A 56,722-nucleotide genomic window follows, 5' to 3' on the forward strand; every position below is an offset into this window, starting at 1 on the left:
CTTCTTCGTCACCCTTCCCTTGGCCCTTGTGGCACTGATCTGTTCCCTGGTGTTGGTTCCCGCTCACGTCAACGAGACGACCGAGCGAGTCGATCACCTCGGCGGCATAGTGTCGATCGTCTTCATCGGGGCGCTGGTATTGTCCATCAACTTTGCGCCGGTGAAGGGTTCGGGCACGTTGGCTCTGGTGCTCGGGGCGATAGCAGTTGTCGCGGGTATCGGGTTCTTCCTGCAACAGCGACGCGCGGTCAATCCGCTGTTCGATCTTCACGTAGCTGCGCGCCCGACCTTCTGGGTCGCGGCGGTGGGTGGGTTGGTCGTGTTCGGTTCGCTCATGGGCGCGATGTTCATCGGCCAGCAGTTCCTGCAGAACGTCCTCGGGTACTCGACGCTGGCAGCCGGTGCGGCGATCATTCCGGCTGCGCTGGCGATGGTGATCGTTGCGCCGCGCTCGGCGACCATGATCGAAAGGTACGGCGCCCGCGTCACGCTGCTCGCCGGCTACCTGTTCGTGGTTCTCGGGTTGTTCGTCGCGCTGTTCCTGTGGAACGAAAGCACACAGTATTGGCAGGTCGCGCTGGCCTATGCGCTTGTCGGCATCGGCGTCGGTCTGGCCGGCACACCGGCATCGCGTTCGCTGACCGGATCCGTTCCCGTGCACCGCGCTGGTATGGCGTCGGGAACCTCGGACCTGCAACGCGACCTGGGCGGCGCCATCATGCAGTCGATTCTCGGCGGAATACTCACGGCCGGGTACGCAAAATCGTTGGGAAATGCGATCTCGTCCTCGCCGAACGCATCCGAAGTGACTCCCGAAACTCAGGCCGCGCTCACCAAATCCTTCTCCAGCGCCGAAGTTCTGGCGGATCGCTACCCGCAATACGCGGAGCAAATCATGACCGCCGCCAAAAACGCCTTCCTGGACGGGGATACAAACGCCTACATCGCGGCGATCATCATCGTGTGTGCCGGTGCCGCGGTGGTGACGTTCTTCTATCCGCGTCGCGAGCGCGAACGAGTCCTGCTGGCGCAGTACGCGGCGGAATCCGATCTAGCCGCGGAGAAGAGTTGAGCGCGCTCTGGTAGTGATGAGGGATGCCACAGCTACTTCTCATCGATTCGTCCGCCGAACTCCACCACTCGACCTCACGTGATCTGACCGCACTGTTCGCTCAGCAGTGGTCGAAGAACAGCCCGGATCACACGACGGTGACGTTGGACCTGCACCGGGATCCCTTGCCGCACCTCGCGGACGCGGCCCTGCACTATGCACCACGCTTGCGAGTCGAGGGCGAGATTCCGGATCCCGCAGCGGAAGCACTCCAGGCTCGGGTCATCGAGCAACTTACCGCTGCAGACGTCGTCGTGATCGGTGCGCCGATGTACAACTGGTCGATCCCGTCCACGTTGAAGGCGTGGATCGACTACGTACACGTCCTGGGGACTACGGTGCCTTTCGACACGCGTACTCAGCCTCTGGCAGCTAAGCCGGTGGTGATCGTCTCCAGCCGCGGAAACACCTATGCGCCGGGCTCGGGAAACGAGGCCAACGATCACACCGTCCCGCCACTCGTTCAGGTGCTCGGGGTGTCGATGGGAATGGATGTCTCCGTCATCACCGCGGAACTGACTTTGGCGCAACGTATTCCGGCGATGGCACCTCTGATCGAGCAGGGTGACGCGAGCCTGCGTGCTGCCCGGGAGTCGTTGACCGAGCTGGCCCGTACCTTGGGGGCCTGATCAAGAAGTTCGACCGGGTTCAGGTGAGAGACGAGATCATCGACGCCACGTCTGACGGTTCTACGTCGTAACCGGGGAAATAGCAGCACACTTCGTCGGCATGTTCGCCGAACCGCCGCCGAATCTCGGTGGCGCACTCTTCGGGAGTGCCGACGACGGCGAGTGTGGTCAGCATCGGATCGGTGATCAGCGACGCCATCTCGGTGTAGCCACCTCGCTTCGACAGGGCATTGAGTTCCGGTTGGACCTCGCCCCACCCTTCGACGTCGAGCACCGGACGGTATGCGGGCGTCGAACCGTAGAACGAGAGCAGGGCTCGGACGCCTCTGGCGGCCGCGGCAAGTTGATCGTCGCCGCGGCCGACGCCGACGATGACTTGCGGGATGATCGTGAATTCGTCTCGGGTGCGGCCGGATTCGCGAAGACCGGCATCGACGGCCGGAAGTGTTCGTTCGAGGAAATGACGTTGCGTGTGGAACGGCATGACCAGTAGTCCGTCGGCCACCTCGGCAGCCGTCCTGGTCATCACCGGTCCGAGCGCACCCATCAGGATGGGCGGCGGCCCATAGGGGTTGGGGCCGGGATCGAACGTCGGAGGCATCAACGTGTGGGTGAAGAACTCGCCGCGGAAGTTCAGCGTCGAGGTGTTCTCCCACGCAGTGAAGATCGCCTTGACCGCTGCGACCGTCTCCTTCATGCGGGCCGCCGGACGCGACCACGTTGCGCTGTAGCGTTTTTCGATGTGCGGTTTGATCTGCGATCCGAGACCCAGTCGAAAGTGGCCGCGACTGAGCAACTGCAGGTCGTTGGCCGAATGCGCCAGATGCATGGGACTGCGGGGGAATGCGATGGCGACGTTGGTCATCAGGTCGAGGTCGACGGCCGATGCTGCTTCGACGAGCGGGAAGAACACGTCGTGTGGTCCCTCGAACGTGAACAGGCCACCGGCGCCGGTCTCCGCGAGTTCACGGCTACGAGCAGCGCCCGCGCCCGGCGCGGAGTCCAGTTGTACGTGAACCTTCATCGGCGTCCCCGCAGCCAGGTGCTGACACCGGGAGCGAACGGAGCGATCGCCGCCACCGCGACCAGGGCGCAGTAGAGAATCGGGCCCCATCTCAGAACTCCGGCGCCGATGTCTGCTGCGCCGTCGACCAGAGACATGAAGCCGAGTCCGGCCGCGATGCTCACGACTCCCACGATCGCCGTCATCACCCGCCCGGCGTTCTTGCGTGCGCGGAGGAGTTGAAGGCTCATGAGTGCGAGCAGGACCAGGACGAGAGCGCCGCCGCCGCTGCCCGCGAGTACGACGGTCACGGCATCGGAGATGTCGGTGGACGAGTATCCGGGATTGTCGCGCGCAGTCGATTCTTCGAGAGCCGACCGGACGTCGTCGAGGCTGGTGACTACCACTCCGGCGATTCCGGCCAGGACGACGAACGAGCCGATCCAGGCAGAGGTAGACAATGTCACGGCTTTGGGTGTCTCGTCGCTCGCTGCAGGTCGGAGCGGCCGAACCGAGACGTCGGGTCGCTCGGGTGCCGGGCGTGGAGGTGACGGGCGAGGAGGTCGCGCGGGAGAATTGTCGGGATCGGTCACCGGCCGATCGTAGCCATTCGGAGAGATACGGAAGTGATGTGGCGCACTTTTCCGGCTTTTCGGGGAAGGCGGGAACAAATCTACGTGGGCTGTAGTTGACCATTTCGACAAGCTTGAGCGCCCTCGGCTCAACTTCAAGTTGACTCCCGGCCACGGTCGGAGGCAAACTTGAGCGGAGGACGCTCACCAAGCGAAAAACTCGCGGTCATGTTCGAGATCAACCACTCGGGCAGAGAACCGCAGAACGAAAGGTAGGAACACTATGGCTCGTGCAGTCGGTATCGATCTCGGTACGACCAACTCGGTAGTTGCAGTGCTGGAGGGCGGCGAGCCCGTAGTGGTCGCCAACGCCGAAGGCTCACGTACCACCCCCTCGGTGGTCGCATTTGCCAAGAACGGCGAGGTTCTCGTCGGTCAGCCCGCGAAGAACCAGGCAGTCACGAACGTCGACCGCACCCTCCGCTCCGTCAAGCGCCACATCGGCACTGACTGGAACGTGGAAATCGACGGCAAGAAGTACACGCCGCAGGAAATCAGCGCCCGCACGCTCATGAAGCTCAAGCGTGACGCGGAGGCTTACCTCGGCGAAGACATCACCGACGCCGTCATCACCGTCCCCGCGTACTTCGAGGACGCACAGCGTCAGGCAACCAAGGAAGCCGGCCAGATCGCCGGCCTCAACGTCCTTCGTATCGTCAACGAGCCCACCGCGGCTGCACTGGCATACGGACTCGACAAGGGTGACACCGAGCAGACCATTCTGGTCTTCGACCTCGGTGGCGGCACCTTCGACGTCTCCCTGCTCGAAATCGGCGACGGTGTCGTCGAGGTTCGCGCAACCTCCGGTGACAACCACCTCGGTGGCGACGACTGGGACGAGCGCGTCGTCGCTTGGCTGGTCGACAAGTTCAAGGCTCAGAACGGCATCGATCTGACCAAGGACAAGATGGCCCTGCAGCGTCTGCGTGAGGCTGCGGAGAAGGCGAAGATCGAGCTCTCCAGCTCGCAGAGCACCTCCATCAACCTCCCGTACATCACGGTCGACGCGGACAAGAACCCGCTCTTCCTGGACGAGCAGCTCACCCGCAGCGAGTTCCAGAAGATCACCTCGGACCTGCTCGATCGCACTCGTGCGCCGTTCCAGGCAGTGATCAAGGACAGCGGAATCGCCGTCAAGGACATCGACCATGTCGTGCTCGTCGGTGGCTCCACCCGTATGCCGGCCGTCTCCGATCTGGTTCGTGAACTGACCGGTGGCCGTGAGCCCAACAAGGGCGTCAACCCGGACGAGGTCGTCGCCGTCGGCGCCGCACTCCAGGCCGGTGTGCTCAAGGGTGAGGTCAAGGACGTTCTGCTCCTCGACGTCACGCCGCTTTCCCTCGGCATCGAAACCAAGGGTGGCGTGATGACCAAGCTCATCGAGCGCAACACCACGATCCCCACGAAGCGTTCCGAGACCTTCACCACCGCTGACGACAACCAGCCTTCGGTGCAGATCCAGGTCTTCCAGGGTGAGCGCGAAATCGCTTCGCACAACAAGCTGCTCGGCTCCTTCGAGCTCACCGATCTGCCGCCCGCCCCGCGTGGCGTTCCGCAGATCGAGGTCACCTTCGACATCGACGCCAACGGCATCGTGCACGTGACGGCGAAGGACAAGGGCACCGGCAAGGAAAACACGATCAAGATCCAGGACGGCTCCGGTCTGTCCAAGGAAGAGATCGAGCGCATGGTCAAGGATGCCGAGGCTCACGCCGAGGAAGACAAGGCCCGTCGCGAAGAGGCAGAGGTTCGCAACCAGGCCGAGTCGCTGGTCCACCAGACGGAGAAGTTCGTCAAGGAGCAGCGTGAAGGTGAGAACGCGGGCAAGGTCTCCGAGGAGATCCTGACCAAGGTCGAGGCAGCGGTCAAGGACGTCAACGACGCCCTGGCAGGCACCGACATCGCTGCAGTGAAGACCGCAGTGGAGAAGCTGGGCACCGAGTCGCAGGCTCTGGGCCAGGCCATCTACGAGGCTTCCGCTGCAAACGAGGCCGGAAACACCGACGGCGCAGGCAATGACGACGACGTCGTCGACGCCGAGGTTGTCGACGAGCCCACCGACTCGGACAAGAAGTGACCTCGGACAACCCCGAGAACAACCCGGTCGACCCCGAGACCGGTGCACAGGGAGAGGCGGCGGGGGAATCCCTGCCGCCGCTCGACTCGGAAGACACAGGGGTAGTTCAGGAAGCAGAGTCGATCGTGGAGGAAGCATCCGCCACCGATCAGCTCGCCGAACGGACTGCGGATCTGCAGCGACTTCAGGCGGAGTTCACCAACTACCGTCGTCGCGTCGAGCGTGACAAGCAGGTCATCAAGGAAACCGCGCGGGCTTCGGTCATCACCGAGCTCATCGGAATTCTCGACGACCTGGATCGCGCTCGGGCACACGGTGACCTCGAATCGGGTCCACTGCGTGCACTCGCAGACAAACTCAACACGACTCTGACGGGTCTGGGTTTGACCGACTTCGGTAGCGAGGGTGACGATTTCGATCCCGCACTCCACGAAGCGGTGCAACATGAAGGCGAAGGCCACGACCCGGTACTCGGGACGGTCATGCGCAAGGGATACAAGCTCGGCGACCGGGTCCTTCGGACCGCAATGGTGGCCGTGACGGACCGGGTAGGCGACAAGCCTGCAGACGGTTCGGAACAAGAAGCGAAGTAAGAGTGAGAGGAGGAGACGCCCAGTGAGTCAACGGGAGTGGATCGAGAAGGACTTCTACAAGGAGCTGGGCGTCTCGTCCACCGCGACGGCCGACGAAATCAAGAAGGCGTATCGCAAGCTGGCTCGGGATCTTCATCCCGACGCCAACCCTGACGATGCGAAGGCCGAAGAGCGTTTCAAGTCCGTCAGTGAAGCTCATGCCGTTCTGTCTGATCCGGACAAGCGCAAGGAGTACGACGAGGCTCGGCGCCTCTTTGCCAGCGGCGGCTTCGGCCCCCGCGCGCAGGGCGGCGGCGGATTCAACCCCGGCGCTGGTGGTTTCGACATCAACGACCTGTTCGGCGGCGGGGCCGGTGGGCAGGACTCGGGTCTCGGAGACATCTTCGGCGGATTGTTCAACCGCGGGGGAGCGGGCCAGCGAACAGCTGCGCCCAACCGCCCGCGTCGAGGCAAGGATCTCGAGACCGAGACGACGCTCGCCTTTCGTGAAGCAGCGCTCGGTGTCACCGTCCCTCTTCGTCTGACCAGCCCTACGTCGTGCACCACGTGTCACGGCAGCGGCGCAAAGCCAGGCACCAGCCCGCGAGTGTGCCCACATTGCAACGGAACCGGCGTGGTCAGCCGGAACCAGGGCGCCTTCGGATTCAGTGAGCCGTGTGACGATTGCCGGGGAACCGGCTCGATCATCGACTCGCCGTGTGAAGACTGCCACGGTAGCGGAGTCACCAATCGCACACGGACCATCACGGTTCGCGTGCCTGCCGGTGTGAGCGACGGTCAGAAGATCAGACTCAAGGGCAAGGGCGAAGCGGGACTCCGCGGCGCTCCGGCCGGCGACCTGTTCGTCAACATCCGCGTCAAGCCGGACAGTGTCTTCGGACGCAACGGCGACGACCTGACACTGACGGTTCCGGTGAGCTACGGCGAGCTGGTGCTGGGAACGACACTGTCCGTGCCGACTTTGGAAGGCCGTGTCGGAGTGAAGGTTCCGGCTGGAACGGTGGACGGACGCATTCTGCGAGTTCGCGGACGCGGTATCCCCAAGCGGCCGGACGGTGCCGGTGACCTTCTGGTCACGGTCAAGGTATCCGTTCCGCAGAAGTTGGACGACCCGGCGATCGAAGCGCTGAAAACCTATCTCGAAGCCGAGAAGGCGAGCGGGTTCGATCCACGGGCCGGGTGGGCCGGTGCATGATGACAGAGCGACCGCAGAATCAATGGGATGCGACGGTCGATCCTGACGCTCAGATCTTCGTGATCTCGGTGGCAGCCGAGTTGGCCGGAATGCACGCGCAGACTTTGCGTAACTACGACCGACTCGGGTTGGTCACCCCGCATCGAACCACCGGTGGCGGACGACGCTACTCCCCGCGCGATGTTGCGCTTCTTCGTGAAGTACAACGGCTTTCGCAGGACGAGGGAGTCAACCTTGCCGGAATCAAACGAATCATCGAACTGACCAACCAGGTCGAGGCTCTGCAGCATCGCGTCCGCGAATTGGCCGAGGAGATCGCGAAAGTCCATGCGGGCTATCGCCGGGATCTCGTGCCGATTCCGCGCAACAACGCGTTGGTGGTCTGGAAGCCCCGCAACCAGCGATAGTCGGACCTTTACACAAACGGCTCCACGCCCTGTCGGATTCATTTCGTCGAATCCGCCAGGGCGTGGAGCCGTTTCGGCGTTTCCACCCAGCGGGAAGAGATCTGTCGACGCCGCCTCAATGTGCATAGCGTCCGCTTCCATGACTCCACTTTTCAGCGTTTGACGTTATCCAGATCACATTCTATGCTCCATCCCAAGCAACTGCTTGCTAGATCATCAAGCGGGTGCTTGGTTGGCTGGTGCTCGAAATCAGGCACGTCCACCGGCCGATCATTCTTTCGTCAGGTATTCGCCTGACGTTCGGTGCATACATGTGTTCTAGGAGTGCAGACATGAATCGTCGGCCCATTCTTGTTGCGGCAGTTGCCGTGACGGCTCTGGCTCTTGCAGGGTGCAGTGGTTCTTCGGAGTCCGACGGAGGTGCGGACTCGCCCTACCGTGTGCTGCTGACCGGCGGGATCAGTGCACAGGGAGTCCTCGCGGCTAATTCGCAGACCTCGCTGCTCGCCACCAAGGCGGGCGTTCAGGTCCAGAACGAAGCCGGGGGGATCGGTGGCCGTCAGATCGAGCTCACTACGGTGGACGACGCGGGTGACGCAACCATCGCCGTCACCAAGCTGCGCGAAGCCATCAATTCGGGGAACAAGCCTGACCTCTACCTGAACTCGGGTCCGTCGTCGATCGCGGCTGCGGTTCTGCCGATCCTCAAGCAGAACAACATTCTCTCGATGAGCATGGCTCCCTCTCCCGATTCGACGGACCCCTCGAAGTTCCCGCTCAACTTCGATCTGGCTCCGGGTGCGACCGATACCGCTCGCGGAATTTCCGAGTACGCGAAGTCCAAGGGTTACAGCAGCGTCGGAGTCTTGCACGGCAGCACCGCTTACGGTGAGCTGTTCGGCGAAGAAATGACCAGTGCTTTGCAATCCGCAGGTCTGAAGGCCGCCGGTAACGAGGAGTACGACGCCGCCGCTTTGGACATGACGGCGCAGTTGCAGTCGCTCAAGAATTCGGGCGCCGCGGCAATCGCCTTGGATGCGTACGGCGCTCCTCTCGGATACGTGTTGCAAAGCCTCGAGCGACTCGGCTGGGACGTGCCGCTGGTCGGAAACACCTCGGTGTCTGCCACCAACCTCATCGCCAATGATCCGCCCGCCGGTGTGCTCGGCACCCCGCAGGTGAAGAACCTGGTGACGCAGGTGTTCAGCAGCACGGTGTTCGATCCGAACAACGCACTCGTCAACACGATGGTGGACACGATGGCTTCGCTGGGCTCCATCCCGTCGACGCTGATCCTCGCGGACAACTACGACGCATTCCCCCTCGTCGCGGCGGCAGCGGAGAAGGTCGGCAGTTCGACCGATCCGAAGAAGCTCGCCGAAGCACTGGAAACCACTGAGGTCCAGGAGAATGCCAAGACCGCATTCCTCTCGCGCTACAACTTCAGCTCCGACAACCACGGCCCGAACCCGGACACCAGCGAGCTGAAGTTCATCAGCCCGACGAAGATCCTCAACGGTCAGTTCGGAAACCCGGCTGCGTCATGACCATTCTGTGGTCCGGATTGGCGCTCGGCGCGGTTTACGTGCTGGTTGCCATCGGGTACAACATCGTTTTCGTTTCCTCCAACACATTCAACTTCGCTCAAGCTCAGCTGATGATGGTGGGCACCTTTGTCGCCTACACGGGTCTGGTGACCCTGAAACTCCCCGTTCTCGTGGTGGCCGTCATGGCTACCGTGACCGTGATGCTCCTCGCCTCGGTCGAGGAGATCGTCGCGATCAGACCGGTGGCCGATCACCAGAACCAGTTGGTCACGACGTTGGGTGTCGCAACTCTGCTCAACGGCGCCACTCAATTGATCTGGGGTAGTGAACCTCTCACGGTTCCGTTCTTCGGATCGAACGAACCGATCACCCTGCTCGGCGGCCGTACCTACCCGGTCGAGATCGCTCTGCTGGTTGCGGCGATCGCACTGGTCGTCGGGTTGAGTTACGTCTCGAAGAAAACGATGACGGGTCTGGCTCTGATCGGCATCTCCGAGGATCGTGAAGCGGCGATGCTGCGAGGAGTCAACGTACGACGGTTGGCACTGGGAGCGTTTGCCTTCTCGGGTGCCTTGGCCGGTGTCCTCGGACTCTTCGTCGGCCCCAAGACGTTTGCAGTTGCGACGTTGGGTGCAGCGTTGGCCCTCAAGGGATTCGTGGCGTTGGCGATCGGCGGGTTCGGCTCTCTGCCTGGCGCTTTGATCGGCGGTCTGACCGTCGGCCTGGTGGAATCGTTCACCGCCCTGTGGGCGGGAAGTCAGTACAGCAATATCGCCGTCTTCACGGTGCTGATCGTCATCTTGATGGTCAAACCGGCTGGACTGTTCGGCAATGTCCGAGAACGGGTGGTGTGAGATGGTAAGTGCGTGGCGGACTTTCCGTTCCCTACCGAGCTGGATCATCCCACTCGTCCTGGCCGTGGTGATCCTGCTGCTGCCCGTGATGGGACTCGACCTGTCGACATCACGTCAGATTCAATTGGCCTGCATCCTGGCACTTGTGGTCAGTGGCCTGAACTTGAGCCTCGGCTTTGCCGGTGAACTGGCACTCGGCCAGGCAGCGATGTACGCGGCCGGTGCCTACACCGCGGGTCTGATGTCCCAGGCAGGTCACACCGACATTCTGCTTCAGCTTGCTGCCTCCGGAGCAGTGGCACTGGCGGTCGGAATCCTGACCGGTGTTCCCGGTCTGCGCCTGGGCAACTGGTCCCTGGCGATGACGTCGTTCTTCCTGGTTCTGCTGGTACCGGACGTACTGGCGATCTTCGGTGGCAAGACCGGCGGCCGAAACGGCCTCACCGGTATGGAGCCGCCGACGTTCTTCGGTTCCGAACTCGACACCCAGCAGTACTACATGGTGGTCGTCGTCGTGACCGTGCTCTGGTTCGCGGTGATGCGTAACCTGGTGGTCTCGCGGCACGGCATCGCGTTCCGCACGCTCAAGCAGTCGCCGGTTCTGGCGTCGTCGCAGGGTGTATCGGTGTTCCGGATGAAGCTGCTCGGTTATGCCATCGGTGCGTTCCCCGCCGGTCTGGCGGGTGCGCTGTTCGCCAACACCGACCTGTTCATCTCGCCGGAAGCCTTCGGGTTCACCTTTGCCACAGCAGTTCTGGCGGCGTCGATCCTCGGCGGTGCGGCAAGTGTGTACGGCGCCGTGGTCGGTGCCGCGATCATGCAGCTCGGTCCCAACCAGTCGACGGCGTTCCAGGAGTATTCGCTGATCTTCTACGGCGGCTTCCTGATCATCGGCGGTGTGCTTCTCTCCGGGGGTTTGACCAAGGTCGGGCGAGCGATCGTCTCGAAACTCGATCGCAAGGCCGGCCTGGGCGTAGTCACTGCAAAGGAAAACAGCGGTGGGACACCGGAACTGGCGCCGATCAACGGAGCACGGTTGGTGGTCGACGGAGTGTCCAAAGCGTTCGGTGGCAACCAGGCGCTCAATGCGGCAACCCTGACCGCAGAGGCCGGTAAGGTCACCGCGTTGATCGGGCCCAACGGTTCGGGTAAGACGACCATGCTCAACATGATCTGCGGCTTCTACACCGCAGATGCGGGCGTGATCACGATCGGTGACACGGTGGTCTCGCAGTCGTCGCCGCACAAGGTGGCGCGCGTGGGTGTGGCGCGCACGTTCCAAACTCCGACGATTCCGGAAAACATCACGGTTCTGGAAGCTGTTGCATCCGGACGTTATTCGGTGCACCGAGCGTCGATGGCGTCGGCTGTGCTTCGCCTGCCCAGCTTCCGCAGGATCGCGAAGGCCGACATCGTCGAGGCCGAGCGTGTCCTCGAACTCGTGGGGATGTCGCACTTGCGCAACGAGATCGCGACGTCGCTGCCCCTGGGGATGCGTCGCATGCTCGAGGTTGCTCGCGCCGTCATCGCCGAACCGAGGGTCGTCCTCTTCGACGAGGTGGCATCCGGACTCGACGAGGACGAACTCGAACGCCTGGCAGATCTGATCCGGGTACTGCGAGATGCCGGGGCGACAGTGGTGTTGGTGGAGCACAACTTCCGCCTCGTCCTCTCGCTGGCCGACGAGATAGTCGTGCTGGCGCAAGGGCAGGTGATCGCCACCGGCGATGCGGCAACCATCGAACATCACCCACGCGTCTTGAGCGAGTACCTCGGAGTCAAGTCCGGTGACGAAGAAGCACTTCTCGAAGAAATCGGCGCGGTAGACCATCAGACCAGTGAGGTGAAGTGATGGAACCGATTCTGAAGGTCCGAAACTTGCAGACCGGGTACGGCGATCTGCGCGTCGTCTGGGATGTCTCGTTCGACGTCTATCCCGGTCAGGTGACCGCCCTGCTCGGACGCAACGGCGCAGGCAAGACGAGCACGCTCCGTGCCCTGTCCGGCCTCAACAAGGTGGCCTCCGGAACCGTCGAGATGGACGGCGCCGACATCACCGGAGTCCCCGCGCACAAACGGGTACGACAGGGGATGGCGTACGTGCAGGAGGGCAAGCGGGTCTTCCACAAGCAGACCGTCGAGCAGAACCTCCTGCTGGGCGGGTACACCCGCAAGGCAAAGCGCGGCGAGCTTATGGAATCCGTCGAATTTTTGTACGAGATGTTCCCGATCCTGGGGGAGAAGCGTTCGCTTCCCGCCGGTTCCATGTCGGGCGGTCAGCAGCAGATGCTCGCGATCGGCGCAGCGCTGATGGCGCAGCCTAGGTTGCTCCTTCTCGACGAACCTTCGGGCGGTCTCGCTCCCGTGATCGTCGGTGAGGTGATGGACCGCGTCCAACAACTCAAGGAAACCGGCCTGGCTGTTCTACTGGTCGAGCAGGCAGTCGAGGCCGCGATGAGCGTCGCCGATCATGTCACGGTCCTCGACATCGGCAAGGTGGTTCTCGACGCCGATGCCAAGGACATCGACGACCTGGCAGTGCTCAAGGATGCGTACTTCGGACGCGTCTGAACGGCAATGACGACTTCAGCCCGGCCTCCTCGGCCGGGCTGAAGCCGTTTCCCGCTCCGTGGCACGGGCCCTAGCCGGCTCGGGGCCATCGATCTACCGTCCTGCAAACAACTCCCGCGAGAGGCAAACTCGATGACCACTGCTCCCGACGTGCTCGCCCCGGCGAAGCTCGGCCCGGTGACCCTTCGAAATCGAATCATCAAGTCCGCGACATTCGAAGGCGAAACTCCCGACGCCCTGGTCACCGACGAGCTGATCGAGTTCCATCGTCGCCCAGCCGCCGGCGGAGTCGGGATGTCCACCGTCGCGTATTGCGCCGTCGCACCGGAAGGGCGCACCGAATACGGCCAGCTCTGGATGCGGCCCGATGCCCTCCCCGGGCTTCGGCGGCTCACCGATGCCATTCACGCCGAAGGTGCTGCTGCGTCGGCGCAGCTCGGCCATGCCGGTCCCGTGGCGAATCAGAAGTCGACCGGACTGCCCGCGCTGGCACCGTCGAGTTCGTTCAATCCGTTGAGCATGAGGATGATTCGCACTGCCACGACAGCGGACATCACCAGAATTGCGGCGGCGCACGGGAGCGCTGCGCGACTTGCCGTCGAGGCAGGATTCGACGCCGTCGAGATCCACTTCGGTCACAACTATTTCGCGAGCTCGTTCCTGAGCCCGAAACTCAACCGTCGTAAGGACTCCTACGGCGGATCGCTGGAGAACCGGGCTCGCGTCGTACTCGAAACTGCACGCAGTGTGCGCGATGCCGTCGGTGACAAGATCGCGATCTTGGCCAAGCTGAACATGGACGACGGTGTGCCAGGCGGATTCTGGGTGGACGAAGCAATCCAGGTGGCGCAGTGGCTCGAAGCATCCGGAAGCGTCGACGCGCTCGAGTTGACGATGGGCAGTTCACTGCTCAACCCGATGTACCTGTTCAAGGGCGATGCGCCGATCCGCGAGTTCGCCGCCGCGATGCCGCAACCTGTTCGACTCGGTGTGCAGTTGGTGGGGAAGAGCATGTTGCATACCTATCCGTACAAGCCGTTGTTCATGCTGGAAGAGGCTCGGCAGATTCGTGCTGCGGTGAAGTTGCCGCTCGTGCTGCTCGGGGGTGTCACGGACAAAGCGGGCATGGATACCGCAATGGCGGAAGGGTTCGAGTTCGTCGCCATGGCACGGGCGCTGCTCAGAGAACCGGATCTGATCAATCGGATCGCGGCCGAATCCGATACCCAATCACTGTGCATCCACTGCAACAAGTGCATGCCCACGATCTTCAGTGGCGCCCGCTGCGTGTTGGTCGAACGCGTCTGAGCTGGTCAGCGCACACCACGTCCCGACATCCATGCGGATACCGGGTCGTGGGCCGTAGCGGATCAAGTTCGTGGTTGCATCAACGCTTGGTTCAGTTCTGCGTGAAGACGTCGTAGGAGGCGTTCATCGTGGGGTAGCCGGTGGCCATGTAGTCGGTGAGGATGACGTGCGTCGGGTCGCCGATGATGCGAGTCCCGTCGAGGGTGGGGTTGCCGACGTAGTTGTTGGCAGCCATGACCGTCTGGACGCCGTCGGCGACGTTGTAGGTGACGTCGACACCGATACCGCGGGGATCGCTGCTGTAGGCGGTGACGATCTCGGTGGTGTGCGGGGCCAGGTAGGAGCGGGGGCCGTTGATCCACTGTCCGTAGGGGTTGGACGCGCTGTCCAGCAGCATCGGGTTGTCGGTGTTGTTGGTGATGGTCATGGCAACCGTCGGGCCGTCGGTGGGCATGGTGCCGGCGTTGGCGATCGCTGCGGTTCCCAGTGCGGTTCCGCCGACAGCGAGGGCGATTGCGGTGACTGCTACGAAGCGAGTGGTGTTGGTACGCATGATGTCTGCTCCTGGGATGGTGTGTGGTTGCCGTTCTCGGCGATGAATCAATCTTGTCGCGAAGGAGTGCTGCTGTATGTCCGCCGACGGGGCCGTGGCGGGGTTGAATCTCATGTCCCCCGATCGGGGGAGGCGTAAGTGCTCGCATTGCTGGTACGGGCGTGAGAAAGTGAGCAATGCGCGAAGGCACGAAGCCGCTGGCCGGCAAGGTTTCCGTGGTGGTCGGCGACGACCACCCACTGTTCCGTGAGGGCGTGGTTCGGGCTCTGACCGGCAGTGACAGCATCGACGTCCTGGGCGAGGCCGACGACGGCGCAGCAGCGCTCGCAATGATCCGCGAACTACGCCCGCAGGTCGCGCTGCTCGACTTCCGGATGCCGCACCTGGATGGAACTCAGGTCGCCGCCGCAGTCGTTCGAGACGAGCTTCCGACGCGTGTGCTTCTGCTCAGCGCTCACGACGAATCGTCTGTCGTGTACCAGGCCCTGCAAGCCGGTGCTGCCGGATTCCTGCCGAAGGAATCCACTCGCGCCGAGATCGTGAGTGCCGTGCTCGACTGTGCTGCGGGACGAGATGTGTTGCCGCCCAGTATCGCCGCCGGATTGGTACGAGAGGTTCGGCGTCGTAGTGAACCGTCCGGTCCGACGCTCAGCGCGCGCGAACGTGAGGTTCTCGGATTGATCGCGCAGGGCGCCAGCATCCCGGCCATTGCCTCACAACTCTTTCTTGCGCCCTCCACCGTCAAAACCCACGTGCAGCGCCTCTACGAGAAACTCGGAGTCAACGATCGAGGCGCCGCCGTCGCCGCTGCAATGCGGCAGGGATTGTTGGAGTGAGCAAGCGTCACCGAAGCACGTACGTGACGTTCATGGCCGGGTAACCCGAGGTCATCGTCACCGTGACGTCGTGGCTGTCGGGGGCGTACGTACCGCCGGCATCCGCCCTGGTCTTCGAGTTGGTGGCACTGAAGACAAACACTCCACCGTCGTCGGAGCGGTACGTGAGCACGATGGGGAAGTCGTTCTGGTTCTTGCTCGTGGCCACAACGTTCACGTTCATGTTGGGGAGGATGTAGTCCGCCGGCGGGACGACCCAGTCGCCGTTCGGATTGGACGCGTGGACCAGATACAGGGCCCCGCGACCCGAATTGCTGATCATCGCCGTCGTGACGGATGTGTCGGTCATCGACTTCACCGTGTTCGCACCGGCGGAGCGGGCAACCAGAGCTGCCATGCTGAGGCCGGAGAAGGAAAGTGCTTCAGGTCGAATTGTGTTGGTGCTCATCATGTTCTCCTCGATTTGTCGGTCTCGGTGACCGTGTGTTTCTGTGATGAGACAACTATGGCCCCGAAATCCCTTCGGGTCTGTCCACCTACGGGTCCGAGTGCTGGACGACATCGCTGTCCCCCGATCGGTGGACACAGCGCTCTCCGCCCACCCAGTGTCATGGGGTGGAGGCTTCGCCCACCCAGTGTCATGGGGTGGAGGCTTCGCCCACCCAGCGTCATGGGGTGGAGGCTCCGCCCACCCAGCGGGAGAACCTGTTCCTCTACCATTCAACCCACTCGTAGCGTGGCCACCATGACCGATCCTGACTTCTCCACCGCACCACTCGACGTCGTAGTCATCGGCGCCGGCGTCGCCGGCATGTACGCCATGCACCGACTTCGCGAGCAGGGGCTGCGTGTCCACGGCTTCGAGGCGGGCTCCGGAGTGGGCGGCACGTGGTACTTCAACCGCTACCCGGGCGCACGCTGCGATGTCGAGAGTTTCGACTACTCCTACTCGTTCTCCGAAGAGTTGCAACAGGATTGGGACTGGAGCGAGAAGTACGCCGCGCAGCCGGAGATCCTGTCCTACCTCGATCACGTCGCCGATCGCTTCGACCTACGCAGTGGGTTCACTTTCGATACCCGTGTCCTGAGCGCACAGTTCGACGAGGACTCGTCGACGTGGCGAGTGCACACCGACGGTGGTCATGACGTCACCTCGCGGTTCGTGGTGTGCGCCACGGGCAGCCTCTCGACCGCGAACGTTCCGAACATTGCAGGTCGCGAGACTTTCGGCGGTGAGGTCTTCCACACCGGCTTCTGGCCGCACGAGGGCGTCGATTTCACCGGCAAGCGAGTGGGAGTGATCGGCACCGGATCGTCGGGCATCCAGTCCGTTCCGTTGATCGCCGAGCAGGCCGATCACCTCTTCGTGTTCCAGCGGTCCGCGAATTACAGTGTGCCGGCGGGAAACACGCCTCTCGATGACAAACGACGCGCAGAGATCAAGGCCGACTACGCCGAGCGTCGAGCGCTGTCCAAGCGCAGTGGCGGTGGATCTCCGTTCGTTTCGGATCCTCGCAGCGCGCTCGAGGTGTCCGAGGCCGAGAGGAACGCGGCCTACGAGGAGCGGTGGAAGCTCGGCGGTGTTCTGTTCGCCAAAACCTTCGCAGACCAGACCAGCAACATCGACGCCAACGCGACGGCGGCCGCATTTGCCGAGGCCAAGATCAGATCGGTGGTCGAAGATCAGGCCATCGCCGACCTGCTGATCCCGAACGACCACCCCATCGGGACCAAGCGGATCGTGACGGACACCGACTACTACCAGAGCTACAACCGTGACAACGTGAGCCTGGTCGATCTCAAGAGCGCACCGATCGAGGCAATCGACGAGGCCGGGATCAAGACGACCGACTCGCACTACGAACTCGACGCATTGGTGTTCGCCACCGGCTTCGATGCGATGACCGGGGCACTCGATCGCATCGAGATCCGTGGCCGCAACGGCGAGACCTTGCGAGAGAACTGGCATGCGGGTCCGAGAACCTATCTTGGTTTGGGAGTTCACGGCTTCCCGAACTTGTTCATCGTCACCGGGCCGGGTAGCCCGAGTGTGCTGTCCAACATGATTCTCGCTGCCGAACAGCACGTCGACTGGATCGCCGACGCGATCAACCACCTCGATTCGGCGGGGATCGACACCATCGAGCCGAGTGCCGAAGCCGTGGACAACTGGCTCGAGGAGTGCTCACGCCGGGCGTCGGCAACATTGTTCCCATCCGCGAACTCCTGGTACATGGGAGCCAACATCCCGGGAAAGCCGAGGATATTCATGCCCTTCATCGGAGGCTTCGGTGTCTACTCCGACATCTGTGCAGACGTGGCAGCAGCGGGATACCGAGGCTTCGAACTGAACAGCGCGGTGCACGCATGAGCCGGCTGGAGGGCAAGCGGGTACTCGTGACGGGTGCTGCCGGAGGAATGGGACGCTCACACTGTGAGCGGCTCGCCGAGGAAGGCGCGTCCGTGATCGCGTTGGATGTCGAACAGGCACAATCGGGGTTGGCGGAAACCGCTCAGGCAGTGCGTGATCGAGGCGGTATCGCGGTCACCGGTGTGGCGGATATTCGGGACTTCGACGGTCTGGCCGCCGTCGTGGCCGAGTGCGTTACCGAACTCGGCGGGTTGGACGTCGTGGTCGCGAATGCAGGCGTCTACGACACGCCGGGACCGTCGTGGACCATCGATCCTGCAGTGTGGAACCGCTCGCTGGACGTCAATCTGACCGGCGCGTGGCACACCGTCAAGGCCTGCGTTCCGCACTTCGGCGACGGTGGATCCGTCGTTCTGGTCAGCTCGACAGCGGGAATCAAAGGTATTGCCGGAGCAAGTCATTACAGCGCAGCCAAGCATGCCGTGGTGGGCCTGGCCAGAACGCTGGCCAACGAGTTGGGGGCGCAGAGTATCCGCGTCAACTCCGTGCATCCGGGTTCGGTACGTACCCCGATGATCATCAACGAGCGAGTGTTCGCGAACCTGTGCCCGGACATCGAGAATCCCACCGAAGCAGACGCTGCTGCAGTGCTCAGCGCTCGCAACTTGCTGCCCGTTCCCTGGGTCGATCCGGTGGACGTCAGTAATGCGGTCCTGTTTCTCGCATCCGCGGAGTCCCGCTACATGACCGGCTGTCAGTTGGTTGTCGACGCCGGCCTGACCCAGAAAGTATGAATTGATGACTTCTCGATTGGAAGGCAAGATCGCGCTGATCACGGGTGCGGCACGAGGAATCGGGCGGGCTCAGGCCGTGCGTTTTGCCGAAGAGGGCGCGGACATCATCGCGGTCGACGTGTGCACTTCGGTGGAAACCACAGTCACGCCGCCCGCGACGGAGGCCGATCTCGATGAGACAGTGGCGCAGATCCGGGCGCTGGGGCGAAAGGTCGAATCTGCGGTAGTGGACGTTCGGGATCTCGAGGCACTACGCAGTGCCGTGGACTCGGCCGTCGGAATGCTCGGTGGTCTCGACATCGTCTGCGCTACAGCTGGTATCACGTCCTCCGACGGGGCCCTGACCATGTCGGAAACGATGTGGCAGACCATGCTGGACGTCAATCTGACCGGCGTGTGGCACACCACGACCGTCGCGGCTCCGCACTTGATCGCGCGGGGCGGGGGATCGATGACACTCACAAGCTCCATCGCCGGACTTCGGGGGCTGGTCGGAGTCGCGCACTACACCGCAGCCAAGCATGGAGTCGTTGGTCTGATGCGTTCGCTGGCAAAGGAACTGGCTCCGCACAACGTACGCGTCAATACGGTCCATCCCACCAACGTCGACACCCTCATGATTCAAAACCCGTTGGTGCGCGGCAAGTTCCGCCCCGATCTCGAGAACCCGACGCGCGAAGAATTTGCTGCCGCAGCGATGACGATGAACATGCTCGCCATTCCGTGGATCGAACCGGTGGACGTAGCGAACGCTGCTCTGTTCCTGTCTTCCGACGAGGCTCGCTACATCACGTCGGTCGCCCTGCCGGTGGATGCAGGAAGTTCGTCCCGCTGAGGTTTCGAACAGCTGAAATCTTGAACAGCTGAGGTTTTGACACGCTGAGTTCCGCCACGGTGTGTAGCGTCGGTTTCACCTAACCGAAAGGCGTACACCGTGGCGGAACGGCGCTATCTGGAAGTCACCGTCGGGATCAACATCGTGATGGTCCTCGACCACCGCACGGTGGAGGTCTTCGACCGCACCGCCGCGAGCACGAGCGAAGTGGCTCGTTGGCATGTCGAACACATTGCGGTGAAGGCGAAACCGTCGAAGTCGGGACTGAAACTCACCATCGGGAACAGGCTCGCCGACGACTCGATCGCGGTAGCGGGTCCACGGGCATCGCTGACTGTTCCGCCGGAGAACGAGGCAGCCGTCATCGCGTTCTTCGACGAGGTCAAGGCTGCTCGGGTGTGAATCGGCAGAAGACCTTCGGCGCGGATGATTCGGATTCTCTCGGCGAGCATGTCGTACGCTGCCACGATAGCGTCCCGGTACGAATCCCGGTTTCATCCGGCGCAGAGGATTCATCTGCGTGACGATCGACCACAACTGACCAGCCACGTAATCGTGCGTGGCTAGTCAGTCGAAAGGCCGGCGATATCAAGCTTTACGCGCGGCGGCATGGGCCCCGGCGACACGGCCGAATGCGAAGGCGTCGGCAATGTGGAATCCGCCGTCCTTCGCCGCGCTGTAGGTGGAACTGACCGCGCCCGCGGCGTAGAGGCCAGGAATCGGATTGCGGGCAGTATCGAGTACGCGGGAATGACCGTCGCGGCGCGGCCCACCGCTACTCCATCCCAGCAGTGGCGACCCGGAGACGGCGTAGAACGGAGCGGTGGCCACCGGGGCCAAAGTTTCGGGATTGCGGCCGAACGAATGGTCGATGCCGTCCGCGCACGCCTCGTTGTAGCGTCGCACGCTCGTTTCCACGACTGTTGGGTCCAGTCCGAGTTTCTCGGCGAGTTCGGCGAGCGTGTCCGCCTTTAGGATCCATCCCTTGTCGATCTCGGCTTGATTGTCCGAGCTCCACTCGTACCCTTCGTCGAGAACCCTGTGGCCGACGGGCAGTGCGTCGCGGCCGGGGCTCAGCTGTCCGGCCAACCTCATCGTCTCGTCGAAGACGACGTTCATCGGTTGCACCGGAAAGTGTTGGTAAGAACCCTCTCTGAACACATGACCATGCCGCATTTCGGCTGACTCGTCGGTGAAGCGTCTACCTTCCCGGCTGAGGAACACATAGTTGTGCGCGTTCCACAGTGCGAGGAAGAATCCAGTCGGATTTTCGAGGTCGCCGGGAATTCCCGTAATGGTCATCATGTTGTTCATGTGCCACAGATCGGCGCCCACGGCCTGTGCCATGCGGTGACCGTCGCCGGTTGCCGATGGTGAGCCCCAGATCTTCGGATTCTCCAGACGCAAGTAGTCGCGCACCATCGTCGGATTTGCTTCGAATCCTCCGGTGGCAAGGATGACGCCCCGGCGTGCCTGGATCTGCGAAGTCTTTTCACCCGAACGGATCTCGACTCCGGTCACCGCTCCGGATTCATCCGTCAGCAGTCCGGTGGCTTCGGTGTCGAATAGTGTTGTGACGCCGCGTTCAGCGAGAGCGGAGACGAGGAACCGGTAGAGAAGTTCATTGCCCATCTTCCCTTCGACGGTGTCCATCCCTGCGTAACAAGAACTTCCGTCAAGTTCGGCGAACTCTGCCGTGGAATGGAAATCGCCGGTCATCGCTACAGTTGCACCCAGACTGCGGATCCAGTCGGACAGTCCGTGAGTGTTCTCGGCCCAGGCATCGATGACGTCCTCGGCAACGGGGAACTCCCCGTTCAACGAACGCAGGAAGGTTCGGGCGGCAGCGGGGTCCTGGTTGACGAACCATCCACTGCCGGACAGTCGAGTGTTGCCGCCCGCGGAATCAGGTCCGCTCTTTTCCAGAATCACGACCGATGCGCCGTCGGCGTGCGCTTGGAGCGCTGCGGCCGATCCAGCAGCGCCCGATCCGATGACGAGTACGTCGACAATGTTATCCATGTCACAGAAGGTATTGCGGAATGGTGGTGCGGCGAACCCACCTTCCCGATGAGCGAGAAAGCCAGTGGTCGACGCCGCAGAGACGTCGCCCCGCAGGCACGTCGGGGGCCAGGCGAGGTAGCGGTTCAGTGCGTCGGGGGTGGCGCCAAAAGTGCGATATCGCGCTGTGACGTTTTCGAGACCCTAGCGTTATAGATGTGGTTGTGTCGGCGAAACCTGCCGGTGGCAGAGTTCGTCTGGAACGCAGTGACCGACACGGTTGGTTATCCGACGCACAGTGATTCATCGCTGATTCGGGCGGTGGGGCACGCCGAGTCCAGACAAGAGGCTTTCATGACTACGATCAACGAACGTTCTTCAGCTGCAAATGTTCTCGATCTCTTTGACAGCGCCGGCCGAGAAGGGCATCGGTACAGTATCGACGTGGAAAGCTACACCCCTTCGTATGCGGTACTGAGACTTGCCGGAGAATTGGACATGGGTCAGCGGGTGGAATTGGTGCACGCGCTCGACCGACTTCTCCTGGTCGGAACCGATATTCACGTCGATCTCTCCGGCGTGACCTTCATGTCGTCCGGAGTGGCGAATGCCGTTGTCGATGCTGCGGGGCGTGGCAACAACCGCATTCGCTTGTTTGCCCCGACGCGAGCGGTCTCCATGATCTTTCAGGCTCTCGGCGCCTCCGAACTCATTGCGGGCGATGCCACGTCGACTGCTGATGCTCTCGGTGCTTGAGCCGGAAACAACTCCCACGAACGATGTGAAGTGAGCAGTGCTCGATACGCGTTGACTTGGTTTCTGGTCTGATCTGCGTGTCGATGTGCACTTTGCGGCGCGGGGTCAGGTTGTCGTCACCGGGTTGCGCCGAGATTTGCGGTAGTCTCGTTCGGTGTCGAGCAGCCGGCGCTGCCATCGACGCGTCCGGCCGCATGAACGCTTGGTGGTCCCGACTCGTAGTGAAGAGCCACACCATGGCGTATGACACCAGCAACGGTTCGACATCGTCGAATTCTCCGATCACCCAGTTCTCCGATGTGATTGGTCTGGAAGTAAGCATGCAGTTCGCACCGATACGCCGCCTCGACGACCACGCACTTGCAGGCGCCGAGTTGCAATTGCGTGGGCCTGACAATTCCTCTCTGTGTTCGGCGCATGCCCTTCGTCGCGCCTCGCAATTGATGCAGCAACGCTCGGAATTCGACAGTCACAAACTGGCCATGTCCCGTACTGCACTCGCATGCACCGTCGCGGATCGCCTGCCGTTGCTGGTGGCAGTCGACTCGGCTTCCCGAGCAGCTCTGAACGCTCCTGGTATCGAAGGAGCGACGAGAAATCTGCAACGGATCGTCATCACGGTTGACAGCGCATCGGTGCTTACCGATCCCCACAACTCTCTGGCAGTGATCAGAGAAGCCCGCGCGGGCGGGCGTCTGATTGCACTCGACGGTGTCGGCATCGACAGGCACTCGGCGACACTTCTGTCTTTGGTCGAACCCGACATCATTATCACTTCCGCTGAATTGCTTTCCAAGGCGGCATATTTCGAAGTGGGAACGACGGTGCACGCGCTCGGCGCCTACGTCGAGCGATCGAACGCGATTATCCTTGCCGAGGGTGTCGACTCGGAATCGTCCCGTCTTGCCGCAATCACCATCGGAGCCACATACGGAACGGGTGAGTTGTATCCCGCAGTCGACGATCCGAGTTCACTGTTGTCCGAACCGGTCGTCGCGATGCCCGACAGTCCGGTGTGGAGTGATCCCATCCCCGAGGTGGGCACTCCCTACTCGATCGTGTCTGCTCACAGCCGGATCCGGCGCGGTACCAAGCGTCTGTTGATCCAACTGAGCAAGTCCCTCGAAGCGCAAGCCGCCACATCGGGTTCCTCGATGCTTGTTCTGGGCACCTTTCAACAAGCCGAGCATTTCACCGCATCCACAACAGCACGGTGGCGTCACCTCGCCGACACCGTAGGGTTTGCCGGTGTCTACGGTGTCGGACTGTCCGTGATGCTCGACGGTAAAGTTCAACACGCGCCGCTCGACCCGGGTGATGATCTCGTCAACGAGTGGACGGTCGTCACTCTGGGACCGCACCATGCGGCGATGCTGTCGGCGCGAGATCTTCATGACAACGGTCCAGATCTCGAGCGGACCTTCGACTTCGTGCAAACCTACGATCGCACCGCCGTCACCCAGGCAGCGCACTCTATTCTTCGTCGTTACCCCACGACGAATTCGTGAAACCGGTGCCGAGGTTCTCGACGTTCGCCGCGAGCGCTGCCCGACCGGCGATCGTGGCTAAGGATTGGCCGGGCGCCGCGCAGCACGTCTCTTTGCTGCAGAGTTGAGTAGATACCTTTCGGCGACCGTGTAGTCCGTGACGGTTGCGCCATCCGGTGCTGTGGTGTGGGTGAGCAGTTCGAGATAGCGGCGACGGAAGACATGGGCGTCGGATTCTGCGAGTAGGAACTCCGCCGCTGAGACGACCTCTGGTTTCGGAGCAGCGCGTGCATGCCGGTTTCGGGCGGGCCGAGTGCTCATGTTTTCCTCTGGATTTCGAAAGCGTCTGTGCCGGTAGTCATGTGCGAGTTGATCCTGACGTCTGTTCGGTCGCTACCGGTCATGAGAAGTCGTGAGTGGTTTCAGATCGATCGGCTGTCCGTCGGAGGGGAACGGCAAGGACATGTAGTTGAGAGGGGCGGTGTAGCCGGGCGCGACCTGCCAATCGAAGCGTGTGAGCAGGTGGTGCATGATCGCTTTGATTTCGACGCCGGCGAAGTGCATGCCGAGGCATTTGTGCACGCCTCCACCGAACGGTTCCCAGGCATACCGGTGCACCTTGTCTTCACGTCGGTGGTCCGCGAAACGTTCGGGATCGAAATGTTCGGGGTCGGGCCAGTACTGCGGCATGTGGTGAGTGAAATGTGGCACCACTGACACGTAGGTCCCAGCGGGTACGAAGTGGTCCTGTATCTGGGTGTCACACACCGCTCGGCGAGCCATGACCGGCACGGGAGCGACGAGTCGGAGGCATTCTTTCATCACCAGGTCCAAGCCTGCGAGTTGGTCGAGTTCGGCATAGCTCGGCGTCGACGTACTCAGTGCGAGTGATTCCGCCCGACATCTGTTCTGCCACTGAGGATTCTGGCCGAGATATTGCATCATTGTCGAGATGGTGATGGTGGAGGTGTCATGTGCGGCCATCAGCAGGAAGATCATGTGATCGATCACCTCGCCGTCGCTGAAGCGCTGTCCGGTGTCTGATTCGATGTGACAGAGAACGGAAAACAGGTCGTCGGTTTCGCGTGAACGGCGCGCAGGTAGGTAGCGGCGGAAGAAGTTTTCGAGGGTTCGGCGCCCGTCGAGGCCGCGCTTCCATCTGGTGCCGGGAACTCGATAACGGATCACCGAGGTTGCAGCTTGCACGCAATCGACGAAAGCTTTTTTCACAGAGTCGATTTCGCTTTCAGTGGTCCCTTCCGCGCCGCCCATGAAGATGTCGGTCGCGAGGTTGAGTGTGAGAGCTTTGAGAGCGGTGTAGGCGCGGAAGCCATCGGACGGAGTCCAGGCGTCGAGCGCGGAGGCGATCGCGGGATTCAGCACGTCCACGGTCTTTTCGAGACGCGATCTCGTGAAGGCTTGTTGCATGATGCGTCGTTGTCGTAGGTGCTCTTCGGAGTCGAGAAGCATCAGACCCCCGTGAAAGAAGGGACCGATGAGCACTGACCACCCGTCGCTGTTGACAAAAGCGCGGTCCTTGTTCTGGAGAACTTCTTGGCATGCGTCGGGCCCGAGGGCTGCGACCCATCGTCTACCGGCCATCGAGAACCACGAGACTTCGCCGTAACGATCCCAGCGTTTTTGCATCAGAGCGAGAGGGTCGCGGATGTATTCGAAAGTTTGCCCTATTCCGGGTAGTCCCGAGTTGCCTGAGATGGGACGCAACTGCGACCGGATGGGTGGAGCGGCCAGGATTTTCGACATCACGTACCTGCCTTCCGTTTGCATCTGACAGTGGCGCCTGTCAGATGGGGGTAGTCTGCGTCACAGTCGCGTCGTCTGTCAAGATCGACTCATGGCTTCTCCCACACCCCGTCGATATGCCGGTCTGAGTGGTGAGCAGCGGGCCGCGCTTCGGCGTGAAAGCTTGCTCGCAGCAGGACTGGACGTGTTTGCGGCCGCGGGCAGGCAGGGTGCCACCATGACCGCCATCTGTGCGCATGCCAAGCTGACAGAGCGATATTTCTACGAGAGTTTCGCCAGCAGGGACGAACTCCTCCAGCAGGTTTTCGACGGAATCGTCGACGAGGTGCGCGTGGCCGGAATGGCTGCACTCCGAACGACCGAGGGGACACGGGAGGAGCGCGTGCGGAGCGCCATTGCTTCGTTCGTCAACATCCTGACGGACGATCCTCGAAAAGGGCGTGTCGCGATGGTCGAGTCGGTGGCTTACGAGCCGCTGCGCACTCACCGGCGGGGAGCGCTGCGTGGGTTCGCGCAGATGGTGGCCGACGAGGCTGCGCTCTTGTACGGCGATCGAGCTTGGCCTCCCCATCAGGGTGAGATCAACGGATTACTGTTCGTGGGCGGCCTGGCCGAATTGGTGACGGCCTGGCTCAACGGCGAAATCGACATCACGCCCGCTGAGATCGTGGATGCCGCAACCTTCCAATTCACATCCACAGCGCACCGATGAAACGCGGGGCCGGCGATGCGGACTGCCAACTCCAGTGGGCGGCATGTGTCGTGATTCGAGGCAGTTTCGGGTCTGAATTGTCGATGACACTGTCCGCGCGGGTCCAGGGCTCTGCAGCCGCGAAGTACAGACGTTGGCCGCCGACATAACGGTTCATCGACGGGTGTTCCGGATCCGCGTTCGTTCCGTCGCGAAGGTTCATTCGCTCGGCGGTGATCTCGAAGGGCACGTCGAGAAAGATCGAATAGTCCCATCGGGAAGCAAATTCGTCCCGATGCAGAAAGAGTCCCTCGACGAGGACCACGGCTCCGTCGGCTGCATGCAAGTACGCGTCGCTGTCCCGTCGTGGTCGGTACTCGCGGTCACCTCCCGGTCTCAGAGGGGCGAGAACATGACGCTCGAGGGCGTCGTAGTCGTAGCTGTCGAGCCAGAAGCCTTCCGGTGACAGCCGACCTCTGCGATGGCGAATCTCCGGCGGATTGAGGAAGTCGTCGACGTGAATCACAATGGCGGGGCGTTCATTCAGCTGTGCTGCAAGACTTTTCGTGAATGTCGTCTTGCCGCTCCCGTCGACGCCGTCGATCGCGACGACGGGAGAGCCGCGCAGCGCGTTTATTTCGGCGGCCAAGGTCTCGAAGACCGTCTTGGTGCTCATCGAGCAGTTCTTCCCGCGCTCGTAGCGACGCGAAGAGGCCCGGTGTCGTACAGGATTCGGTGGCCGTCTTCGAGGACGCGTCGAGTGCCCGCGTCGAGCGGAAGGTCGGCCCAGCTCTCGCTCGCGAAATTCAGTTCGACGAGAAGACCGGACCGTAGGCGGAAGCGTCGTTCTCGGACTGGCCCCCAGTTGGCGGCTCTGATGAATCGCGCGTCGGGGCGGAGCCGGTCGAACCAGTCTTCATTTGCGAGCGCGTTCGCGTCGTCGGCCAGGATCATCAGATCAAGATCACTCGCCATACGCTCCGCGCCGCGCGCGTAGGACCCGACCAGCGCTACAGCTTTGACGTCATCGTGCTCAGCGGCCCATCGTTCGACGTCGACGAGCAGCGCGTTCACCGCACGTCTTCGTCCCTTCAACCTTGCTGACATACCGGCATCATTCCCCATCGCCACCCTTCTCCGTAGCTTCGCCGGGGCCTCTATCCTGGAACTGTCAGTGACAAACCAGGCGGAGGGATGCGTATGTCCAAAATGAGAGAACTCAGCCGATGAAAGCAATCATCGTGTGTACCTCTGTCTCCCATGGCAATACGAAGCTGATCGCCGACGTCATCGGAGAAGTTCTCGATGCTCGCGTGGTCGAGCCCGGTGACATCGACGCTGCGCAGCTCGCCGACTACGACCTCGTGGGGTTCGGCTCCGGCATCTACCTACGCTCGTACCACGCAGATTTACGCTCGTTCGTCGAGGCACTCCCCGAAGAACGACGATCCAAGGCTTTTGTCTTCGCCACCAGTGGATTTCCTGACAAGGGGATTCATCGCTTCTCGCGTCCACTGGTTCAGTTGCTCGAACAGAAGGGCTTCGATGTGGTCGCAGCCTTCTCGTCCCGTGCGTGGGATACCTATCTCCCGTTCAAGCCTTTCGGCGGTATCCGGAAGGGGCGGCCGAACGCCGACGACTTGGAATCGGCGCGCATGTTCGCCGAAATGCTACGCGGAAGCGTTCAGGACAGCTTGCCCGGCACCGGGTAGCTGCGCAGGCTCATCTCCAGCTCACCGGCGTCGGCAAGGTCGTTGATCGTCTGGCGCAGAGCGCCACACGTCCGCTGAGCGTTGGCACGGCTGTTCGCGCGACCCAACTCCGGGCACACTTCCTGCGACTCTTCGAGCCATTGGACGCTGGTGTGCGCTTCGCTGTACTTCTCGACGAGGACGCGATTTCCGCAGTTGCGGCAACTGACCTGACGCATCAGCGTGCAATCAGATCGGCCGGTGACCAGAAGGCGCGCATGCTCGTGATCTTGGCGTCCTCGTCGAAAGTCATGACGTCGATCGGTTCGACCTCGTAGACCTGATCGCCCACCGGTGTGACGACGCGGAAGTGGAAGGCCGCGCTGGATCCGCTCACCCGCAAGGTAAGCAGTTCCGTCTCTTGCGAACCGCCCTCGAGAGCGCCGTAGAACTCGGTGATCGCGGCCTTGCCGACGCGGGGTTCGCTGCCGACCGGGTCTTCGAGCGTCGCGTTCTCGGCGTAGAGGGCGGCGATGTCCGCTGACGATCCGCGAGCCACGGCGTCGAGGTAGGTGGTAACCGTCGCCGTGATCGCGGCCGTGGTGTCTGGTTCGAGAGTGGTCATCGAGTTAGTCCGATCAGTCGAGAAGTTCAGGGTCTGACAACTACTTCGGACGCTATCGGTGCGGGCTCGATTCGGCGCCGGCATCTCCCACGCAGCGGGACAGCCTGAGCACTCAGGCGTCGAAGCGTCCGAACCCGCCGCGGTAGAACAGAAGCGGACCGTCGTGGCGCAGCACGTTCAGATCGGTGATGCGTGCGACGACGATGGTGTGATCACCGGCGTCGTGCTCCTGCTCGACCGTTGCTTCGATGCGGGCGAGCGCGCCGCTCAGCGCCGGAGCACCGTTGCCGGCGGCATCCCACTCGACGCCGAGGAACTTGTCCGTCCCGCCGCGAGCGAACGCCGAACACATGTCCTGCTGATCGTGGGCGAGAACATTGATGCAGAGAGTTCCCGTTTCGCGAAGCTTCGGCCAACTTGTCGACGTCTTCGCCGGGCAGAACGAGAGCAACGGGGGATCAAGCGATACCGAGACCAGGGACTGGCAGGTGAAACCGAGGGGTGAATTTCCGTCGTGAGCGGTGATGACGGTGACGCCGGTGCAGAAATTGCTCATCACGTTGCGAAGTGTGCGTCCGTCCAGAACTGGCGGCTCGGCGTTTTCCACGGTCATGTCGTCTCCTTGTTCAAATCTTTTGTTCAAAACTCTGCAAACAGCTTCAGAAGCAACGATGTGTGGCGCCGCGGCCGTAATCCAGCGGCAGTCCCACTCAATGGCAGCAATGGCTTCTCGGCACGGGTCAGGACCGACCGAGTGGCAGGTGGAGGGGTTTCGAGCAAATTTGATCCCGCTCAGCGGTCCGTTCGGATTCTACGAAACCAGCAAATGACCAGTGATTGTTAGACTTCGGGCATGTCCGAACCTGATGACGTGTCCCGAGGACTTCCCGCTACCAGCTGGGCAGTGCTCGGGATGCTGACGTTCGGGGAGGAGCTGACCGGAAACGATTTGAAGAAGTGGGCTGACTGGAGTGTCGGCTTCTTCTATTGGAGCCCGTCCATCAGCCAGGTGTACGCAGAACTGAAGAAGCTCGAAAGCATCGGGTTCGTGGAGTCCCGGGTCGTCTCCGAACCGGGGGTGCGAGGCAAGCGCCTTTACTCCATTACTCAGTCAGGAACCGACGCCGTCCGGACGTGGTCACGGGAGGCACCGGTGGAAGTTCCGGTGCTCAAGCACGGCGTGATGTTGCGTCTGTGGATGGGACACCTCAACGAGCCCGAGCGACTGAAGGCGCTGGTGGAAGCCCACATCGCCAATGTCGAAGAGCAGATTCGACGCGCGAAACTCCACGCAGATCATGCCGAGAACGAGCCGGCCTGGTCGTTCCCGGTCATGACGTTGCGATGGTCGGAACGGTACTTCCGAGCCGAGATCGAACTTGCTCGCGAACTGCTCGACGACATCGATCGTGCGACCGCCGAGTTCGCGAACGTCGCCGAGCACGACCGACTGGGATCACCGTTGCCCTCGACGCCTGGCAAATGGAAGAACGTCGAGGAGTACGTGTTGGCGCTCGAGCAAGCCGGGCTCACCGGCAACGGTTCGAGTATCTGAGTCAGGCCCCGGCTGCGGTCGGCATGTTGCGCAGCAGATGACGACGTTGCAAAGTCGGAGTGACGCTCAGCGATCCGCCGTCGATGCCTCGCCAAATGGCAGCGGCCGCCATACGGACCGGCGCTGCGCTGACGTGGTCGAGGCGGAGGGCCTTCGACGGCGCGCAGATGGATACCGCGGCGACGGCGCGGCCGATGGGGCCGATCGGTGCCGCAAGACAGCTGAATCCCGGTAGGCCGTTTCCGGATTCGAAGGCAACCCCGGACTCGCGGATTCTGGCGAGGTGGGGCAGTGCGTAGCCCGAGGACTTCGGCGAACCGAACGCGAGCAGTGCCTGACCGATCGCAGTGGTCTCGGCGCGGCGTCGACCACCGACACGCGTCGGCACTGCGGCGGCGAGGCGTCCGCCGATCTTCTCCATGTAGACCACATCGGGCCCGTCGAGGATGCCGAGGTGAACCACGAATCCGGTGACTCGGTAGAGCTCATGGAGAAGGGGCATGGCTGCAGCGTGGAGGCGGTCCTGATGAACCGCGAGCGATCCCAGTTCGACGAGGCGCATACCGAGTTCGTAGTCACGGCCGTCGCGACGCAGCCAACGCATCGAGACAAGACGTTCGAGCATGCGGTGGGCAGACGAGCGGGGAAGGCCCGTGCTCCGAACGACTTGAGCGAGCGTCAACCTGCCGGGACCGTCGAAGGCGTCGAGAACCAGCGAGACGCGATCGAGAATTGCTGTCGGGGCCGAATCGGCGCCTAAAGCATCCACAGCCTGCAGTGTCATCGTGTACCTCACTTCTCTTAGAGCTCCACAACCAGTGAACTGGCTATTTCAATTAGAAATAGTGTCATAGAGTTACGGATTTGTGAAGTGGATCACCGGTCTGTTTTCGGGCGCGTCGCGGTGGAAACGACGAGGGGGTTTGCGCGAATGCTCGCGCAAACCCCCTCGTCGTTTAACTACTGGCAGGTATTACATCGCCACCGGCAGGTATTGATCGCCACCGGCAGGTATTGATCGCCACCGGCGGGTACTACATAGCTGCCAGTGGTTCGCTTCCGGACCAGTCGTGGCCCCAGTAGCTGTCAGCGGTGATCTCCTCGGAGGAGTACGAGTCCTGATCCACCCTCGCGCCCTCGGTGCCGAACTCGATGTCCCAGCCGCCGGGTGCGCGGACGTAGAAGGAGATCATCTTGTCGTTGGTGTGACGACCCAGGGTCGACGACACGGAGAATCCGTCCTTCATCACGCGGTCGAGTGCCTGGCCGACGGCGTCGAGGGTGTCCACCTCGACCATGATGTGAATCAGGCCGGGTGCGCCGCCGTGCGGTGCCGGGCACAGGGCCAAGCTGTGGTGACGCTCGTTGACGCCCATGAAACGGATTCGCAGCGGCCCGAATTCAGGCGGGGCCGGCAGGCGGAAGGCGCCGCGCGGGTAGAAGCCGAGCACCTCGGTGTAGAAGTCGAAGCTCGCAGCACTGTCCATGACGGGGAGTACGACGTGGCCGAGACCCTGTGAGCCGGTGACGAATCGAGCGCCGAAGGGCGTCACCACGGGGCTGTGGTCGAGGATCGCTCCGTGGAAGACCTCGATGGCTGCTCCGCCGGGATCGGTGAAGGCGATGACCTCTTCGACCCGTCGAGCATCTGCTTCGGCGAGCGAAAGCTGCTCGACCTCGGTGCCGTTCTTTTCGAGTGCTTCTTGAACGCGGCGCAGTGCGGCGTGGTCGGCGACCTCCCAACCGATGTTGACGATCTCGTCGCGCTCACCCTCGACGACGACGATGCGAGCAGCACGCTCGTCGAGTCGTAGGTAGAGCGCGTTCTCGTCCGGCCCACTGCCCTTGGCGAAGCCGAGGACGTCGAAAGCGAAAGTGCGCCAACGTGCCATGTCGTTGGTCGAGATCTTGACGTAGCCAAGTCCCTTGATGTCGGTGCGTGTCATCGTGTCTTTTTCCTGTCGATTTCTTGTGTCGAAGTCTGATCAGATCATCGCCCGCAGCGGACCCTGCGGGTCTGCGCCGAGACGGCTCAGTGATGCGGCGTGGAAAACGGTGCTCGGCACGTGAATTGCGTGATGCTGTCCAGCATGAGCATCGCGCCAGAATCGCTGAAGCGGCTTGTCCATCCGCAATGCGTTGCCACCGCAGCGTGGGTAGACCTGATCGATTGCGTTGACGGCGCGCCAGGCGGCCTGTACCTGAGTCTGACGCCCCTCCGCGCGCTGCTCGAAGGTCACTTCCTTGCCAGCGTCCACTCGATCCCACATGCGGTCGACGTTGGCAAGCAGGGTGTCGCGCGCAGCCCGGATGTCGGCGGTTGCCTGACCGATGGCGAACAAGGTGTACGGGTCGTCCTTGATCGCCGTGCCCTGCGCGTTGATGCGATCGGCTTGGTACTCGTTGGCGTGGAAGAGCATTCCCTCGCAGATGCCGATCGTGGCGGCGGTGATTCCGAGGGGGAAAATGTTCGACCACGGCATGAGGTACAGCGTCTCGGTGCGCCCGTACTTGCGCACTGCCGTGCCGTCGATGACCTCGTCGCAGTCCATGACGCGGTAATCGGGGACATACGCATCCTTGACTACGAGATCCTTGGAGCCGGTGCCGCGAAGTCCCATGACATCCCACGAGTCTTCGATGATCTCGTAGTCGGTGCGCGGAATGATCACATGGAGCATGCGCGGCGGCATCTCCATGTTGCCGTCCTTGTCACACGCCATCGCGCCGAGGAATGCCCAGTCGCAATGGTCGGTACCGGAGGAGAACTGCCAGCGACCGGAGAACTTGTAGCCGCCGTCGGTGGGGATACACATTCCGCCGGGCATGTACGGCGATGCCATCCAGGTGTCGGGATCGGATCCCCAGATCTCCTGCTGCACCTTGGGATCCGCGAACGCGAGTTGCCACGGGTGAACTCCGACGATCCCGTGGACCCAGCCGGCCGACGGGTTCAGTGAAGCCATCCGCATGACGGTTTCGGCGAATTCGCGCGGATGCGCCTCCATGCCGCCATGTTCCTTGGGCTGCAGCATGCGGATGGAACCGATTGCCTTCATCTTCTTGGCGGTGTCGTCGGCCACCCGGCCGATCCGCTCGGCCTCGATGCCTTCGGCGAAGATGTCGTCGGCCATCGCGTTGATCTGTTCGAGCACTTCGTACGTCATGTTGTTCCTTGCATCCAGTCTGTTTGTCTCAGCAGTGTTTTCGACTGCGGATCAGGAGGTTGTCTCGAGTGCCTGGGCGTCGCGTGCGGCAACGTTTTCGGCGACTTCCCGCTTCCAGCTCTCCACTGCGCGGGTGGTGTCGATCTCGAATTCGAAGCGCTTCGTCATGTCTTCCGTGACATTCTCGACGTCGGTGTAGAACTGGTTGTACCAGCGACGCAACTGGTAAACCGGGCCGTCCTCCTCGGAGAGCAGGGGGTTGTCGATCGGAGCTTTGTTCTTCCAGATCTCCACGTCCTGAAGGAATCCCATCTCGACGCCCTCGGTGAACTGCGCGGCCATCGCGGCAGTGGACTCGTCGTCCATACCGGGTAGCTTCTTGACCATCGCGCCGTACTGCAGGACGAACGCATTGTTCGAGATCGGGTAGTGGCAGTTGATCAGGACGGTCTCGATGATCTGCCCGTTGGCTTCGCTCTTGATCCAGTCGATCATGTACGACGGTCCGAAATATGAAGCATCCGAACGGAGCACAGCGTTGGGATCGCCGTAGTTGGTGCCGCTGATGACGTCCTCACGTCCCACCGATTCCATGTACTGGCTCGCGACATGACCTTCGAAGATGTTCTTGAAGTACTTGGGGAACGAGTAGTGAACGTAGAAGAAGTGGGCCATGTCCACGACGTTGTCCACGATTTCGCGGCAATGAGAGCCTTCGATGGTGAGCGTGTTCCAGCTCCAGGCGCTCCACTCATCGCTTCCGAAGCCCTCGATGTCGGGGATCGTGACCTCGGCGGGCGGGGGATTTCCCTGGGGATCGTGCCAGACGAACAGCTGACCGTTCTTCTCGAGAGTGATCCATGCCCGCGTCTTGGCCAGCGGCGGAACGCGTCGTGCGTAGGGGATCGCCGTACATTTTCCGTTACCGCCCCAACGCCAGTCGTGGAACGGGCAGGCGATCGAATCGCCCTTGACGGTTCCGTGAGCAAGGTTGCCACCCATGTGGCGGCAGTAGGCGTCGAGAATCTTGATGTCGCCCTTGCTGTCGGCGAAGACGACAAGGCTGGTGCCGAATGCCTCGATCTGGTGGGGCTGACCGTCGCGATAGGTATTGCTCAGTCCGAGGCAGTGCCATCCACGTGCGAACCGTGCGGGAGGCGCTGCCGCTTCGATTTCTCGAATTTCCTCGCCGGCGCCCGTCTGCGTCGGGGTGTCCGTAGTGGTGAGTGGGCCGGTTCCGAGTGCCATGTCTTCCTCCGAGCCGCGTCTTGCGACGCTCCAGTGATGTGATCCGTCTCATACAACGACGAAGCGTCCGCTGGAGATACGGCAGTTCCCGCTGGATGGAACGCCTACTCGGTGACCTGCAGAGATTCAGCTCGCGAGTGTCGCCACATCGTCGATCGCGTAAGTCGCCCAGGCCCGGGCAGTGACCACCCCAGCGGGATCGGTGGCGACCAGAGCTACGTCGGCCACGCTCTCGTGGTCCTTCTCGTACGTCGCGAGCACTGTCACGGAGCAGTGCAGATCTGTTCCCGTGGAAGTCGCGGTGGAACGTCCGCGGAAGCGTCGTAGTGACGCCGAGCCGTAACGACGAGCAGCGAAATCAGCAAGGGCGGCAACGGGATCGGTTCCGGTGCCCGCTGTCGGGGCTTCCCGGACGAAGACCTCGGCCACCAGATGTCCGGTCTGGTCGTGGTATTCGGTGATCCGCTCGAGTGTCGAACTCAGCGCCCTCACGGATCCGGTGAGCAGTGCGCCGGGATCGGGGCGTCCGAAGAACACGACGTCCTGCTCGACGACGGCCCCGTCGGGTGCCGAGCGCACGGTGCCGTACAACGAGTCGAAATCGGAGAGGAGCGTGGTGGCAGTACGCGGAGCAGTTGCCGTGAAGTGGGCGGTACCGAGGTTGGTAGTCATGACACTCTCCGTTGGACGCGACCGAGACGCTGTCGTCTCGGTGGGTACATCGACGCTAACCACCGCTCTCGCGGGTGACGACGGGCTTCCCGCTGATCGGGAGCATTCTCGGATTCGATCGAAGAGGTGGAACCTGTTCCAGTTTTGTGCAATTCTGGATATCGTATCCGTGACCGGGAGCACATCTCGATGACTGCACGCGCCGAGCAGAAGGAAGACCAGATGACAGACGAGTTCGCTGACCTGCACCGACCGGTATACGGTCCGGACCTGCTCATCACCGCTCTGGAACGCAATCACGACAAGCCCGCGCTGTACCTCGGCGACGTGATCCTCACCGGCGGTCAGATGCGCGATCAGATCAGCTGCTTCGCCCAGGCGCTCGCGTCTTTGGGAATCACTCAGGGCACCAGCACCGCGATGCTGTCGAAGAATCGCCCCGAGGTTCTGATCAGTATGGGCGCGACCATGATCACCGGCTGCCGGGCGAGCGCCTTGAACCCGATGGGATCGCTCGACGACCACAAGTACATCGTCGACGACGCCGAGATCGAGACGCTGATCTTCGATCCCAATGCCTTCGAAGAGCGCGCCGCCGAGTTGAAGGCGTCGTCACCCTCGTTGACCAACGTGCTCTCGATGGGGCCGTCCGAGGTGGGAATCGACATCCTCGCGCTGGCTGCCACGTTCGAGCCCGCGCCGCTGAAGGCAGCGCACGTCGACGCCGAAGACGCCAGCAGCATGGTGTACACCGGTGGAACGACCGGCAAGCCCAAAGGTGTTGTCGGATCCTTCCGTTCGGGTGCTGCGCTCAATCAGATCCAGATGTCGGAGTGGCAGTGGCCCGAGGACAACCGCTTCCTCATCTGCACGCCACTCTCACACGCAGGTGCAGCGTTCTTCATCCCGACCTTGCTGCGCGGCGGTGCGTTGATCGTCCTGCCTGCCTTCGAGCCAGGTGCTGTGCTCGAAGCGATCGAGAAGCACAAGATCACGGCAACCATGTTGGTGCCCACCATGATCTACATGCTCATGGACCACCCCGATCTGCCCAAGCGGGACGTCTCGAGTTTGCAGACGCTGTTTTACGGAGCGTCCGCGATGTCTCCCGCCAGACTGCAGGAGGGCATCAAGAAGTTCGGTCAGATCTTCTTCCAGTTCTACGGTCAGACCGAGTGCGGCATGACTATCTCGGTGCTGCGCAAGGAAGAACACCTCGCCGACGATCCGGCCCGCCTCGCCACGTGTGGGCGTCCGGTGCCGTGGCTCGACGTCCGGTTGCTCGACGACGACCTCAACGAGGTGCCGCAGGGAGAACTCGGTGAGATCTGCGTCCGTGGCCCGCTGATCATGAAGGGCTACTGGAAGAAGCCGGCCGAAACCGCCGAGGCGTTCCGGGGTGGTTGGCTGCACACCGGCGACATCGCGCGCAAGGACAAGGACGGGTTCATGTCCATCGTCGATCGCAAGAAGGACATGATCGTGACCGGTGGTTTCAACGTGTTCCCCCGCGAAATCGAAGACGTGATCTCGGCGCATCCGTCCGTCGCGTCGGTGGCGGTAGTCGGTGTGCCGGACGACAAGTGGGGCGAAGCCGTCAAGGCCTGTGTCGTACTTCGTGCCGGACTGACCGTCGACACCGAGGAACTGGTCGACAAGGTGAAGGCGGCCAAGGGTTCGGTTCACGCTCCCAAGAGCATCGACTTCGTGGATTCCCTTCCGCTGACACCGCTGGGCAAGCTGGACAAGAAGGCGCTGCGTGCGCGGTACTGGGAGACCAGCGCCCGCGCGGTCTAGGAACCAGCGTCGGGTAGCGAAGGGTCAGCGTTTCCAGACGTAACGACGTTCCGGGCGGCCCACCACTCCGTATTTCAGCGAAGTGGTGGACCGCCCGGTTTCGTAGAGGTATTCGAGGTAGCGCCTCGCGCTCGCGCGTGAGATGCCGACCCTCTCGGAAATATCTGTGGCCGAGGCGGGTTCGGTTTCGTCTCGTAGTGCTGCCTCGACCAGCTGAAGGGTCTCAGGACTGAGTCCTTTGGGCAAACCTTTGTGGGACGACGCCCCGGGCGCGCCACCTGCCACACCGAAGGCCTCGTCCACTGCTGTCTGTTCTGCTTCGCCGGAGCTGTCGAGATTCGCATATGTCGATCGGTACCGCTCGAGACGCTCACGGAGAACCTCGAACGTGAAGGGCTTCATCAGGTAATGCACGACGCCGCTGCGCAGCGCTTTCTTGACCGAGCCGGCCTCGCGCTCACTAGTGATGACAAGAACATCCAGCTCCGGTGCCAGCTCGCGAAACGGGGCGATCAGATCGAGTCCGGTGGTGCCGGGCAGGTGGACGTCGAGAAGAACCAGGTCGGGTTGCAACTCACCGACTGCGGCCAGTGCGGTCTCGGCCGAATGGGCAACGCCGCACACTTCGAAACCGTCTATCCGCGAGACGAATCCGCTGTGCACCTTCGCCACCATGAAGTCGTCGTCGACCACCAGTACCCGGATCATGCGCCCTCTCCGTCGTGTAGGACTGCGCTGAAGACAGTCCACTCGATGTCCTCTGCCGAACGAGTGCTCACGGTGACGTCGCCGCCCCGCCGACGACACGTCAGGCGCACCAGCGCCAAACCGAAACCGTGTCCGTCACTCGATTGTCCCTTGGTGCTCCAACCCTGGCCGAACACCCTGTCGCGATTCTCCGGCGCGATACCGGGGCCGGCGTCCTCGACCCGCACTTCGACCGCGGTGCCACGGCCCCGAATCGACAACCGAACCTTGCGGCGCGCGGCTTCCGGCATCTCACCGACGGCGTCGACGGCATTGTCGACGAGATTTCCGACCACTGTCACGAGATCTCGTCCGAGTCTGCGGTCCACCGGTTCCAGATGCGTGTCCGCCGCCAGCTCGACCGTGACCAACCCCTGTGCAGCAGCACCTATCTTGGCGATCACGAGTGCGGCGGTGCCGACGTCGGCGATCTTCTCGGTCACGGTCGCGCTGACCTGCGCGCGCTCCATGGTCAGACCCTCGACGTAGCCGACCACCTCGTCGTATTCGCCGAGCTGGATGAGGCCGGAGATGGTGTGCAGTTGATTGTCGAACTCGTGGATGTGGGCGCGTAGTGCGTCGGTGCTGGTTTTGGTCACGTCGAGTTCTTCTTCCACGGAGCGCAATTCGGTGCGGTCGCGGAAAGTGGTGACCGACCCGATGGTGCGGCCTTTCGATTCGATCAAGACGGTGTTGAGGACGAGCAGGCGATCGCCGACAAGAACCAACTGATCGGATTCGGTTGTGCCGGAGGTCAGTACACTCTGGAGGCGGTCGTCGAGACCGAGGTCCCGCACCGATCTGCCGGCACTGCCGCGTGGGATGTCGAGGAGTTGGTGGGCACTGTCGCTCATCAGCACCACCTTTCCCTGCGCGTCGAATGCGATGACACCTTCCTTGAGGCCACGCAGCATCGCCTCACGTTGGCGAACCAGGTCCAGGATCTCGCCGGCCTCCATGCCGAGAGTCTGCCGTTTGACCCTGCGGGCCAACAGGATCGAACCGACGCCCCCGAGAAGCGAGGCCACCGCGAGGTATACCAGGAGGTTCGGTGCAGATTGCAGCAGTCGCGTCCAGATCGAGGGGTACTCGATGCCGACGATCGCGGTTCCGGTAATCGCTCCTTCGCTGCCGAGAATCGGAACGTGCGCCTCCACGGCCTTGCCGGAGGGCGTGTCGACCAAACCCGTCCACGACCGATCCTCTGTCTGACGTGCGTCGATGCCGACATCACCGGGACGCGTCGAAATGACGACACTGCCGTCGGCGTCGGCAAGCGAGACGTAGGTGACGCCCGAGATGGCGCGTACCGAGTCGACCGAACCTTGTAGTCCGGAGCGGAGACGGGTCTGCGCCTGGGGGAGTAGCTCGCGTACTGCCGGATTGGCTGCGAGCGATTCCGCTGCCGAGAGTGCGCGACGTCCCTCCTCGCGTTGGAAACTCGCGGACGACTGTGCGAGGGAGAGGGCGGTGACGCACACGAGAACTGCAACGACGATCAGAAGTTGCAGTTCGAGAAGTTGTGTCGCCAGAGTGTGCCGGCGGCGAAACAGCCGGGCAAACAGAGACGACTTGCTCTCTCGCTCCGCCTGCTCGTTTCCTGAGGACACCAGCCAGACCCTAGCCTTCAGTTCGATGCCGGGAAAGCGGCCGTTCGTGAGCACAATGAGCACAAATCAATTTGCTTTCCCAATGGTGACCCCAGTCACAAAGTGCGTCAGTATGAAACCTGTTCACACATCGGTACCGGCAGACAAGGACGAAGCCATGAGCACATCGAAGCGGCTGAGCAGGCATATCGCCCTGCTCGGTGCCTGCGCGATGAGTCTCGTGCTCTCGACCGGATGCACTCCGGTCGAGTCCTTCGTCGCCGGTGGCCGAGCGGGTGAGAGTTCCGAAGAACTGCGCGTACTGGTGCCCTCGGTGGCCGGTGGTGGTTACGACCTGACCGCCCGGACCATGGTGCAAGCACTGGCCGACGAAGGGACCGTCGACGCCGACGTCGTTGTGCTGCCCGGATCGGGCGGCATCGTCGGACTCAACCGGTTGGCTCTCGAAAGCGGGAATCCCGACCTACTCATGGTCATGGGGCTCGGAGTTCTCGGTTCGCTCGAGATACTGCCGTCCGAGCACACACTTGCCGACGTGACACCGATTGCGAGACTCGTCGAAGAACCGGAAGCGCTACTGGTTCCAGCAGATTCACCGTACAAAACTCTCGCCGATCTGACGCAGGCCTGGGTGGCGGATCCGTCGTCGATCTCGATCGGCGGTGGTTCGAGTGAAGGTGGACCGGACGGGTTGTTCCGCCTTCTGTTCGCACGGGCGGTCGGCGTCGATCCGTCGCGCTCCCCGTACCGCATCTACGACGGCGGCGGCGAACTGCTTCCCGCACTGCTCACGAGGCAGGTCGACGTAGCCGCCACCGGTATCGGTGAATACCTCGATCAGATTGCGGCAGGCACGGTTCGGGTCCTTGCGGTCAGTTCGCCGGCCCGTACCCCGGCGGTGGATGCGCCCACGATGGCGGAGTCTGGCGTCGACGTCACGTTCACCAATTGGCGGGGTCTCATGGCGCCGCCGGGCCTGACGGACGATCAGCGTCAGCACTTGCAGAATTTGGTGCGGGATCTGGCGGCAAGCCCGCGCTGGAACGAGCTGTCTCGCCGAAACGGTTGGAACAGTGCAGTTCTCACCGAACCCGAGTTCTCCGCATTCCTCACCGATCAATCCCGGTTCGTCGACGCAACACTCGATCCGCCCGGCATCAACTGAGCACTACCGAAGTTTCGTTTCACCTCCACGAAGGTCACCGGCTCGATTTGCCGTGCCGTTTTTCTCGGCAATTCAGCACTAAAGGAGTTCATCATGCTCGTCACACTCGGCTTCCTCATGGTTGCGGTGTTCATGTTCCTGATTCTCACCAAACGCGCGACCCCGGTGGTGGGACTGACTCTGGTTCCGGTGGCCTTCGGACTACTTGCCGGGGCCGGCCTCGGAATCGGCGACATGATCACCGACGGCATCAAGTCGCTCGCACCCACCGCGGCGCTGTTGTTCTTCGCGATCATCTTCTTCGGAATCATGATCGACGTCGGCCTCTTCGATCCGCTGGTCAAGCTCATCCTGCGGATGGTGCGAGACGATCCGATGAGGCTCGTGGTCGGAACCGCAGTGCTCGCGATGGTGGTCTCGCTGGACGGAGACGGTTCGACGACCTTCATCATCGTGACCTCGGCGCTGCTTCCGCTCTACCTCAAACTCGGTGTCAGTCCCGTCGTTCTGACGGTGATCGCCGGCCTGTCCAACGCGACGATGAACATCATTCCGTGGGGCGGCCCGACCGTCCGGGCCGCGAGCGCGCTGGGACTCTCACCCTCCGACGTGTTCGTGCCGATGGTGCCGTCGTTGATCGTCGGCCTGATCATGGTGCTCGGATTCGCGATTCACCTCGGGATCATGGAGCGCCGCAGGATCGGGACTTTGGTCCTGACTTCTGAGCGCATCCTCGAAAAGGTCGGAAACGGTGGAAGTTCCAGCACCGGTAGCGCCGGCACCGGCGGCTCGAACGACTCCGAGGACGACGGCGGCGACACCGGACGATTCATCGACGGCCTCGACCCCAAGCGGGACACCTTGCGGCCGAAATTGCTCTGGTTCAACGCTGCGCTGACGACGATCCTTCTCGTCGTACTCGTGATGGACATCCTGCCCATCCCGGTGCTGTTCATGATCGCGTCGTCGATCGCCCTCGCGGTGAACTTCCCGGCGGTCAAGGATCAGGGTGAAGCAATCGCACGCCATTCGTCGAGCATCGTCTCGGTGGTCGCGATGGTGCTGGCAGCAGCGGTGCTGACCGGCGTTTTCCAGGGAACCGGCATGGTCGAGGCGATGGCAGAGTGGCTGCTTCAGGTCATCCCCGACGCGATGGGCCCGCACCTCGCCGTCATCACGGGCGTCCTGAGTATCCCGCTCACGTTCTTCATGACCAACGACGCGTTCTACTTCGGTGTGCTGCCGGTGCTGTCCGAGACTGCAGCGCAGTACGGCATCGAGCCGGTGGAGATGGCGCGCGCCTCGATCACCGGGCAGGCCGTGCACATGCAGAGCCCGCTGGTCCCGGCGATCCTGCTACTGGTCACACTCGCCGGTGTTTCTCTGGCGGATCACCACAAGAAGGTTCTGTGGCGAGCGGGCCTGATCTCGATCACGATGCTCGTGGTCGGCGTCGGATTGGGGCAGATCCCCTTCTGAGCGCGATCAGTTGTGGAAGGGGCACCGGCCTTGGTCGGTGCCCTTCTTCTTTTTTGTCACGAAATTGGGCCGGATGTCGAGATCGGGCTCGTCGTACAGGCGGTGGAACGTCGGCGTGAGCGAGCTGGACATGGGCGGGTTCACCCATGACCAGTCGGTCGGGCACTTGCGCCCGGCCTTGTCCTCACGCGCGATGTGATCGATGAATTGCTTTGCGACAGTGTGATGGTCGACCATGATGACGCCGGCCTTGCGGTAGCTGTGGATAACTGCACGGTTCAGTTCGACCAGTGCGCGGTCCTTCCAGAGCGTGCGGTCGTGGCTCATGTCGAGCTCCATCATCGCTCCGATGGTGGGCAACATGTTGTAGCGATCGGTGTCGCTGAAGTTGCGTGCGCCTACCTCGGTGCTGACGTACCAACCACTGAACGGCGTGCAGGGATAAACGATTCCGCCGATGTCGAGGTTCATGTCCGAGACCGCAGGGACGGCATGCCATTTAAGCCCCAGATCAGCGAACCAGCTGTATTCGGGATGCTCGATCTCGACCTCGAGAACCAGGTCGGTCGGGACGTCGAAGTACTGCAGGGGTTCGTCGGGAACCGAAATCAGTACGGGGAGAACGTCGAACGGCGTACCGGCGCCCTTCCACCCCATCGCGGTGACCTGAGCAGTCAGATCGACGTGCCACGGGTCGCCCAGAATGGTGCCGTCAGGCTGCCGGTAGCCGGCGTAGCGGATCAGTTGCGGGCTGAGGATTCGGTACTCCTGACCGTCCTCGCGGGGGAGTGGTCCGACCGTCACGACCGACTGCAGAGCGCCGCCGTTGGTCGACAGTCGCAGGTGCTCCCAGCATGCTTCGGCGAGAGCGGAAGCCGTGACGGCATCGCGCGCGTCGATGAGTTTGAGGGTCCGCCAATGCGCGCGACCGACGCACCTGGCGTGGTTTCGCCACGCGAGTTTGGCGCCGACGAGCAATTCCTCCGCTGTGTGCGTGTAGGTGCCGGTCCGATGGAGTTCACGCAAGGCCTCACGCCGCCGAGACGTCGGGAGGTGGCCCAGTTCCGGAGAGTCGAAAAATTCGACGCACTCGAGTTCCCGACGTTGAAGCTCGGTCAGCGTCGGGGTAGTGGAGGCGATCTGGGACGTAAGCCCGCTATCGGTGGGCAATTCGTCCTGTCGAACAAAATCCACGGCACGACTCCTGTTTGGCTGGTTGAGATTTCGCTGAACGTTAGCTCGGCGATCGAGAGTGTCGAAGCTCTTGTTTATCTTGCACGCAAGAATAAGAAAGGGACGGTCACACCGCGAAATGGGGTCGCATTGTGACACTTGTCCAGAATGATTTACGAGTCAGACATTTGTGACATAAGCTGCAGACGAAATTCCGCGGCGGGTCTTGCCGCGTCTAGTCGGGACGAGGATGAGCGTGGATTCGCAAGCAATCTCTCTGGTCCGGTCGAGCTTCAAATCCGTCGCTGCGGTAGAAGATGGTCCGGAACGGCTCGCCCGTACCTTCTATTCGATCCTGTTCGCTCGATCGCCCGAAACCCGGGAGTTCTTTCCGGCAGCGATGGATGTGCAGCGTGACCGGCTTGTCAGCGCTATCGCTCACGTCGTCGAACGCCTCGACGAGTCCGACGCGATACTCGAGTACCTCGCGCAGCTCGGCCGCGATCACCGTAAGTACGGCGTCACCGACGAGCACTACACGGCAGTCGGCAATGCCCTGATCGAAGCACTCGAGACTTTCGGTGGCGCCGAAATGTGGACAGACGAGGTCGACAGCGCGTGGCGCAACGCGCTCGCGATCATCTCGGCAGCGATGATGGACGCCGCCAACGCGGAAGGCGGTCCGCCCGCGTGGAGTGCCACGGTCATCGAATGCCGCCCGGTCATCAAGGGCGTCGCCGTCGTGCGGCTGCAACTCGACCAGACGATGGAGTACCGCGCCGGTCAGTACGTCAGCGTGCAGGTCGCCGCGAGGCCACGGATGTGGCGCTACCTCTCTCCGGCCACGCCGTACGACGGGACCGGAATCCTCGAGTTCCACATCCGCCAGGTCACCGGCGGGTGGGTCAGCCCGGTCATGGTGAACCAGACCGCTGTCGGAGACACCTGGGTGGTCGGTTCGCCCATCGGCGCCTTGGGGATTCCGGAGAACTCCAAGGACCTTTTGATGATCGCGTCGGGAACCGGAGTGGCTCCGCTGCGCGCTCAGATACTCGAGCTGATCCGACGCGGCAACACCCGCAAGGTCCAACTGTTCTACTCCGGACAGCATCCGTGCGATCTCTACGACCTTCCGCATCTGTGGAAGCTGGCAGAGAAGTACCCGTGGCTCACGATCATCCCGGTCTCCGAAGAAGACGAGAATCCGTGGTGGCACACCGAAGTGGAGCCACTGCCGCCGATCGGCATGAAGCGGCGCATCGTCGGCAAGGTCGGTAAGGTCGTGACCTCGTTCGGGGACTGGGCGGGCTACGACATTCAGGTCGTAGGCAGCGAATCCATGGTCAACAGCACCAAATTCAGGCTTCGCGCAGTGGGCATCGACGTCGACACCGTTCGCAACGACCCGACGTACTGACCGTCAGTACGGATCGAACTGAATGACCTCGGCCGGCGTTCCGGCCTCGATCAATCGATCACGCGTCGACCGAACCATGGCCGCCGATCCGCACACCAGGACCTGATGTTCGGTGAACGCACCGTACGACGCGACGACGTCGGCGAGCGTGCCTTCGATGAGATGATCGTCGCCGAATCCGATGTCGACGTTCAACCGGTCGAACCATCCGTCGGGCGGGCCGCCGTCGGAGAGATCTTCGACGACAGGAATGGGCTGCAACCACGGAAACTGGTCGGCGAGCAGCCACAGCATGTCCGCAGCGTAGAGATCACGAAGCGTTCGGCCACCGAAGAAGAGGTACACCTGCGGCGGGTTCGGGGTCTGAGCCAGATCGAGAATGATCGACCGGAGTGGGGCCAAACCGGTTCCGCCCGCGACCATGATGACGGTGGGGCCGTTCTCGTCGACGGACAGGTTGCCGCGCGGGTCGAGGATCTGCCAGACGTCACCAGGCTGGGTGTCCTTGACTATCGAACCGCTGACCCAACCACCGGGAACCGTCTTGACGTGAAACTCCAACTTCCCGTCGTGTGAGGGAGGCAGTGCGGGGGAGAGTCGACGGAGCAACCGCGAATTCTGCGGGACGCTGACGTCGACGTACTGGCCCGGTCGGAACGGGACGACGTCGCCGACAAGACGAACAACCGCCAGATCCTCACGGAGACGGTGATGTTCGACGACTGTGCTCGACCAGGTTCGCTGGGCCATGAAAGTTCTCCTGTAGTCAGTAGAGCGGGTCGTGCCGGATCTGGTCGAGCGGAGTTCCGCCGGCACGCAAGGCGTAGACGGTTGTCTTGATCATCGACGGTGACCCCGAGATCTGCACCTGACGGTCGGCCCACGAACCGAACTGCGCGACCACTTTTCCGATCGGTCCGATCAGCCGGCTGTGCATTCCGAACGGTGGTTCGAGCACCGGTCCGTTGTGCCACCAAGGGTTTTCGGGTTCTTCGGAAACCGGCACGACGGTCAACCACGGGTTGCTGAGCGAGATGTGCCAGAGGGTTTCGAGGTCGTAGAGATCGCACGGATAGCGGCCGCCGACGAACAGGTGCACGCGCGGGTTGTGCGCGCGTTGAGACATTTCCATCACCTGTGCCCGCAGTGGAGCGATACCGGTGCCGGACCCGATCATGAGAACGTCACGGTCGCTGGTGAAGTCGACCTCGAGGCCGCCGAGGGGAGTGGACATGACCCAGCGGTCACCGACGTTGGTTTCGCTGACGATCGCGGGGCTGACCCATCCTCCCGACACCTTGCGGATGTGGAACTCGAGCTGACCGAAAGGGTTGGTCGGAATCGCCGGTGAGTAATACCGCCACATTTTCGGGCGCTGGGGAATCTGAACACCTACGTATTGCCCCGCCCCGTACGGAATGGGTGGGTCGGCTTCGAGGCGAACAATCGCCAGATCGTCGAGGACTCGTTCGTGGCTGACCACGGTTGCGCCCCAGAGCGCCGGGGTCGTATCGGATTCGGCGCCGTCGGCCATCGTGCTGACGACGAGGTCGGTGAACTGAGACCAGGCCTCGTCCAGATCCGGCGTCCACTTGTAGCGGCTGTGCGCGCTCGTGCCGTACATCGACCGAACCGCACGCTTCAGAGCGACGCCGGCGGCCTCGTAGTGCTCACGCTCGACGCCGTAGCGACGGTGGTCGCGGCCGAGTTGGGTGAGGAACTTCCGGATTCGGCGATGCTGGGGCAGATTCTTCACGACGAACTCGATGGCTCTGAAGAAACGGTGGCCCTGCGATTCCATCCCGGCCGGGAACAATGAGCGGTACAGAGGATGTTCCGCAAAGAGGCCGGTGTAGAACACTGCCGAGAAGTGCGCACGGCTCTCTTCGTCGTCGGTCAGAGAATCGAGGCTGGATTGCAGACGGGCGATCACTGTCGGATCCAATCCATCCCCCTTTCGCACCAGCTGCAACTCTCGCCACAATTCTAGTACGGCTGAAAATGTGACCTGAGTCATTATTTTTCGAGTGTGTTCGGTGAGCATCCGACGCTGCTGTTTCTGACCGACCAGCCGTGCAGGCAGCGTTGGTCGACGAAGAATCGGCGAGCAAATGGAGGCGTCATGACATACTCCTCCCTGAACTTCTCGGTGGTTGTCTCCCGCTCCCTGGGACGATGACATAGCCGCCTAGCCTGAGTTGGAGACTTGCCGATGGGATTTCAGACACCGCTGTATGAGCTGAGCGAATACCTGAAGTGGACCACGAGCGGAAAGATTCAGCTCCCAGATTTCCAGCGTGGCTACAAGTGGGAGGACGAGCGGATCCGTCAGTTGCTCGTGACGATCTTGCGTGGACACCCGCTTGGCGTGGTGATGCTGCTGAATACCGGCAACGATCAGATTCGTTTCAAGCCGCGCCCGATCGAAGGTACGTCCGTTTCGGACGGCACCACCGCTGATCTACTTTTGCTCGATGGGCAACAACGATTGACGTCACTCACTCAGGCCCTTACGGGGGATGGGGTGGTGCGCACAATGGACAGCCGCGGCAAGCTAATGAATCGTCGCTATTACATTGACATGCAGTTGGCCGTGCAGGGCGAGGATCGCATCGATGAAGCGGTCTTGTCGGTCCCTGGCGATGGCATCGAACGGACCAACTTCGGCAAAGACATCGTTCGCGACGTTTCCACACCTGAGAAAGAGCAGGCCGGCGGCCTGTTTCCGGTGCGTCTCCTGTTTGGAGACGCAATGTCGTGGCTGTTTGGTCTTGATGACCGTGAACTTGCGAAAAGGTTCAACGCAGATATCTTGAAACCAGCTGGTTCCTACAACATTCCTGCGATCGAGCTCGGAAGGGATACCAGCAAATCGGCCGTAGCGACAGTTTTCGAGAAGGTCAATGTGGGTGGTCTGCCCCTGAATGTCTTCGAACTGCTGACCGCTACGTTTGCCGGTGACGCTGCGTACTTTGCCGAGCATGGGACTGACTTTCGTCTGAACGACGATTGGAAGGAGTCGAAGGCCAAGTTCGTGCCATATCCGGTCCTCGCGGGTTTGGAGAACACGGACTTCCTTCAAGCCGTCACGCTACTTGCAACACGGAAACGGAACCTTGCCGACACCAGTACACGGCCTCCGGCAATCTCTGCCAAGCGCGAGGACGTGCTGAAGCTGACGTTGGATGAGTACCTGGAATGGGTAGGGCCGCTACGTGAGGCGTTCATTTGGGCATCGGACTTTCTCGCCGACCGCCACATCTTCGACACCCGTTTTCTTCCCTACCCGAAGCAACTCGTTCCACTTGCGGCGATTCGGGTTGTCATGGGCAGCGACGCTGACTTGTTCGGCCCTCGCGAGAAGCTTGTCCGGTGGTTCTGGTGTGGAATCCTCGGCGAACTCTACGGCGGGGCTATCGAGACCCGGTTCGTCCGCGACCTCGAACAGGTACCGGCCTGGGCGCGCGGACTGGACAGCGCCGCAACGCCGAACAGCGTGAACGACGCGACATTTGTCGAGTCTCGACTCCATTCACTTCGCACGCGCCAAGCTGCGGCATACAAGGGCATTTATGCGCTCTTGCTTGGTAACGAAGCCCGAGACTGGATGGAAGACAAGGCCTTGGACAAGGTGCAGTACGTCAGCCTCGCTGTTGACATTCATCATATTTTTCCGAAGAAGTGGTGCAACGACAACAAGATCGACGACGAACATCGCGAGAGCGTGGTAAATAAGACCGCTATCTCGGCTGTCACCAATCGCACGATCGGGGGAGCGGCGCCCTCCGCCTACCTGGCTCAGATCGAGAAGAAGGCGCAGATCGGTTCGGCGAAGCTCGACGAACTGGTGGAGGCTCACCTTGTGCCCGCAGCCCATCTTCGCTCCAATGACTTCGACGCCTACTTCGTCGAGCGGCGATCGCGCCTGTGCGACATGGTGGAGAAAGCTATGGGAAAGGCGGTGCCTCGGGACGTCGGTCACGATGCCGGAGAGGACTCGGCTCAGTTCCAATTGGCGGAGATTGAAGAACTCCCAGAAGAAGCCGAGTGATCTGGGTGGGCGATGACATGAGTTGCCCTGGCGAACCACCCGATGTGAATGCAGGCCTCTTTCATCTGTGAAAAGACCATTAGCCAAAGCATATTCGGTTGGAATAGACCTATTTCGTGTTGTTGTCTGTCCTCTGGTTGGCTGCTGGCGCGGTGTATTCACGGCCGCATAGCCGTTGATCTGGTCGCTGAAGTCGAGGGGATCAGCGTCGTCTCCAACCCGTTGCTGGTGGACCTCACCTTGCTCGAGGTGGGCTGCCGCGCTGAGGTGAAACTCAGCTATGTCGTAACCGTCAGTTATGTCTAACAGCCTGGACGTCTGGTGCGGGCACGTAAGGTCGGCTGCTCGTTCGGTCGGATTAGTTCCGTCGGTCAACCGGCCCCTGTCTGAAACAGTGCATGGTCGTACGCACGCGTGATACCGGTCCGGTCGGCTGCCGAACTGAGTTGAAATATTCAGAGTCCGCGACTCGAATACTCGATCGGGATCTCACACGTCTTCAAGTTGTGATCGACATTATTCACGATTCTGGACTTCCGTTTCGATTGCGGGGTCCTGCCTACTAAGACCGAAAATGTGACCTACGAAACCAACTCGGCCTGGCGAAAACAAACTTGAGCGGAATAGACTCAAGTTTGTCCGCGTTGAGCATATTGACACAGTCGCAATACCAACCGGTCGCGGCTCTTCCCGTTCGACTTCGCCAGAAAGGTGACAAGTGGACTCGTTCACACCAACAACCAAGACCCAGGCTGCGATGACGGCTGCACTGCAGTCGGCGTCGTCGGCGGGTAACCCCGATATCCGGCCTGCCCATCTGCTGGTCGCATTGCTCGACCAGACCGACGGCATCGCTGCCCCACTACTCAAAGCTGTAGGCGTCGACCCCACGGTCGTACACCGTGAAGCACAGGCAATCGTCGATCGCCTGCCCAAGACAACCGGCGCAAGCTCCACCCCGCAACTCGGGCGTGAGGCACTCGCGGCACTCACTGCTGCTCAGCACCTCGCCACCGAGATGGACGACGAATACGTCTCCACCGAGCACGTCCTCTACGGACTGGCCGGCGGCGACTCCGACGTCGCACAGTTGCTCGTACGGCACGGCGCCACCCAGGACGCATTGCGTGAAGCCTTCACCACCGTCCGCGGTAGCGCTCGCGTCACCAGCCCGGAGCCCGAAGGCACCTACCAAGCGCTGGAAAAGTACTCCACCGACCTCACCGAAGCTGCACGTAGCGGCAAGCTCGACCCGGTGATCGGTCGCGACACCGAGATTCGCCGTGTCGTGCAGGTGCTCTCGCGTCGTACCAAGAACAACCCGGTACTCATCGGTGAGCCCGGCGTCGGCAAGACCGCGATCGTGGAGGGCCTTGCCCAACGCATCGTCGCGGGTGACGTCCCGGAATCGCTGCGAGGCAAGACCGTCGTGTCCCTGGATCTCGGGTCCATGGTCGCCGGTGCCAAGTTCCGCGGTGAATTCGAAGAACGCCTCAAGGCTGTCCTCGACGACATCAAGAACAGTGCCGGACAGGTCATCACCTTCATCGACGAGTTGCACACCATCGTCGGCGCCGGAGCCACCGGTGAATCCGCGATGGACGCAGGCAACATGATCAAGCCGATGCTCGCCCGTGGTGAGCTACGGCTGGTCGGTGCGACCACACTCGAGGAGTACCGCAAGTACATCGAGAAGGACGCAGCACTCGAGCGTCGTTTCCAGCAGGTGCTCGTCGGTGAGCCCTCGGTCGAGGACACCATCGGTATCCTGCGCGGCCTCAAGGAGCGCTACGAGGTGCACCACGGCGTGCGCATCACCGACTCCGCGTTGGTGGCGGCTGCCGCGCTGTCGGACCGCTACATCACGTCGCGGTTCCTGCCGGACAAGGCCATCGACCTCGTGGACGAAGCCGCATCGCGACTTCGTATGGAGATCGACTCGCGTCCCGTCGAGATCGACGAGGTGGAACGCACGGTTCGCCGACTCGAAATCGAAGAAGTGGCACTCGAGAAGGAAACCGACGACGCGTCCAAGGCGCGGCTCGAGAAGCTGCGTCAGGAACTCGCGGACGACCGCGAAAAGCTCAATCAGCTCAGCACCCGCTGGCAGAACGAAAAGCAGGCCATCGACTCGGTGCGCGTGCTGAAGGAACAGCTCGAAACCCTGCGAGGAGAGTCCGAACGCGCTGAGCGTGACGGCGATCTGGGCAAGGCAGCCGAGTTGCGCTACGGCCGTATCCCGGCGCTCGAGAAGGAACTGGAAGAGGCAGCAGCCGCTTCCGGAGCTGCCTCCGACGGTGACGTGATGCTCAAGGAAGAGGTCGGGCCTGACGACGTCGCAGACGTGGTCGCAGCCTGGACCGGAATCCCCGCCGGCCGGATGATGGAAGGCGAAACCGAGAAGCTGCTCCGCATGGAGTCCGAACTCGGCAAGCGCGTCGTCGGCCAGACCGACGCCGTCGTCGCCGTCTCGGATGCGGTTCGCCGCGCCCGAGCAGGTGTCGCCGACCCCAATCGGCCCACCGGTTCCTTCCTGTTCCTCGGCCCGACCGGCGTCGGTAAGACGGAGCTCGCCAAAGCCTTGGCGGACTTCCTCTTCGACGACGAGCGCGCGATGATCCGCATCGACATGAGCGAATACGGTGAGAAGCACTCGGTGGCCCGACTCGTCGGTGCTCCTCCGGGATACGTCGGCTACGAAGCCGGTGGCCAGCTCACCGAAGCAGTTCGACGACGCCCGTACTCGGTGGTCCTCTTCGACGAGGTCGAGAAGGCACACCCCGACGTGTTCGACGTCTTGCTCGCAGTGCTCGACGAAGGCCGACTGACCGACGGTCAAGGCCGCACGGTGGACTTCCGCAACACCATCTTGATCCTGACCTCCAACCTGGGATCCGGTGGCACGCGGGAGCAGGTCATGGATGCGGTACGCCATGCGTTCAAGCCGGAGTTCATCAACCGTCTCGACGACGTGGTCATCTTCGACTCGCTCTCCGAGGAGCAGTTGGAGCACATCGTGGACATCCAGCTCGAGCAGTTGCAGAAGCGTCTGGCTGCGCGTCGTCTCACCCTCGAGGTGAACGGTGCGGCTCGGATGTGGCTCGCAGTGCGCGGCTACGACCCGCTGTACGGCGCTCGGCCATTGCGTCGACTCGTTCAGCAGTCGATCGGCGACCAGCTCGCCAAGCTGCTCCTGGCCGGCAAGGTCCAGGACGGCGACACCGTGCACGTCGGTGTCAGCGAGGACGCGGATCAGTTGGTTCTCTCCTGATTCGGTAAGCGGAATGCCCCGTCGATCCACTTGGATCGGCGGGGCACTCGCATTTTGTTCTACCCTGGATGGCTGGATGCTCGAACCGGGGACGAGTGCACCCGCGCCTCTCCGAACGACTCCGACGCTCTTTCGTCCCAACCGAAGGTGAGCCAGGCATGACCGATCAGAACGATCCGCGTAACTCGGGTGGGCCGCGCCGTGAGGATCCCGAGGCGACCGAGGTGTGGGGGCGTACGCCCGACCAGCCGACGGAGCAGTACGGGACGGTGTCCGGCCAGAATCCGAACCAGCCGACGGAGTATTTCGGTCAGCAGCCCGGGGCACAGCAGTATCCGGGGGCACAGCAGTATCCCTACGGCGGACCGGATCAGAACACGGAGTACTTGGGGCAGCAGGGGCAGCAGCCGAATCCCACTCAGGCGTTCCCTGCCTACAACCCGCAGTTCGATCCGCAGGCGCCGCCGCCTGGTGCGACGCAGGCCTATCCGCCGTACACCGCTCAGCAGTACGGGAACCCGGATCAGTACGGGAACACGCAGCAGTACGGAAATACACAGCAGTATCCGGTTGCCGGTGGTGGCGGTGGAGTTCCGCCGGAACAGCCGTTCATCGACGATGGATCGTCGGGCGGCGGTAAGAAGCGCAAGCTCGCGACGTGGGTGGCCGCCGGTGTGGTCGGGATCCTGGTCGCCGTGATCGCGATCATCGCGTTCTCGGCGTTCGGCTCGAACGACAAGGGCACCCAGACCGCTTTCGTTCCCCCGACCACCACGACGCAGGCGCCGACCACGACACCGCCGAAGGCCAGCACCACGGCGCCGACTCCGACGACGGATTCTCCGCTCAGCCAGCTTCCAGGCGGGCTCGGCGAAGTCATCGGTGACGCCGGGGGAGCCGTCGGCACCGTGAAGTCGAACGACGGCGGCACGTTGGTCATCGATTCGATCGGGGGTTCGCAGGTGACGATTCTGACCACAGCGGACACCACGCTCATCGCGCTCAACCGCGCCACCATCGCCGATCTGCAACCGGGAGACAACATCGTCGTCGACGGCACGCCGGTGGAGAACGGCACGATGACCGCCAACACGATTCTGAGTACGTCGCTGCCGAAGTTCGGCAACTGAGTCGTTCACGACACATCGGGCGAGTCCACCAGGGTGTCGCGGGAGGTTGAGGCCGCGAGTCGCTACCCTGGAGGGTGATGACTGGAATGTGGTTCGGACTGGCAGCAATTGCACTCGCAGGCGCGGGTGCGCTTCTGTACGTCGACAGGACGAGGCGAGATCAATCCGGGCGAGTGCGTCAGATCTGGGCCAAGGCGCAGGGTTACACGTACACGGCCACTGACGATCAGCTGGCAGGCGAATGGCACCGCGCGGTCATGGCCAAGCAGGACTACCTCACTGCTACCGACGTCGTCCGCGGCCGCCGTCGCGGAGAGCAGTTCGTGCTGTTCGACCTGGAGGAGACCGCAACCATCGTGGCTGTTCGCCGCGAGATCGGGTCGGACGTCGACATCGATCTTCGGTTGAAGTCGACGGCTCCGCCCAAGGACGGCGACCTGAACCTGTTGGGTGCGATCGGTTCACGAGTCGTCTTCGCGACCGATCTCGAGATCGCACGTCGTGTCTGTGATCAGCGCATGGTGGCGTTCACCGAATCGGTTCCGCCGTCGATCAGCATGCTGTGGAGCGAAGGGCAGTGGACGCTCGGTTCGCTTCCGGTGACCAGTAACGGCCGGGACTGGGACGCGGCAATCGAGTCGGTTGCGCGCCTGTCCGGCATTCTGCATGTCCTGCCTCCCGTCACCGATCCCAACGAACTCGAGGTCGATCACGATCCGAGCCGCCCGCGGCCGGGCGCCGAGAAGTCTCGCCCAACTCCGGATCCGGTAGAACAGCCCCGTTCGCGTCAAGAGCAGCCGCCCCGTGACGCTCCGCCGCGTGAATTTGCCCCGCGTGAGTCCGCACCGCGTGAGCCCGCACCGCGGGAATCTGCGCCACGTCCGGATCAATCGCTGCGCAAGCCCGAGGCGGCTGACAAGCCGGCTCAGCGCCCGGCGTCGCAGCGCTCGGGCACAATTCGCCCGGTCGACTGACCTTTAAGGTTCCCGTCCAGGCGCGATAACCACTAGCGTGGCCGGTATGTCGACTTCCCACTCGGATCGCCCTGTGCGTCCCGTTGCCCTGGTGACCGGGCCCACCTCTGGTCTCGGCGCCGGTTTCGCCAAGAAATACGCCTCCCTCGGATACGACCTGGTTCTCGTCGCACGTGACGAGGTCAGATTGCACGACCTCGCGTCCGAGTTGAAGACGATGTTCGGCACCGAGTCGGAGATTCTGGTTGCCGATCTCGCATCGGAGGCCGGACGCGACACGGTCGCGCTTCGTTTGGAGAAGGGCGTCGAGGTGTTGGTGAACAACGCCGGATTCGGTACCTCCGGCGAGTTCTGGACCGCCGATCCGGCGCTTCTTCAGTCTCAACTCGACGTCAACGTCACCGCCGTGATGCGGCTGACCCGTGCGGCGCTGCCCAGCATGATCGCGTCGGCGCACGGAACGATTGTCAACGTGGCGAGCGTCGCGGGCCTGCTGTCCGGGCGGGGTTCGACGTATTCGGCAAGCAAGGCCTATGTCATCTCGTTCACCGAAGGGCTGTCCGGCGGGTTGGCCGGGACGGGAGTGCGCGTGCAGGCGCTGTGCCCGGGCTTCATTCGCACCGAGTTCCACGAGCGCGCGGGCATCGAGATGTCCACGATCCCCAAGCCGATGTGGCTGAGCGTCGACCAGGTGGTTGCGGCGTCGATGAAGGATCTCGGTGACGACAAGGTCATCAGTATTCCGGGATTCCAGTACAAGGTCCTCACGACGGCCGGGCGTCTCGTTCCCAAGGGGCTGGTTCGCCGGCTGACCAACATCGTCGGACGTGGCCGCGGGCGGACGTAGCCCAGAGGCGGAAGCCGGACGTAGCCCAGAGGCAGAAGCCGAACACAAGGCAGTGGTCGGTAGGCTGAGCACTCATGAGCGATCGTGAGGATTTGGCTGCGCTGGTGCGCGAATTGGCTGTTGTACACGGAAAGGTGACGTTGTCCTCGGGCAAGGAAGCCGATTACTACGTCGACCTTCGCCGCGCGACACTTCACCACAAGGCAGCGCCGCTGATCGGCTCGCTGCTGCGTGAACTGGTCGCGGACTGGGATTTCGACGCCGTCGGCGGTTTGACGATGGGCGCCGACCCGGTTGCCATGGCGGTGATGCACGCTCCCGGCCGACCGATCGATGCGTTTGTCGTCCGCAAGGCCGCGAAGGCCCACGGGATGCAGCGCCAGATCGAGGGCCCGGACATCGTCGGCAAGCGTGTCCTGGTTGTCGAGGACACGACCACGACGGGCAATTCGCCGTTGACAGCAGTGAAGGCCCTGCGCGAGGCAGGGGCCACCGTGGTCGGAGTCGCTACGGTCGTCGATCGCGCGACGGGTGCGGATGCGGTGATCGGTGCCGAGGGCGTCGAGTACCGCTCGCTGCTGGGCCTGGAAGATCTGAACCTGAGCTGACGCCCCGTGAGTGGTTAAGGAGTCCCTGCACTCCTCAACCACTCACAGGGGTCAGTCGCCTACGGTGACGGCGAGTGCTTCGTCGACGCTGTGCGGCGCGGGATCGTGGTCGTCGACGTGAGCGAGAACCTTACGTCCGCTCGACAGGACGAATACGGCGGCGAGGGTGAGCACCGCGCCGACCCAGAACGGCATGTGGACGTTGGATTCGCCGAGCTTGCCGGCTACCCACGGAGCAGCGGCGCCGCCGACGAATCGAACGAAGCTGTAAGCAGCCGAGGCGGTCGACCGCTCCACGGGAGCTGAGATCATGACGGTTTCGGTGATGAGTGTGTTGTTCACGCCGAGGAACAAACCGGCGAGGACGACACCGACGATCAAGACGATCTTGTTCTCGGTGAACAGCGCCATCATGCCTAGGTCGAGTGCGAACAGGGTCAGTGCCAGCATCATCATCGGCAGGGTGCCGAAGCGTCGTTGCAGGCGAGGGGCGAGGAAAACCGACGAGATCGCCAGCATCAGGCCCCAACCGAAGAAGATGAATCCGATCGGGTACGCCCCCATGTCGAGGGGGAACGGCGTGTACGCGAGCAGCGTGAAGAATCCGTAGTTGTAGAGCAGCGCGGTGATGGCAACGGTGAGTAGCCCGCGGTGCCGCAACGCCTGGAAGGGCGCAGCGATGGACGTGTGGTGTTCGGGCTTGGGTGCGCTCGGAAGCATCACCACGATGAGAATGAAGGCGACCGCCATCAGGGCTGCGACGCCGAAGAACGGTGCGCGCCAGCTGATGTCACCGAGAACTCCGCCGACCAGCGGTCCGACTGCGATACCGATGCCCAATGCAGCCTCGTACAGGATGATCGCCCGTGCCACGCCGCCGCTGGCCGCGCCGACGATTGCCGCGAGCGCCGTTGCGATGAACAGTGCATTGCCGAGTCCCCAGCCCGCACGGAATCCGACGATCTGGCCGATGGTGCTGGAAGCGCCTGCCAGAGAAGCGAACACGATGATGATGGCAAGGCCTGCAAGAAGTGTTTTCTTGGCGCCGATGCGGCTGGACACCACACCGGTGATGAGCATGGCCACGCCGGTGACGAGCATGTAGCTGGTGAACAGCAGCGAAACCTGCGACGGTGTGGCGTCGAGTTGTTCGCCGATCGGCTTGAGGATCGGATCGACCAATCCGATGCCCATGAAGGCGATGACGCTGGCAAAGGCTACCGCCCACACCGCTTTCGGTTGTTTCAGGAGGCTCGGCGGAGCCTCGTTCTGGTGCGTTGATGTCGCGGTCGTGTTGCTCACGGCCACCTCCTTTTTCAGTGGTGGTGTTTCAGCTGGGATCGGAAGTCTTGATGATGGACCGCAATTCGGCCAATCCGTCGGCCAGTTTCTTGATCTGCTCAGGCCCGAGTTCGACGAAGTGGGGGACTAGAGCGTCGGCGATCTCGTTTCGACCGTCGTTCAAGATCTTTCGGCCCTT

The 56,722-nt window shown here is 62.3% G+C and carries 55 protein-coding genes (2 of these 55 running past the window's edge); 31 read left to right on the forward strand and 24 right to left on the reverse strand.

The annotated features are described in order from the left end of the window. Together ABH939_RS19635 and ABH939_RS19640 are read left to right on the forward strand one after the other, a co-directional pair. Positions 1 to 1,072, forward strand: partial view of an MFS transporter gene (locus tag ABH939_RS19635; RefSeq protein ID WP_218694965.1) — the 3' portion only. Its footprint begins 512 nt before the window's first position; only the last 1,072 of its 1,584 coding nucleotides appear in the window; its start codon lies off the left edge, out of view; the stop codon is at positions 1,070 to 1,072. Between the two features lie 23 nt (positions 1,073 to 1,095). Further along, positions 1,096 to 1,740 carry an FMN-dependent NADH-azoreductase gene (locus ABH939_RS19640; RefSeq protein ID WP_054187124.1) on the forward strand — a complete coding sequence of 215 codons (645 nt, stop codon included), beginning with the start codon at positions 1,096 to 1,098 and terminating at the stop codon, positions 1,738 to 1,740. 19 nt (positions 1,741 to 1,759) lie between these two features. Here ABH939_RS19640 and ABH939_RS19645 read toward each other — a convergent pair whose 3' ends face one another. After that, positions 1,760 to 2,764, reverse strand: a complete 1,005-nt coding sequence (locus ABH939_RS19645) for a TIGR03617 family F420-dependent LLM class oxidoreductase (RefSeq protein WP_042452226.1) — start codon at positions 2,762 to 2,764, stop codon at positions 1,760 to 1,762. Next, positions 2,761 to 3,336 carry a hypothetical protein gene (locus ABH939_RS19650; protein ID WP_039972689.1) on the reverse strand — a complete coding sequence of 192 codons (576 nt, stop codon included), beginning with the start codon at positions 3,334 to 3,336 and terminating at the stop codon, positions 2,761 to 2,763. The genes ABH939_RS19645 and ABH939_RS19650 overlap by 4 nt, the downstream gene beginning before the upstream one ends. 262 nt (positions 3,337 to 3,598) lie before the next feature. Here ABH939_RS19650 and dnaK point away from each other — a divergent pair, with 262 nt between their 5' ends. From dnaK to ABH939_RS19695, 9 genes are all read left to right on the forward strand, one after another. Then, a complete protein-coding gene (gene dnaK, locus ABH939_RS19655) occupies positions 3,599 to 5,452 on the forward strand; it encodes a molecular chaperone DnaK (protein ID WP_003944365.1) in 1,854 nt (617 codons plus the stop codon). After that, the gene (gene grpE / locus ABH939_RS19660; RefSeq protein WP_003944430.1) at positions 5,449 to 6,045 is read left to right on the forward strand and encodes a nucleotide exchange factor GrpE; all 597 of its coding nucleotides are present in this window, start codon (positions 5,449 to 5,451) and stop codon (positions 6,043 to 6,045) included. The genes dnaK and grpE overlap by 4 nt, the downstream gene beginning before the upstream one ends. 22 nt (positions 6,046 to 6,067) lie before the next feature. After that, complete coding sequence (gene dnaJ, locus ABH939_RS19665; RefSeq protein WP_003944329.1) at positions 6,068 to 7,240, forward strand: molecular chaperone DnaJ; 1,173 nt, start codon at positions 6,068 to 6,070, stop codon at positions 7,238 to 7,240. Beyond that, positions 7,237 to 7,647: a heat shock protein transcriptional repressor HspR gene (locus ABH939_RS19670; protein ID WP_003944355.1), complete on the forward strand. Its 411-nt coding sequence runs from the start codon at positions 7,237 to 7,239 to the stop codon at positions 7,645 to 7,647. The genes dnaJ and ABH939_RS19670 overlap by 4 nt, the downstream gene beginning before the upstream one ends. Before the next feature lie 332 nt (positions 7,648 to 7,979). Continuing rightward, positions 7,980 to 9,194: an ABC transporter substrate-binding protein gene (locus ABH939_RS19675; RefSeq protein ID WP_007726702.1), complete on the forward strand. Its 1,215-nt coding sequence runs from the start codon at positions 7,980 to 7,982 to the stop codon at positions 9,192 to 9,194. Further along, complete coding sequence (locus tag ABH939_RS19680; RefSeq protein ID WP_007726703.1) at positions 9,191 to 10,048, forward strand: branched-chain amino acid ABC transporter permease; 858 nt, start codon at positions 9,191 to 9,193, stop codon at positions 10,046 to 10,048. The genes ABH939_RS19675 and ABH939_RS19680 overlap by 4 nt, the downstream gene beginning before the upstream one ends. 1 nt (position 10,049) lies before the next feature. Then, the gene (locus tag ABH939_RS19685) at positions 10,050 to 11,900 is read left to right on the forward strand and encodes an ABC transporter permease subunit (protein ID WP_003944379.1); all 1,851 of its coding nucleotides are present in this window, start codon (positions 10,050 to 10,052) and stop codon (positions 11,898 to 11,900) included. Continuing rightward, positions 11,900 to 12,619, forward strand: coding sequence for an ABC transporter ATP-binding protein (locus ABH939_RS19690; protein ID WP_218694962.1), 720 nt, complete (start codon positions 11,900 to 11,902; stop codon positions 12,617 to 12,619). Before ABH939_RS19685 ends, ABH939_RS19690 begins: the two co-directional genes overlap by 1 nt. Before the next feature lie 132 nt (positions 12,620 to 12,751). After that, positions 12,752 to 13,927: an NADH:flavin oxidoreductase gene (locus ABH939_RS19695; RefSeq protein ID WP_218694961.1), complete on the forward strand. Its 1,176-nt coding sequence runs from the start codon at positions 12,752 to 12,754 to the stop codon at positions 13,925 to 13,927. Between the two features lie 91 nt (positions 13,928 to 14,018). On the opposite strand, the gene ABH939_RS19700 is transcribed toward ABH939_RS19695, so the two are convergent. After that, a complete protein-coding gene (locus tag ABH939_RS19700) occupies positions 14,019 to 14,480 on the reverse strand; it encodes a hypothetical protein (protein WP_007726708.1) in 462 nt (153 codons plus the stop codon). Between the two features lie 176 nt (positions 14,481 to 14,656). On the opposite strand from ABH939_RS19700, the gene ABH939_RS19705 reads away from it, so the two are divergent. Further along, complete coding sequence (locus tag ABH939_RS19705) at positions 14,657 to 15,316, forward strand: response regulator transcription factor (protein WP_218694960.1); 660 nt, start codon at positions 14,657 to 14,659, stop codon at positions 15,314 to 15,316. Between the two features lie 7 nt (positions 15,317 to 15,323). Here the strand turns inward: ABH939_RS19705 and ABH939_RS19710 are convergent, their stop codons facing one another. Beyond that, on the reverse strand, positions 15,324 to 15,764 hold the full coding sequence (locus ABH939_RS19710) for a hypothetical protein (RefSeq protein WP_039972735.1): 441 nt from the start codon (positions 15,762 to 15,764) through the stop codon (positions 15,324 to 15,326). A gap of 297 nt (positions 15,765 to 16,061) precedes the next feature. Here ABH939_RS19710 and ABH939_RS19715 point away from each other — a divergent pair, with 297 nt between their 5' ends. From ABH939_RS19715 to ABH939_RS19730, 4 genes are all read left to right on the forward strand, one after another. Further along, the gene (locus ABH939_RS19715) at positions 16,062 to 17,687 is read left to right on the forward strand and encodes an NAD(P)/FAD-dependent oxidoreductase (protein ID WP_007726712.1); all 1,626 of its coding nucleotides are present in this window, start codon (positions 16,062 to 16,064) and stop codon (positions 17,685 to 17,687) included. Next, positions 17,684 to 18,481, forward strand: a complete 798-nt coding sequence (locus tag ABH939_RS19720) for a mycofactocin-coupled SDR family oxidoreductase (protein ID WP_007726713.1) — start codon at positions 17,684 to 17,686, stop codon at positions 18,479 to 18,481. Before ABH939_RS19715 ends, ABH939_RS19720 begins: the two co-directional genes overlap by 4 nt. A 4-nt stretch (positions 18,482 to 18,485) precedes the next feature. Next, a complete protein-coding gene (locus ABH939_RS19725) occupies positions 18,486 to 19,316 on the forward strand; it encodes a mycofactocin-coupled SDR family oxidoreductase (protein WP_042924153.1) in 831 nt (276 codons plus the stop codon). A 99-nt stretch (positions 19,317 to 19,415) separates the two neighbouring features. Continuing rightward, positions 19,416 to 19,718: a hypothetical protein gene (locus ABH939_RS19730; RefSeq protein ID WP_042452216.1), complete on the forward strand. Its 303-nt coding sequence runs from the start codon at positions 19,416 to 19,418 to the stop codon at positions 19,716 to 19,718. A 186-nt stretch (positions 19,719 to 19,904) separates the two neighbouring features. Here the strand turns inward: ABH939_RS19730 and ABH939_RS19735 are convergent, their stop codons facing one another. Beyond that, positions 19,905 to 21,338 (reverse strand): FAD-dependent oxidoreductase, encoded by a 1,434-nt coding sequence (locus ABH939_RS19735; RefSeq protein WP_081557515.1) that lies wholly within the window; start codon positions 21,336 to 21,338, stop codon positions 19,905 to 19,907. A 423-nt stretch (positions 21,339 to 21,761) separates the two neighbouring features. On the opposite strand from ABH939_RS19735, the gene ABH939_RS19740 reads away from it, so the two are divergent. Next, complete coding sequence (locus ABH939_RS19740; protein ID WP_228232503.1) at positions 21,762 to 22,073, forward strand: STAS domain-containing protein; 312 nt, start codon at positions 21,762 to 21,764, stop codon at positions 22,071 to 22,073. A 236-nt stretch (positions 22,074 to 22,309) separates the two neighbouring features. Beyond that, the gene (locus tag ABH939_RS19745) at positions 22,310 to 23,581 is read left to right on the forward strand and encodes an EAL domain-containing protein (protein WP_082900991.1); all 1,272 of its coding nucleotides are present in this window, start codon (positions 22,310 to 22,312) and stop codon (positions 23,579 to 23,581) included. Between the two features lie 57 nt (positions 23,582 to 23,638). Here the strand turns inward: ABH939_RS19745 and ABH939_RS19750 are convergent, their stop codons facing one another. Both ABH939_RS19750 and ABH939_RS19755 read right to left on the reverse strand, forming a co-directional pair. Further along, on the reverse strand, positions 23,639 to 23,881 hold the full coding sequence (locus ABH939_RS19750) for a hypothetical protein (protein ID WP_065352072.1): 243 nt from the start codon (positions 23,879 to 23,881) through the stop codon (positions 23,639 to 23,641). A 72-nt stretch (positions 23,882 to 23,953) separates the two neighbouring features. Further along, positions 23,954 to 25,324, reverse strand: coding sequence for a cytochrome P450 (locus ABH939_RS19755; protein WP_080726744.1), 1,371 nt, complete (start codon positions 25,322 to 25,324; stop codon positions 23,954 to 23,956). Positions 25,325 to 25,415: 91 nt separating this feature from the next. Between ABH939_RS19755 and ABH939_RS19760 the strand changes: the two genes are divergently transcribed. Beyond that, a complete protein-coding gene (locus ABH939_RS19760; protein ID WP_054827522.1) occupies positions 25,416 to 26,036 on the forward strand; it encodes a TetR/AcrR family transcriptional regulator in 621 nt (206 codons plus the stop codon). On the opposite strand, the gene ABH939_RS19765 is transcribed toward ABH939_RS19760, so the two are convergent. Together ABH939_RS19765 and ABH939_RS19770 are read right to left on the reverse strand one after the other, a co-directional pair. Next, positions 26,014 to 26,691, reverse strand: a complete 678-nt coding sequence (locus tag ABH939_RS19765; RefSeq protein ID WP_075832510.1) for an AAA family ATPase — start codon at positions 26,689 to 26,691, stop codon at positions 26,014 to 26,016. The two genes, ABH939_RS19760 and ABH939_RS19765, sit on opposite strands and share 23 nt — an antisense overlap. Continuing rightward, positions 26,688 to 27,122 carry a nucleotidyltransferase domain-containing protein gene (locus tag ABH939_RS19770; RefSeq protein ID WP_037131485.1) on the reverse strand — a complete coding sequence of 145 codons (435 nt, stop codon included), beginning with the start codon at positions 27,120 to 27,122 and terminating at the stop codon, positions 26,688 to 26,690. Before ABH939_RS19770 ends, ABH939_RS19765 begins: the two co-directional genes overlap by 4 nt. 119 nt (positions 27,123 to 27,241) lie before the next feature. Between ABH939_RS19770 and ABH939_RS19775 the strand changes: the two genes are divergently transcribed. Continuing rightward, positions 27,242 to 27,727, forward strand: a complete 486-nt coding sequence (locus ABH939_RS19775) for a flavodoxin family protein (RefSeq protein WP_003944338.1) — start codon at positions 27,242 to 27,244, stop codon at positions 27,725 to 27,727. Here ABH939_RS19775 and ABH939_RS19780 read toward each other — a convergent pair. The 3 genes from ABH939_RS19780 to ABH939_RS19790 form a co-directional block, all read right to left on the reverse strand. Further along, positions 27,700 to 27,945, reverse strand: a complete 246-nt coding sequence (locus tag ABH939_RS19780) for a hypothetical protein (RefSeq protein ID WP_007726731.1) — start codon at positions 27,943 to 27,945, stop codon at positions 27,700 to 27,702. The genes ABH939_RS19775 and ABH939_RS19780 overlap by 28 nt on opposite strands. After that, positions 27,945 to 28,331, reverse strand: a complete 387-nt coding sequence (locus tag ABH939_RS19785; RefSeq protein WP_003944423.1) for a nuclear transport factor 2 family protein — start codon at positions 28,329 to 28,331, stop codon at positions 27,945 to 27,947. Before ABH939_RS19785 ends, ABH939_RS19780 begins: the two co-directional genes overlap by 1 nt. Before the next feature lie 112 nt (positions 28,332 to 28,443). Next, positions 28,444 to 28,944 (reverse strand): flavin reductase family protein, encoded by a 501-nt coding sequence (locus ABH939_RS19790; protein WP_007726733.1) that lies wholly within the window; start codon positions 28,942 to 28,944, stop codon positions 28,444 to 28,446. Positions 28,945 to 29,184: 240 nt separating this feature from the next. Here ABH939_RS19790 and ABH939_RS19795 point away from each other — a divergent pair, with 240 nt between their 5' ends. Continuing rightward, positions 29,185 to 29,886 (forward strand): PadR family transcriptional regulator, encoded by a 702-nt coding sequence (locus ABH939_RS19795; RefSeq protein ID WP_003944324.1) that lies wholly within the window; start codon positions 29,185 to 29,187, stop codon positions 29,884 to 29,886. A gap of 1 nt (position 29,887) precedes the next feature. Here the strand turns inward: ABH939_RS19795 and ABH939_RS19800 are convergent, their stop codons facing one another. From ABH939_RS19800 to ABH939_RS19820, 5 genes are all read right to left on the reverse strand, one after another. After that, positions 29,888 to 30,670, reverse strand: coding sequence for an IclR family transcriptional regulator (locus ABH939_RS19800; protein WP_007726735.1), 783 nt, complete (start codon positions 30,668 to 30,670; stop codon positions 29,888 to 29,890). Positions 30,671 to 30,920: 250 nt separating this feature from the next. Beyond that, entirely contained in the window at positions 30,921 to 31,832 is a 912-nt protein-coding gene (bphC, locus tag ABH939_RS19805) for a biphenyl-2,3-diol 1,2-dioxygenase (protein WP_007726736.1), read from the reverse strand. Positions 31,833 to 31,871: 39 nt separating this feature from the next. Continuing rightward, complete coding sequence (locus tag ABH939_RS19810) at positions 31,872 to 33,053, reverse strand: acyl-CoA dehydrogenase family protein (RefSeq protein WP_003944352.1); 1,182 nt, start codon at positions 33,051 to 33,053, stop codon at positions 31,872 to 31,874. Between the two features lie 51 nt (positions 33,054 to 33,104). Next, entirely contained in the window at positions 33,105 to 34,301 is a 1,197-nt protein-coding gene (locus ABH939_RS19815) for a Rieske 2Fe-2S domain-containing protein (protein WP_058038551.1), read from the reverse strand. Positions 34,302 to 34,427: 126 nt separating this feature from the next. Next, a complete protein-coding gene (locus ABH939_RS19820) occupies positions 34,428 to 34,973 on the reverse strand; it encodes a hypothetical protein (RefSeq protein ID WP_404650006.1) in 546 nt (181 codons plus the stop codon). Positions 34,974 to 35,195: 222 nt separating this feature from the next. On the opposite strand from ABH939_RS19820, the gene ABH939_RS19825 reads away from it, so the two are divergent. Further along, entirely contained in the window at positions 35,196 to 36,770 is a 1,575-nt protein-coding gene (locus tag ABH939_RS19825) for an AMP-binding protein (RefSeq protein ID WP_031332006.1), read from the forward strand. Positions 36,771 to 36,794: 24 nt separating this feature from the next. On the opposite strand, the gene ABH939_RS19830 is transcribed toward ABH939_RS19825, so the two are convergent. Beyond that, positions 36,795 to 37,478: a response regulator gene (locus ABH939_RS19830; protein ID WP_042452198.1), complete on the reverse strand. Its 684-nt coding sequence runs from the start codon at positions 37,476 to 37,478 to the stop codon at positions 36,795 to 36,797. Beyond that, the gene (locus ABH939_RS19835) at positions 37,475 to 39,127 is read right to left on the reverse strand and encodes an ATP-binding protein (RefSeq protein WP_230359592.1); all 1,653 of its coding nucleotides are present in this window, start codon (positions 39,125 to 39,127) and stop codon (positions 37,475 to 37,477) included. The genes ABH939_RS19830 and ABH939_RS19835 overlap by 4 nt, the downstream gene beginning before the upstream one ends. Before the next feature lie 157 nt (positions 39,128 to 39,284). Here ABH939_RS19835 and ABH939_RS19840 point away from each other — a divergent pair, with 157 nt between their 5' ends. Together ABH939_RS19840 and ABH939_RS19845 are read left to right on the forward strand one after the other, a co-directional pair. Continuing rightward, positions 39,285 to 40,292, forward strand: a complete 1,008-nt coding sequence (locus tag ABH939_RS19840) for a tripartite tricarboxylate transporter substrate binding protein (protein WP_250887583.1) — start codon at positions 39,285 to 39,287, stop codon at positions 40,290 to 40,292. A 93-nt stretch (positions 40,293 to 40,385) separates the two neighbouring features. Next, positions 40,386 to 41,771 carry a CitMHS family transporter gene (locus tag ABH939_RS19845; RefSeq protein ID WP_003944372.1) on the forward strand — a complete coding sequence of 462 codons (1,386 nt, stop codon included), beginning with the start codon at positions 40,386 to 40,388 and terminating at the stop codon, positions 41,769 to 41,771. Between the two features lie 6 nt (positions 41,772 to 41,777). Here ABH939_RS19845 and ABH939_RS19850 read toward each other — a convergent pair whose 3' ends face one another. Then, positions 41,778 to 42,965, reverse strand: coding sequence for a nitric oxide synthase oxygenase (locus tag ABH939_RS19850; RefSeq protein WP_042924169.1), 1,188 nt, complete (start codon positions 42,963 to 42,965; stop codon positions 41,778 to 41,780). Between the two features lie 235 nt (positions 42,966 to 43,200). Here ABH939_RS19850 and ABH939_RS19855 point away from each other — a divergent pair, with 235 nt between their 5' ends. Continuing rightward, positions 43,201 to 44,361, forward strand: a complete 1,161-nt coding sequence (locus ABH939_RS19855) for a globin domain-containing protein (protein WP_054781177.1) — start codon at positions 43,201 to 43,203, stop codon at positions 44,359 to 44,361. A 3-nt stretch (positions 44,362 to 44,364) separates the two neighbouring features. On the opposite strand, the gene ABH939_RS19860 is transcribed toward ABH939_RS19855, so the two are convergent. Beyond that, complete coding sequence (locus ABH939_RS19860; protein ID WP_003944435.1) at positions 44,365 to 45,111, reverse strand: FAD-binding oxidoreductase; 747 nt, start codon at positions 45,109 to 45,111, stop codon at positions 44,365 to 44,367. A 16-nt stretch (positions 45,112 to 45,127) separates the two neighbouring features. After that, complete coding sequence (locus ABH939_RS19865) at positions 45,128 to 46,324, reverse strand: FAD-binding oxidoreductase (RefSeq protein WP_217018515.1); 1,197 nt, start codon at positions 46,322 to 46,324, stop codon at positions 45,128 to 45,130. Positions 46,325 to 46,573: 249 nt separating this feature from the next. Between ABH939_RS19865 and ABH939_RS19870 the strand changes: the two genes are divergently transcribed. From ABH939_RS19870 to pyrE, 6 genes are all read left to right on the forward strand, one after another. Next, positions 46,574 to 48,412, forward strand: a complete 1,839-nt coding sequence (locus ABH939_RS19870; RefSeq protein WP_134998291.1) for a DUF262 domain-containing protein — start codon at positions 46,574 to 46,576, stop codon at positions 48,410 to 48,412. Between the two features lie 718 nt (positions 48,413 to 49,130). Next, complete coding sequence (gene clpB / locus ABH939_RS19875; protein ID WP_007726750.1) at positions 49,131 to 51,683, forward strand: ATP-dependent chaperone ClpB; 2,553 nt, start codon at positions 49,131 to 49,133, stop codon at positions 51,681 to 51,683. 158 nt (positions 51,684 to 51,841) lie between these two features. Beyond that, the gene (locus ABH939_RS19880; RefSeq protein WP_042452195.1) at positions 51,842 to 52,813 is read left to right on the forward strand and encodes a hypothetical protein; all 972 of its coding nucleotides are present in this window, start codon (positions 51,842 to 51,844) and stop codon (positions 52,811 to 52,813) included. Between the two features lie 86 nt (positions 52,814 to 52,899). Beyond that, a complete protein-coding gene (locus ABH939_RS19885; RefSeq protein ID WP_003944407.1) occupies positions 52,900 to 53,787 on the forward strand; it encodes a hypothetical protein in 888 nt (295 codons plus the stop codon). Positions 53,788 to 53,833: 46 nt separating this feature from the next. Next, positions 53,834 to 54,634 carry an SDR family oxidoreductase gene (locus tag ABH939_RS19890; RefSeq protein ID WP_037131478.1) on the forward strand — a complete coding sequence of 267 codons (801 nt, stop codon included), beginning with the start codon at positions 53,834 to 53,836 and terminating at the stop codon, positions 54,632 to 54,634. 74 nt (positions 54,635 to 54,708) lie between these two features. Further along, a complete protein-coding gene (gene pyrE, locus ABH939_RS19895; RefSeq protein ID WP_003944385.1) occupies positions 54,709 to 55,242 on the forward strand; it encodes an orotate phosphoribosyltransferase in 534 nt (177 codons plus the stop codon). 51 nt (positions 55,243 to 55,293) lie between these two features. Here pyrE and ABH939_RS19900 read toward each other — a convergent pair whose 3' ends face one another. Together ABH939_RS19900 and ABH939_RS19905 are read right to left on the reverse strand one after the other, a co-directional pair. Continuing rightward, a complete protein-coding gene (locus ABH939_RS19900) occupies positions 55,294 to 56,550 on the reverse strand; it encodes an MFS transporter (protein ID WP_003944384.1) in 1,257 nt (418 codons plus the stop codon). A 22-nt stretch (positions 56,551 to 56,572) separates the two neighbouring features. Further along, positions 56,573 to 56,722, reverse strand: the final stretch of a protein-coding gene (locus ABH939_RS19905; RefSeq protein ID WP_003944339.1) for a MarR family winged helix-turn-helix transcriptional regulator. The gene runs 294 nt beyond the window's last position; the window shows 150 of its 444 coding nt (coding positions 295–444); its start codon lies off the right edge, out of view — the gene reads right to left on this strand; its stop codon occupies positions 56,573 to 56,575.

The organism is Rhodococcus sp. 27YEA6, from assembly GCF_044908235.1.
GTDB classification, from domain to species: Bacteria; Actinomycetota; Actinomycetes; order Mycobacteriales; family Mycobacteriaceae; genus Rhodococcus_F; species Rhodococcus_F qingshengii.

Bases quoted from the DNA above. Each gene is read 5' to 3' on its own strand.
- ABH939_RS19640 (WP_054187124.1), top strand. From the start codon at position 1,096: ATGCCACAGCTACTTCTCATCGATTCGTCCGCCGAACTCCACCACTCG.
- ABH939_RS19645 (WP_042452226.1), bottom strand. From the start codon at position 2,764: ATGAAGGTTCACGTACAACTGGACTCCGCGCCGGGCGCGGGCGCTGCT.
- dnaK (WP_003944365.1), top strand. From the start codon at position 3,599: ATGGCTCGTGCAGTCGGTATCGATCTCGGTACGACCAACTCGGTAGTT.
- ABH939_RS19670 (WP_003944355.1), top strand. From the start codon at position 7,237: ATGATGACAGAGCGACCGCAGAATCAATGGGATGCGACGGTCGATCCT.
- ABH939_RS19675 (WP_007726702.1), top strand. From the start codon at position 7,980: ATGAATCGTCGGCCCATTCTTGTTGCGGCAGTTGCCGTGACGGCTCTG.
- ABH939_RS19680 (WP_007726703.1), top strand. From the start codon at position 9,191: ATGACCATTCTGTGGTCCGGATTGGCGCTCGGCGCGGTTTACGTGCTG.
- ABH939_RS19685 (WP_003944379.1), top strand. From the start codon at position 10,050: ATGGTAAGTGCGTGGCGGACTTTCCGTTCCCTACCGAGCTGGATCATC.
- ABH939_RS19690 (WP_218694962.1), top strand. From the start codon at position 11,900: ATGGAACCGATTCTGAAGGTCCGAAACTTGCAGACCGGGTACGGCGAT.
- ABH939_RS19695 (WP_218694961.1), top strand. From the start codon at position 12,752: ATGACCACTGCTCCCGACGTGCTCGCCCCGGCGAAGCTCGGCCCGGTG.
- ABH939_RS19700 (WP_007726708.1), bottom strand. From the start codon at position 14,480: ATGCGTACCAACACCACTCGCTTCGTAGCAGTCACCGCAATCGCCCTC.
- ABH939_RS19705 (WP_218694960.1), top strand. From the start codon at position 14,657: ATGCGCGAAGGCACGAAGCCGCTGGCCGGCAAGGTTTCCGTGGTGGTC.
- ABH939_RS19710 (WP_039972735.1), bottom strand. From the start codon at position 15,764: ATGAGCACCAACACAATTCGACCTGAAGCACTTTCCTTCTCCGGCCTC.
- ABH939_RS19715 (WP_007726712.1), top strand. From the start codon at position 16,062: ATGACCGATCCTGACTTCTCCACCGCACCACTCGACGTCGTAGTCATC.
- ABH939_RS19720 (WP_007726713.1), top strand. From the start codon at position 17,684: ATGAGCCGGCTGGAGGGCAAGCGGGTACTCGTGACGGGTGCTGCCGGA.
- ABH939_RS19725 (WP_042924153.1), top strand. From the start codon at position 18,486: ATGACTTCTCGATTGGAAGGCAAGATCGCGCTGATCACGGGTGCGGCA.
- ABH939_RS19735 (WP_081557515.1), bottom strand. From the start codon at position 21,338: ATGGATAACATTGTCGACGTACTCGTCATCGGATCGGGCGCTGCTGGA.
- ABH939_RS19745 (WP_082900991.1), top strand. From the start codon at position 22,310: ATGGCGTATGACACCAGCAACGGTTCGACATCGTCGAATTCTCCGATC.
- ABH939_RS19750 (WP_065352072.1), bottom strand. From the start codon at position 23,881: ATGAGCACTCGGCCCGCCCGAAACCGGCATGCACGCGCTGCTCCGAAA.
- ABH939_RS19755 (WP_080726744.1), bottom strand. From the start codon at position 25,324: ATGTCGAAAATCCTGGCCGCTCCACCCATCCGGTCGCAGTTGCGTCCC.
- ABH939_RS19760 (WP_054827522.1), top strand. From the start codon at position 25,416: ATGGCTTCTCCCACACCCCGTCGATATGCCGGTCTGAGTGGTGAGCAG.
- ABH939_RS19765 (WP_075832510.1), bottom strand. From the start codon at position 26,691: ATGAGCACCAAGACGGTCTTCGAGACCTTGGCCGCCGAAATAAACGCG.
- ABH939_RS19770 (WP_037131485.1), bottom strand. From the start codon at position 27,122: ATGTCAGCAAGGTTGAAGGGACGAAGACGTGCGGTGAACGCGCTGCTC.
- ABH939_RS19775 (WP_003944338.1), top strand. From the start codon at position 27,242: ATGAAAGCAATCATCGTGTGTACCTCTGTCTCCCATGGCAATACGAAG.
- ABH939_RS19780 (WP_007726731.1), bottom strand. From the start codon at position 27,945: ATGCGTCAGGTCAGTTGCCGCAACTGCGGAAATCGCGTCCTCGTCGAG.
- ABH939_RS19785 (WP_003944423.1), bottom strand. From the start codon at position 28,331: ATGACCACTCTCGAACCAGACACCACGGCCGCGATCACGGCGACGGTT.
- ABH939_RS19790 (WP_007726733.1), bottom strand. From the start codon at position 28,944: ATGACCGTGGAAAACGCCGAGCCGCCAGTTCTGGACGGACGCACACTT.
- ABH939_RS19795 (WP_003944324.1), top strand. From the start codon at position 29,185: ATGTCCGAACCTGATGACGTGTCCCGAGGACTTCCCGCTACCAGCTGG.
- ABH939_RS19800 (WP_007726735.1), bottom strand. From the start codon at position 30,670: ATGACACTGCAGGCTGTGGATGCTTTAGGCGCCGATTCGGCCCCGACA.
- bphC (WP_007726736.1), bottom strand. From the start codon at position 31,832: ATGACACGCACCGACATCAAGGGACTTGGCTACGTCAAGATCTCGACC.
- ABH939_RS19810 (WP_003944352.1), bottom strand. From the start codon at position 33,053: ATGACGTACGAAGTGCTCGAACAGATCAACGCGATGGCCGACGACATC.
- ABH939_RS19815 (WP_058038551.1), bottom strand. From the start codon at position 34,301: ATGGCACTCGGAACCGGCCCACTCACCACTACGGACACCCCGACGCAG.
- ABH939_RS19820 (WP_404650006.1), bottom strand. From the start codon at position 34,973: ATGACTACCAACCTCGGTACCGCCCACTTCACGGCAACTGCTCCGCGT.
- ABH939_RS19825 (WP_031332006.1), top strand. From the start codon at position 35,196: ATGACAGACGAGTTCGCTGACCTGCACCGACCGGTATACGGTCCGGAC.
- ABH939_RS19830 (WP_042452198.1), bottom strand. From the start codon at position 37,478: ATGATCCGGGTACTGGTGGTCGACGACGACTTCATGGTGGCGAAGGTG.
- ABH939_RS19840 (WP_250887583.1), top strand. From the start codon at position 39,285: ATGAGCACATCGAAGCGGCTGAGCAGGCATATCGCCCTGCTCGGTGCC.
- ABH939_RS19845 (WP_003944372.1), top strand. From the start codon at position 40,386: ATGCTCGTCACACTCGGCTTCCTCATGGTTGCGGTGTTCATGTTCCTG.
- ABH939_RS19860 (WP_003944435.1), bottom strand. From the start codon at position 45,111: ATGGCCCAGCGAACCTGGTCGAGCACAGTCGTCGAACATCACCGTCTC.
- ABH939_RS19870 (WP_134998291.1), top strand. From the start codon at position 46,574: ATGGGATTTCAGACACCGCTGTATGAGCTGAGCGAATACCTGAAGTGG.
- ABH939_RS19880 (WP_042452195.1), top strand. From the start codon at position 51,842: ATGACCGATCAGAACGATCCGCGTAACTCGGGTGGGCCGCGCCGTGAG.
- ABH939_RS19885 (WP_003944407.1), top strand. From the start codon at position 52,900: ATGTGGTTCGGACTGGCAGCAATTGCACTCGCAGGCGCGGGTGCGCTT.
- ABH939_RS19890 (WP_037131478.1), top strand. From the start codon at position 53,834: ATGTCGACTTCCCACTCGGATCGCCCTGTGCGTCCCGTTGCCCTGGTG.
- pyrE (WP_003944385.1), top strand. From the start codon at position 54,709: ATGAGCGATCGTGAGGATTTGGCTGCGCTGGTGCGCGAATTGGCTGTT.